48 protein-coding genes, 1 tRNA gene and 1 CRISPR repeat array (1 of these 50 running past the window's edge) are annotated in these 57,671 nt (G+C 45.5%); of the genes, 25 read left to right on the top strand and 24 right to left on the bottom strand.

Annotated features, from left to right (window positions below; genetic code table 11):
- The 7 genes from QUB35_RS11225 to QUB35_RS11195 form a co-directional block, all read right to left on the bottom strand.
- On the bottom strand, window positions 1-266 hold the 5' end (the start) of the coding sequence (locus QUB35_RS11225; protein WP_333141995.1) for an ABC transporter substrate-binding protein. It extends 976 nt beyond the left edge of the window; the window shows 266 of its 1,242 coding nt (coding positions 1-266); the start codon lies at window positions 264-266; its stop codon lies beyond the left edge, outside the window.
- Between the two features lie 135 nt (window positions 267-401).
- Complete coding sequence (locus tag QUB35_RS11220) at window positions 402-611, bottom strand: hypothetical protein (protein ID WP_333141994.1); 210 nt, start codon at window positions 609-611, stop codon at window positions 402-404.
- 118 nt (window positions 612-729) lie between these two features.
- Window positions 730-2,673, bottom strand: a complete 1,944-nt coding sequence (locus tag QUB35_RS11215) for an efflux RND transporter periplasmic adaptor subunit (RefSeq protein WP_333141993.1) — start codon at window positions 2,671-2,673, stop codon at window positions 730-732.
- Between the two features lie 202 nt (window positions 2,674-2,875).
- The gene (locus QUB35_RS11210; RefSeq protein ID WP_333141992.1) at window positions 2,876-3,073 is read right to left on the bottom strand and encodes a hypothetical protein; all 198 of its coding nucleotides are present in this window, start codon (window positions 3,071-3,073) and stop codon (window positions 2,876-2,878) included.
- 348 nt (window positions 3,074-3,421) lie between these two features.
- Window positions 3,422-4,144, bottom strand: a complete 723-nt coding sequence (locus tag QUB35_RS11205) for a DUF305 domain-containing protein (protein WP_333141991.1) — start codon at window positions 4,142-4,144, stop codon at window positions 3,422-3,424.
- 249 nt (window positions 4,145-4,393) lie between these two features.
- The gene (locus QUB35_RS11200) at window positions 4,394-4,942 is read right to left on the bottom strand and encodes an RNA-guided endonuclease TnpB family protein (protein WP_333142031.1); all 549 of its coding nucleotides are present in this window, start codon (window positions 4,940-4,942) and stop codon (window positions 4,394-4,396) included.
- Between the two features lie 43 nt (window positions 4,943-4,985).
- Entirely contained in the window at window positions 4,986-5,489 is a 504-nt protein-coding gene (locus tag QUB35_RS11195) for a helix-turn-helix domain-containing protein (RefSeq protein ID WP_333141990.1), read from the bottom strand.
- A gap of 247 nt (window positions 5,490-5,736) precedes the next feature.
- On the opposite strand from QUB35_RS11195, the gene QUB35_RS11190 reads away from it, so the two are divergent.
- From QUB35_RS11190 to gloA, 4 genes are all read left to right on the top strand, one after another.
- Window positions 5,737-5,937: a heavy-metal-associated domain-containing protein gene (locus QUB35_RS11190; RefSeq protein WP_333103811.1), complete on the top strand. Its 201-nt coding sequence runs from the start codon at window positions 5,737-5,739 to the stop codon at window positions 5,935-5,937.
- 292 nt (window positions 5,938-6,229) lie between these two features.
- Entirely contained in the window at window positions 6,230-8,485 is a 2,256-nt protein-coding gene (locus tag QUB35_RS11185; RefSeq protein WP_333141989.1) for a heavy metal translocating P-type ATPase, read from the top strand.
- A 184-nt stretch (window positions 8,486-8,669) separates the two neighbouring features.
- Window positions 8,670-8,906: a hypothetical protein gene (locus tag QUB35_RS11180; protein ID WP_333103809.1), complete on the top strand. Its 237-nt coding sequence runs from the start codon at window positions 8,670-8,672 to the stop codon at window positions 8,904-8,906.
- A 74-nt stretch (window positions 8,907-8,980) separates the two neighbouring features.
- Entirely contained in the window at window positions 8,981-9,376 is a 396-nt protein-coding gene (gloA, locus tag QUB35_RS11175; protein WP_333141988.1) for a lactoylglutathione lyase, read from the top strand.
- A gap of 96 nt (window positions 9,377-9,472) precedes the next feature.
- Here the strand turns inward: gloA and QUB35_RS11170 are convergent, their stop codons facing one another.
- Both QUB35_RS11170 and QUB35_RS11165 read right to left on the bottom strand, forming a co-directional pair.
- Window positions 9,473-10,483, bottom strand: a complete 1,011-nt coding sequence (locus QUB35_RS11170) for a DUF459 domain-containing protein (RefSeq protein WP_333141987.1) — start codon at window positions 10,481-10,483, stop codon at window positions 9,473-9,475.
- A 5-nt stretch (window positions 10,484-10,488) separates the two neighbouring features.
- The gene (locus QUB35_RS11165) at window positions 10,489-11,904 is read right to left on the bottom strand and encodes an MBOAT family O-acyltransferase (RefSeq protein ID WP_333141986.1); all 1,416 of its coding nucleotides are present in this window, start codon (window positions 11,902-11,904) and stop codon (window positions 10,489-10,491) included.
- A gap of 405 nt (window positions 11,905-12,309) precedes the next feature.
- Here QUB35_RS11165 and QUB35_RS11160 point away from each other — a divergent pair, with 405 nt between their 5' ends.
- Window positions 12,310-15,261, top strand: coding sequence for an AAA family ATPase (locus tag QUB35_RS11160; protein WP_333141985.1), 2,952 nt, complete (start codon window positions 12,310-12,312; stop codon window positions 15,259-15,261).
- 26 nt (window positions 15,262-15,287) lie between these two features.
- Window positions 15,288-15,428 (top strand): hypothetical protein, encoded by a 141-nt coding sequence (locus tag QUB35_RS11155; protein ID WP_333141984.1) that lies wholly within the window; start codon window positions 15,288-15,290, stop codon window positions 15,426-15,428.
- 126 nt (window positions 15,429-15,554) lie between these two features.
- Here QUB35_RS11155 and QUB35_RS11150 read toward each other — a convergent pair whose 3' ends face one another.
- A complete protein-coding gene (locus tag QUB35_RS11150; RefSeq protein ID WP_333103804.1) occupies window positions 15,555-15,785 on the bottom strand; it encodes a photosystem II protein, Psb35-related in 231 nt (76 codons plus the stop codon).
- Between the two features lie 731 nt (window positions 15,786-16,516).
- Between QUB35_RS11150 and treS the strand changes: the two genes are divergently transcribed.
- Window positions 16,517-19,900 (top strand): maltose alpha-D-glucosyltransferase, encoded by a 3,384-nt coding sequence (gene treS / locus QUB35_RS11145; protein ID WP_333141983.1) that lies wholly within the window; start codon window positions 16,517-16,519, stop codon window positions 19,898-19,900.
- Between the two features lie 200 nt (window positions 19,901-20,100).
- Here the strand turns inward: treS and QUB35_RS11140 are convergent, their stop codons facing one another.
- A complete protein-coding gene (locus QUB35_RS11140; RefSeq protein ID WP_333046751.1) occupies window positions 20,101-20,421 on the bottom strand; it encodes a 2Fe-2S iron-sulfur cluster-binding protein in 321 nt (106 codons plus the stop codon).
- A gap of 112 nt (window positions 20,422-20,533) precedes the next feature.
- Window positions 20,534-21,181 carry an RNA polymerase sigma factor gene (locus QUB35_RS11135; RefSeq protein WP_006634336.1) on the bottom strand — a complete coding sequence of 216 codons (648 nt, stop codon included), beginning with the start codon at window positions 21,179-21,181 and terminating at the stop codon, window positions 20,534-20,536.
- 344 nt (window positions 21,182-21,525) lie between these two features.
- Here QUB35_RS11135 and QUB35_RS11130 point away from each other — a divergent pair, with 344 nt between their 5' ends.
- Window positions 21,526-22,863, top strand: coding sequence for a hypothetical protein (locus tag QUB35_RS11130; RefSeq protein ID WP_333141982.1), 1,338 nt, complete (start codon window positions 21,526-21,528; stop codon window positions 22,861-22,863).
- A 9-nt stretch (window positions 22,864-22,872) separates the two neighbouring features.
- Window positions 22,873-23,814, top strand: a complete 942-nt coding sequence (locus QUB35_RS11125) for an XcyI family restriction endonuclease (RefSeq protein WP_333103799.1) — start codon at window positions 22,873-22,875, stop codon at window positions 23,812-23,814.
- 157 nt (window positions 23,815-23,971) lie between these two features.
- Here QUB35_RS11125 and QUB35_RS11120 read toward each other — a convergent pair whose 3' ends face one another.
- Entirely contained in the window at window positions 23,972-27,865 is a 3,894-nt protein-coding gene (locus tag QUB35_RS11120) for a hydantoinase B/oxoprolinase family protein (protein WP_333141981.1), read from the bottom strand.
- 186 nt (window positions 27,866-28,051) lie between these two features.
- Window positions 28,052-28,900 (bottom strand): M28 family peptidase, encoded by an 849-nt coding sequence (locus tag QUB35_RS11115; RefSeq protein ID WP_333141980.1) that lies wholly within the window; start codon window positions 28,898-28,900, stop codon window positions 28,052-28,054.
- A gap of 47 nt (window positions 28,901-28,947) precedes the next feature.
- On the opposite strand from QUB35_RS11115, the gene QUB35_RS11110 reads away from it, so the two are divergent.
- The 4 genes from QUB35_RS11110 (at window position 28,948) to QUB35_RS11095 (ending at window position 31,533) form a co-directional block, all read left to right on the top strand.
- Window positions 28,948-30,087, top strand: a complete 1,140-nt coding sequence (locus QUB35_RS11110; RefSeq protein ID WP_333141979.1) for an AAA family ATPase — start codon at window positions 28,948-28,950, stop codon at window positions 30,085-30,087.
- A gap of 1 nt (window position 30,088) precedes the next feature.
- A complete protein-coding gene (locus tag QUB35_RS11105) occupies window positions 30,089-30,766 on the top strand; it encodes a phage tail protein (RefSeq protein ID WP_333141978.1) in 678 nt (225 codons plus the stop codon).
- Between the two features lie 51 nt (window positions 30,767-30,817).
- On the top strand, window positions 30,818-31,117 hold the full coding sequence (locus QUB35_RS11100) for a hypothetical protein (protein ID WP_333141977.1): 300 nt from the start codon (window positions 30,818-30,820) through the stop codon (window positions 31,115-31,117).
- A 113-nt stretch (window positions 31,118-31,230) separates the two neighbouring features.
- Window positions 31,231-31,533, top strand: coding sequence for a PIN domain-containing protein (locus tag QUB35_RS11095; protein ID WP_333142030.1), 303 nt, complete (start codon window positions 31,231-31,233; stop codon window positions 31,531-31,533).
- Between the two features lie 13 nt (window positions 31,534-31,546).
- On the opposite strand, the gene QUB35_RS11090 is transcribed toward QUB35_RS11095, so the two are convergent.
- Window positions 31,547-32,620 (bottom strand): DMT family transporter, encoded by a 1,074-nt coding sequence (locus QUB35_RS11090; protein WP_333141976.1) that lies wholly within the window; start codon window positions 32,618-32,620, stop codon window positions 31,547-31,549.
- 134 nt (window positions 32,621-32,754) lie between these two features.
- Between QUB35_RS11090 and QUB35_RS11085 the strand changes: the two genes are divergently transcribed.
- The 5 genes from QUB35_RS11085 to QUB35_RS11065 all read left to right on the top strand — a co-directional run bounded on the left by QUB35_RS11085 (window position 32,755) and on the right by QUB35_RS11065 (window position 35,497).
- Window positions 32,755-32,985 (top strand): hypothetical protein, encoded by a 231-nt coding sequence (locus QUB35_RS11085; RefSeq protein ID WP_333141975.1) that lies wholly within the window; start codon window positions 32,755-32,757, stop codon window positions 32,983-32,985.
- Window positions 32,986-33,024: 39 nt separating this feature from the next.
- Complete coding sequence (gene sppA / locus QUB35_RS11080; protein WP_333141974.1) at window positions 33,025-33,843, top strand: signal peptide peptidase SppA; 819 nt, start codon at window positions 33,025-33,027, stop codon at window positions 33,841-33,843.
- A gap of 139 nt (window positions 33,844-33,982) precedes the next feature.
- Window positions 33,983-34,390, top strand: a complete 408-nt coding sequence (aroH, locus tag QUB35_RS11075; protein WP_333141973.1) for a chorismate mutase — start codon at window positions 33,983-33,985, stop codon at window positions 34,388-34,390.
- 383 nt (window positions 34,391-34,773) lie between these two features.
- Window positions 34,774-35,163, top strand: coding sequence for a DUF433 domain-containing protein (locus QUB35_RS11070; RefSeq protein WP_333141972.1), 390 nt, complete (start codon window positions 34,774-34,776; stop codon window positions 35,161-35,163).
- Window positions 35,150-35,497: a type II toxin-antitoxin system PemK/MazF family toxin gene (locus QUB35_RS11065; RefSeq protein WP_333141971.1), complete on the top strand. Its 348-nt coding sequence runs from the start codon at window positions 35,150-35,152 to the stop codon at window positions 35,495-35,497. Before QUB35_RS11070 ends, QUB35_RS11065 begins: the two co-directional genes overlap by 14 nt.
- Before the next feature lie 511 nt (window positions 35,498-36,008).
- Window positions 36,009-38,650: direct repeats of the CRISPR family, unit length 36 nt; unit sequence GTCTCCTTTACCACTTCCCCGCGAGGGGATTGAAAC.
- Window positions 38,651-39,381: 731 nt separating this feature from the next.
- On the opposite strand, the gene crtR is transcribed toward QUB35_RS11065, so the two are convergent.
- Window positions 39,382-40,272, bottom strand: coding sequence for a beta-carotene hydroxylase (gene crtR, locus QUB35_RS11060; RefSeq protein WP_333141970.1), 891 nt, complete (start codon window positions 40,270-40,272; stop codon window positions 39,382-39,384).
- A 432-nt stretch (window positions 40,273-40,704) separates the two neighbouring features.
- On the opposite strand from crtR, the gene pyk reads away from it, so the two are divergent.
- Both pyk and QUB35_RS11050 read left to right on the top strand, forming a co-directional pair.
- Window positions 40,705-42,492 carry a pyruvate kinase gene (pyk, locus tag QUB35_RS11055; RefSeq protein WP_333141969.1) on the top strand — a complete coding sequence of 596 codons (1,788 nt, stop codon included), beginning with the start codon at window positions 40,705-40,707 and terminating at the stop codon, window positions 42,490-42,492.
- Between the two features lie 94 nt (window positions 42,493-42,586).
- A tRNA-Thr gene (locus QUB35_RS11050) sits at window positions 42,587-42,658 on the top strand.
- 525 nt (window positions 42,659-43,183) lie between these two features.
- On the opposite strand, the gene QUB35_RS11045 is transcribed toward QUB35_RS11050, so the two are convergent.
- The 8 genes from QUB35_RS11045 to QUB35_RS11010 all read right to left on the bottom strand — a co-directional run bounded on the left by QUB35_RS11045 (window position 43,184) and on the right by QUB35_RS11010 (window position 51,449).
- Window positions 43,184-44,242 carry a potassium channel protein gene (locus tag QUB35_RS11045; protein ID WP_333141968.1) on the bottom strand — a complete coding sequence of 353 codons (1,059 nt, stop codon included), beginning with the start codon at window positions 44,240-44,242 and terminating at the stop codon, window positions 43,184-43,186.
- 125 nt (window positions 44,243-44,367) lie between these two features.
- Window positions 44,368-47,472 carry an AAA-like domain-containing protein gene (locus QUB35_RS11040; RefSeq protein WP_333141967.1) on the bottom strand — a complete coding sequence of 1,035 codons (3,105 nt, stop codon included), beginning with the start codon at window positions 47,470-47,472 and terminating at the stop codon, window positions 44,368-44,370.
- 19 nt (window positions 47,473-47,491) lie between these two features.
- Window positions 47,492-48,007 (bottom strand): type IV pilin-like G/H family protein, encoded by a 516-nt coding sequence (locus QUB35_RS11035; RefSeq protein WP_333141966.1) that lies wholly within the window; start codon window positions 48,005-48,007, stop codon window positions 47,492-47,494.
- Between the two features lie 106 nt (window positions 48,008-48,113).
- On the bottom strand, window positions 48,114-48,644 hold the full coding sequence (locus QUB35_RS11030; protein WP_333141965.1) for a type IV pilin-like G/H family protein: 531 nt from the start codon (window positions 48,642-48,644) through the stop codon (window positions 48,114-48,116).
- A gap of 307 nt (window positions 48,645-48,951) precedes the next feature.
- Window positions 48,952-49,467 (bottom strand): type IV pilin-like G/H family protein, encoded by a 516-nt coding sequence (locus QUB35_RS11025; RefSeq protein ID WP_333141964.1) that lies wholly within the window; start codon window positions 49,465-49,467, stop codon window positions 48,952-48,954.
- 107 nt (window positions 49,468-49,574) lie between these two features.
- A complete protein-coding gene (locus tag QUB35_RS11020; protein ID WP_333141963.1) occupies window positions 49,575-50,093 on the bottom strand; it encodes a type IV pilin-like G/H family protein in 519 nt (172 codons plus the stop codon).
- 116 nt (window positions 50,094-50,209) lie between these two features.
- Window positions 50,210-50,770, bottom strand: a complete 561-nt coding sequence (locus QUB35_RS11015) for an SPFH domain-containing protein (protein WP_333141962.1) — start codon at window positions 50,768-50,770, stop codon at window positions 50,210-50,212.
- 133 nt (window positions 50,771-50,903) lie between these two features.
- The gene (locus tag QUB35_RS11010; RefSeq protein ID WP_333141961.1) at window positions 50,904-51,449 is read right to left on the bottom strand and encodes an NfeD family protein; all 546 of its coding nucleotides are present in this window, start codon (window positions 51,447-51,449) and stop codon (window positions 50,904-50,906) included.
- Between the two features lie 175 nt (window positions 51,450-51,624).
- Here QUB35_RS11010 and QUB35_RS11005 point away from each other — a divergent pair, with 175 nt between their 5' ends.
- From QUB35_RS11005 to QUB35_RS10985, 5 genes are all read left to right on the top strand, one after another.
- On the top strand, window positions 51,625-53,397 hold the full coding sequence (locus QUB35_RS11005; RefSeq protein ID WP_333141960.1) for an AAA-like domain-containing protein: 1,773 nt from the start codon (window positions 51,625-51,627) through the stop codon (window positions 53,395-53,397).
- Window positions 53,398-54,022: 625 nt separating this feature from the next.
- Window positions 54,023-54,658, top strand: a complete 636-nt coding sequence (locus QUB35_RS11000; protein WP_333141959.1) for a type IV pilin-like G/H family protein — start codon at window positions 54,023-54,025, stop codon at window positions 54,656-54,658.
- A gap of 23 nt (window positions 54,659-54,681) precedes the next feature.
- Window positions 54,682-55,452 (top strand): sterol desaturase family protein, encoded by a 771-nt coding sequence (locus QUB35_RS10995; protein ID WP_333141958.1) that lies wholly within the window; start codon window positions 54,682-54,684, stop codon window positions 55,450-55,452.
- Window positions 55,442-56,056, top strand: coding sequence for a rhodanese-like domain-containing protein (locus QUB35_RS10990; RefSeq protein WP_333141957.1), 615 nt, complete (start codon window positions 55,442-55,444; stop codon window positions 56,054-56,056). Before QUB35_RS10995 ends, QUB35_RS10990 begins: the two co-directional genes overlap by 11 nt.
- Window positions 56,057-56,230: 174 nt before the next feature.
- On the top strand, window positions 56,231-57,331 hold the full coding sequence (locus QUB35_RS10985) for an iron-containing redox enzyme family protein (RefSeq protein WP_333141956.1): 1,101 nt from the start codon (window positions 56,231-56,233) through the stop codon (window positions 57,329-57,331).
- Window positions 57,332-57,671 lie beyond the last annotated feature (340 nt).

Raw genomic sequence — 57,671 nt, 5'->3', positions numbered from 1 at the left:
TTAACACCTCCCCTGTCGTTGAAATATTTCTCAGCAATTTTGACACCACCCACTGATTCCTGAGCTAAAAGAGCATAGTTGCTGGTTTGCGAGAATGCTGCTCCAATTGGAAGGGCAGTAGCTGAATTGGGTGTAGCTGCTGCTGGTGTATTGCTCGGAGTATTAGTGGTGGTGGTGGTAGGTTGATTGGTTTGACTACAAGCAACAACCAGTATAAAAGTGATGAACGAGGTGAGAATGTGAGTAAAGATACTTTTCTTAAACATCTTAGGACTTCCGCAGTGAGTATGTGCAACTACAATAGTCCTGAACATTTAGTTAGGTAATTGGTAATTGGTAATTCTATCTTACTCCGAACTTTCGCCAACTGGGATAAGGCGAAACTAGCCAGCGGCGGTTAATTACTCATCTAAGAATAGTGCTGAACATTTAATAATTTGGGAATTGGGAATTGGGCATTGGGCATTGGGAATTGGGAATTGGGCATTGGGCATTGGGCATTGGGCATTGGGCATTGGGCATTGATAAAAACAACTATCCGTGTATCCGTTACTTCCGTGTCGTGCTGTTACTTCAAACTCTTGACCGAAAGCATCCAGGATACCCGCCACGTGATTCATTCCTTCGCAGACTCAGGACCCAGAAATAACAAACCTGTATTCGATGAAACTTGCCGAACGTATTTATCCGTGGGGTCAATGCTTCAATCTAAAATCTAAAATCTAAAATCTAAAATCGATTGACTTCTGTCTCTGCATTTTTAACGTGATGGTTGTCATTGTGTAACAGCAGTTCATTGTCCAACGCCGATGTAGAGGCGGAAAAACCATTATTTGCAGCATTGTTTCCAGGAGCCGCTGCTATTGCTGGCAATTTGCGCCGATTTCCCCACAACACGCCGGCTGTGAAAGTCAGGGATGCGATCGCAACTCCTCCCCCTATTCCCGCCCACCATAAAGACACGGGTAAATTATTAAAATTAACCTCTGTTGCCTTGGGATTTGCGTCTTTCTTTTCCTCGTCTTTTGATGGCTTGCTGCCACCCCGCAAAGATTGTGCGTAAAGTTGAGGTGCTCGCTGCGTTACTATCAAATCTCCCTCGAATAAACCCCTCTTCACTTCAACTAAATCTCCGGCCGTTTGACCGAGTTCAATTTCAACAGCTTGATAAGCATTGCCATTTTGGACGTAAACGGTTTTTTTACCGCTAACATCCACTACCGCCGCACTGGGAATTGCTAAAATATTTGTTGCAGTTTTGTCGGTTAAAATCTCCAACTCCGCAAACAGTCCGGGCTTTAATTCACCGTTAATATTATCTAGTTCTGCTTTCACCGGCACCACCCGCGTTTCTCCTGACACGGATGACCCAATTAAGGCGATTTTTCCCTTGAAAGTGCGATCGGGTAAATTAGCGACTTTTACCCTCACTTCCTGACCCTGTTTTACTTTATTCAGGTCTTTTTCGTAAATATTGGCTGTGGCAAAAACGCGGCTGTCATTTAACAGACTCATCAACGGTTTTTCAGCGTTTACTGACTCTCCTGGGGTGATTTCGCGATCGGCTACCGTCCCGGAAATCGGAGCAACTACGGTAACGAGTCCTCGATCGTTGGCAACAGTTCCTAATTGTTGGAGTCGCGCTTGATAGGCTGCGTCAGCCAAGCGAATCCGCGACTGAGCGACTTCGACGGCAGTTTTGCCGCGTTTGAGTTGGTTCTCGGCTTCTAGGACTTCCCGGCGGCTCTGAGCTCTGGTAAGTTGAGCTTTTGCTTCCGCTACTCTGCCTTGAGATTCCCGCAATTCCCGCATTGGGAGGTCTACTTCGGCTTGTTTAATTTCGGTTTGGGCTTTGATAACTTCTGGACGGCTTTTTGCCTTAGCAACAGCGGCTTTTGCTTCGGCGAAGTGGGCTTGCGATTCCAGCATTGTGCGCCGCGCGATCGCCCCTGATGCCACTAATTCTTTGTCGCGATCGAACTGTTCTTTGGCAACAGTTAATTCTGTTTCTGCCCGTGCTATTTCGGCTTGCGCTATTTCAACTTGACGCTGATAGTTTTCTTTAGCGGCTTGTACAACTGAACGCTTGTTTACTAATTCTTGTTCTTGCTGGTACTGCTTAGTTACCGCTGCCAATTGGGTTTGGGCTTGGGCGATTTCTGCTGCGGATATTTGACTTTGGCGATCGTAATTTTCTCGTGCTAGTTTGAGATCGCCTTCCGCTTGCTGCAAATCTGCCTCAGCTTCGGCACGTTTCGAGAGAGATTCAACCCGCAACTGTCCTAATTCTGAACTCGATAAAACCGCCACCGGTTGACCTTTTGATACTTTGTCCCCAGGCTTAACCAGCAACTCTACTACTTTCCCAGCAACAGGAGCCGTAACTTCAACTTTTTCGTTGGGTAAAGTTTCAATTTGTCCTGTGGTTTTGATGCCGATATCTAGTCGCTGGCGGGAGGCAGGGGAGACTTTAATACCTAATCGTTTTGCTGTTTCGGCATCGACAGAAATAGCAGCAGGAGTTTCAGTTGTTTCGCCGCTTTGGTGAAATTCATCTCCGTGGCCAGCGTGGGCAAAAACAGCGGCAGGAGAACTTAGCAAAATTAGGCTGAACAAACTTCCCGAAAAGCTGCTAATAATTGCCGGATATTGAGCATATTTGTGGAATATCATCGTTGGCAATGTCCTTGAAATCAGGTTGAGTGCCACAGGTTTAGCAGTTGGTATTTTGCCAAGGTAAGTAAGTGATACCCATTAAGTAAAGTTACTTATTAGCATTTTCCAAGAAGCGACTGCTAAGCAATGACCAAGAGCTAGAAATGCTCTACTCAACCTAGTATTTCACGGTCAAATGAAATTAGGATGAAATTTCGCCTCAGCAGCCCAGATACCCACCGGCTGCTAAAATACCCATATAAGTTGCGCCTAGTGACAAGCGATTTGGCTGTAGATTTTTTGCCGGTTTTTTTATCTCTGCTGGCGCTGCAATTTCGTTGGTCAATGCGCTCACTAGCTCATCTACGGCTGCATTTGATTTATAAGTGGTGTTTAATTCCAAGCTATTCAATATCATAAACTACCCTCTCTATCTATCTAGCTTTTTGCTGACCTATCTACTACTTTAGAGGTATGGCTGAGCAATTGTCTACAGTATTCTTACGTAACTTTCTACTACTTTAGAGCTAGGGCGGCTCAATTATCTACAGTCTGTGTAGGTACTCTCAGGAAACTGAGGTGGAGTCAGACCAATGCTGACAGCCACAGTCAAGCTACATTACTTTGTCTACCAAGGTTGTCGCCACTTTTTCATTTGCTCAATTTCTTGCTTTTGTGAACCAAGTATTTTCTTAACTATCGAACTACTGTGATTAAGGTCACTTATTTTCATGATTTTGGTCACGTTTTGTTGAGGTGAGCTAAATTACTTTTTGTACCAAGCTTGCCGCCACTGTTTCATTTGCTCAATTTCTTGCTTTTGCGAAGTCAGAATTTCTTGAGACAATTTCTTCATTTCCGGGCGTTTTGACTTCTTCAAAGCATCTTGGGCCATCACTAAAGCTCCTTCGTGGTGAGGAATCATCGCATTGATAAATCGCAAGTCAAATTGGTCGTCAGCCGCCCCTAAATCCATGCTCATCATCATGTGGTGCATTTGTTCGGGAGTCATGGCCATCATGCGACCCATTGGAGCCTGATAAGCCATCGGGGTACTGCTGGCTTTGGGATACCAAGTTTTTCGCCACTCTTTCATTTGATTGATTTCGCGGTTTTGAGCAGCAATTATATCAGTGGCAAGTTTTTTCATTTCCGGGCGTTTAGATTGTTTAAGCACATCTTGAGCCATTTTTACAGCACCTTGATGGTGTACTGTCATGCCATCAATAAATCGCAAATCGTAGTCGGCATCAGCAGGGCCTAAATCCATTGACATATCGTGATTCATGCCATGATGCTCCATGCCACCCATGCCACCGCCTTGTGCCACGTTTTGCTTGTTGTTTGCTTCGGTTGCAGCCGTAACATTTGGGGCGGGAGTTTCACTGGAAGGGGCATTTGAACAAGCTGCAAGCACTCCGCTGGTTAAAGCGGCTGTGGCGGTCAACATCAGCGCTGCAAAGCCTGTTTTTAATGAAATTGGTTTCATAGAGCTTATATCCTTAAAACTGCCATTTATCTTCAGCTTTCCACATATAAATGAAATTAGGATGAAATTTTTGCTGCGAACTTGTAAAGAATTATTGCTCTGCCGTCGATCGCACTCAAAGTTAAGATTTACAGAACTGCTTTGTAAAACTTACCTAAACTTCTCTAAACTCATTTTTAGACACAGTTTGTGCTTACTTCCTACGCTGTTGGGTAGACGGCTAATCCCAAGATAAGTAGGCTATCCCCCTCAAGCCGAGGGTTCCCAATTTAAAATATTTAGACTTGCGTTCCAGTCCCGATCTAAAGATATGCCACAAGCAGGACAGTCAAAAGTCCGAATGCTTAGTGGCATATCTTTTTTGGTGCCACAATTGGAACAAGTCTTGGTACTAGGAAACCACTGGTCTACCAATACTAAATTAGCTCCATACATTTGACACTTGTAGTCAAGTTGACGTTTGAACTCGTAGAATCCAAGGTCAGATATTGCTCCAGCTAACTTGTGATTCGCCATCATTCCATGAACGTTTAAGTTCTCAATCTTAATTAACTTGAATGTTTTAGCTAAGTAAGTTGTCAACTTGTGAAGGAAATCTAAGCGAATGCGAGCTATCCGCGCATGGAGTCGGCTGATTTTACTGTAGGTTTTACGCTGGTTTTGAGAGCCTCGCACCTGCTTTGATGCTTTGCGCTGCAAAGTGGCAAGCTTGGTTTTCGCACTGGCTATCAACGGCTTTGGTGCATCAAAAGTTTGCTGGGTTGACAGCGTGGCAAAAGACTTAATACCGAGATCTATTCCTACAGAACTTTCAGACGGCTGAACAGGTAGGCGTTCTGCATCAACGCAAAAGGAGACTTTCCCAGCGATTTCCTTCTTTTGAAATCGTGAAAGTTTGAGAGAGGAAGCTACATTCTAGGGGTTCAAAAAGCCTAAAAGTTCCCAATGTAGGAATCTTAATCGTTCTGCCAGCAGTTAGCAAAACTTTGCCGTGAGACGAATCGACCGTAAAAGATTGACCGTCCCTGCGACTAGCGAATCTTGGATGACCTGCTTTCCCAGAACGGTAGCGACTAAACGCATCTTTGAGATCGATCAAAGCATTTTGGTAGACTCGGCTAGACAATTGGTTCATCCAAGCAAATTCAGGCTTTTTCTTGACATGGTTGGTGAGAACTTTCTTGACTTCGTTGATCACCTTCGAGTCGGTAAATTTTCCCTCGCCATACATTTGAGTCCGCAAGCTCAACCCAAAGTTAAAAACTACGCGCCGGAACCCTGCGTGTTTCGCCATCAAGGTCGCTTCCTTGTTATTTAATTTGAGCGCTCGTTTAATGGCAAACATAAAACTTCCTCAATGGCGATTAACTATGGACAAGTTTAGCAAACTATTTGACACTTAAGTCTTACTCACAACCTAATTATGTAGGGTGCACAGTGCGCGCCTTACCCCTATGGATAGCGTGTCAAACCAGTTTTTTCAGAATTCCTGATTTATTTTGCAATTCCCCTTGACTCTCCTGTGGACTGGAGACTTTACAATAAAGTTAATTCATTGATTGAGCAGAGTAGTTTCTGCTGAGGTTCAAATTATGACTTTACAGCTAAAAGTGCCTAAGATGGCTTGTTCTGCTTGTGCGACTACAATCACAAAAGCAGTCCAAGCCATTGACTCAGCCTCAACGGTTGAGGCGGATCTCAAGACAAAATTGGTCACGATTCAAACCGCTAAGTCGGAAAGTGAAGTTAGGAAAGCGATCGCATCGGCGGGCTATCCAACAAGTCAATTTTAGATTTTAGATTTTAGATTTTAGATTTACTTGCAGCTTTGAATCTGGGAGATTTAACAAGAGTCTAAAATTTTTGATTCTCCACGACAGGAGTACGTCGCACGTTATCCGTTTTTAGGCGAGGTCAATCGATTTTAGATTTTAGATTTTAGATTTTAGATTGAAGCATTGACCCTACGGATAAATTCGGGGGGCAATTTTCTCGGATACAGGTTTTTTATTTCTGGACGGATGAATCCGGGGGCTTTCGGTCCTTTGAAGACATAAGGTAACTTTATAATTTAGGAGGGCATCTATGGACAATCTCACACTTAAATTGCGGGGCATGAGTTGTGCTTCTTGTGCTTCCTCTATCGAACAAGCAATTCAATCTGTTCCCGGCGTAATTGAGTGTCATGTCAATTTTGGGATGGAACAAGCAACCATCCAATACGACTCCAAGCAAACCAACTTAGAAACAATTCAATCTGCTGTTGATGATGCGGGATACGAAGCTTTGCCGCTTCAAGAAATGGCTGCGCCAGAGGATGATTCCGAACAAGCCGATCGCAAATCTGAATCTCAAACCTTGCAGCGGAAACTCTGGACAGCAGGTATCATCAGCATCCTGCTAGTTGTGGGCGCTATTCCAGCGATGACCGGCTTGCACCTGCCATTTATTCCCGCGTGGCTGCACAATTATTGGCTGCAATTAGTGCTGACATCACCCGTACAATTTTGGTGCGGCAAATCGTTTTATGTGGGAGCTTGGAAATCCCTAAAACGGCGTGTAGCAACAATGGATACCCTGATTGCCTTGGGTACAAGTGCTGCTTACTTTTATTCTGTATTTGTGACATTTTTCCCAGGTTTATTCACAGCCAAAGGTTTAAATCATGGCGTTTACTACGAAGTTGCGGCCAGTGTTATCGCCTTAATTTTGTTGGGAAAAACCATAGAAAATCGGGCGAAGGGAGAGACTTCCGAAGCCATTCGCAAACTCATGGGTTTGCAAGCAAAAACTGCTCGGATAATTCGCAACGGGGAAGAGTTGGAAGTGCCGATCGCCCTAGTGGAAATTGGCGACATCGTGCAGGTGCGGCCGGGAGAGCAAATCCCCGTAGATGGAGATGTTATTGAAGGCTCTTCCACAGTAGACGAAGCAATGGTTACGGGAGAAAGTTTGCCTGTCAAAAAGCAGCTTGGCGACGAAGTTATCGGAGCCACAATTAACAAAACTGGCAGTTTCAAGTTTCGGGCGACAAGAGTTGGCAAAGATACATTTTTAGCTCAAATTGTCAAGATGGTGCAGGACGCACAGGGTTCAAAAGCACCGATCCAAAAGTTAGCAGACCAAGTGACGGGTTGGTTTGTTCCTGTAGTAATTGCCGTCGCTTTAGCTACTTTTATTATCTGGTTTAACGCGACTGGAAATATCACTTTAGCAACCGTAACAATGGTGGAGGTGCTGATTATTGCCTGTCCCTGTGCTTTGGGTTTGGCGACTCCGACTGCTGTGATGGTGGGAACGGGAAAAGGTGCAGAAAATGGGATTTTAATTAAAGGAGCCGAGAGTTTAGAATTGGCTCACCAAATCCAAATTATCGTGTTAGATAAAACGGGAACCCTCACAGAAGGCAAGCCGACTGTAACTGATTTTGTGACTGTTAGAGGAACGGCGAACAGCAATGAGTTAAACTTGCTGCAATTGGCTGCGTCTGTAGAGCGAAATTCGGAGCATCCTTTGGGGGAAGCTGTTGTTAGATACGCTCAATCTCAAGAGGTTAATTTGACGGATGTTAAGGATTTTGAGGCGATCGCGGGGAGTGGTGTTCGAGGGGTTGTAGCCGGAAAGTCGATCGCCCTGGGAACGCTGAGGTGGATGCAGGAACTCGGCGGCGATACTGAATATCTGGAACTGCGCGGGAGAGCTTTGGAAGCTGCGAGCAAAACGGTTGTTTGGATGGCTGTAGAAGGCAAAATAGAGGCAATTCTGGGCATTGCGGATGCCCTCAAACCCTCGTCAGCGCAGGCGGTGAAAGCGCTTCAAAAGCTCGGTTTGGAGGTGGCGATGCTGACTGGGGATAATCGCGCGACTGCGGAGTCGATCGCCCAATCCGTGGGCATTACTCGCGTTTTTGCCGAAGTTAGACCCGACCAAAAAGCAGCTCAAATTCAAGCCCTGCAAGGGGAAGGAAAAATTGTCGCGATGGTGGGAGACGGGATTAACGACGCACCGGCTTTGGCCGCTTCAGACGTGGGAATTGCGATCGGCACCGGCACAGATGTGGCGATCGCAGCCAGCGACATTACCTTAATTTCAGGAGATTTGCAAGGCATAGTTACAGCAATTAAACTTTCCCGCGCCACCATGCGGAACATCCGCGAAAATCTGTTTTTTGCGTTTATTTACAACATCGCTGGAATACCGATCGCGGCGGGCATTTTGTACCCAATTTTTGGCTGGCTGCTAAATCCAATTATCGCCGGTGCAGCAATGGCTTTCAGTTCAGTCTCTGTAGTTACTAATGCTTTGCGATTGCGAAATTTTCAAGCCAAATCTAGTGCATAAATTTAGTCATCAGTCATTAGTCATTAGTCATTAGTCATCAGTCATCAGTCATCAGTCAACAGTCAACAGTCAACAGTCAACAATGACGGACGGTGCAACCGGAATCGATATCAGGCGTGGAATACGCACCCTCCCCCGATTTATAAACGAAACTCTCTTGTATAAACTAGGAGAAATTTAAAAAATGTTGAACCAGCGCCAAATCTTAGGAAGCCTCGGAAGTTTAGGAATTATGCTCGGAATTGCATCGGGAGTTCGAGCAAATCAAATCTCAACTCATCCTGCAAAATCAACAGCTCAATTTCGGCATATCGAACAGCCGTTAAGTTTAAAAATAGGCGTAACAGCAGCCGGACTGACATTAATTGGTTTAGAATTATGGTGGTTTTTGTTCAGTAAAAAGCCAGCTAAAACCAAGTAAACTTTGCAAAGACGGTTTTTTCCAGCGAGATATCGCTAAAATTGAGGAAGCTTAAAAAATTTGGAGTGAGCTAAATGCAACTACTACACACGATGCTCCGAGTCGGCAACCTGGAAGAGTCCCTCAAATTTTACACTGAGGTTCTGGGCATGAAATTGCTGCGACAAAAGGACTATCCAGACGGTAAATTTACTCTGGCTTTTGTGGGCTACGGCGACGAATCCGACACTACAGTTTTGGAATTAACATACAACTGGGGCGTCACAGAGTACAATTTGGGGGATGCTTACGGTCATATTGCGATCGGCGTTGACGACATTTACGGTACTTGCGAAGAAATTAAAGCTCGCGGTGGTAAAGTTAGCCGGGAACCCGGCCCGATGAAGCACGGTTCAACAGTCATCGCTTTTGTGCAAGACCCAGATGGATATAAAGTTGAATTAATTCAACTGCAAAATCCACGCGACTAGAAAGAAACCGGGTTTCTGCGATAATTTTGGCATCCTCATCGAGACTTGGTGAAGAAACCCGGTTTCTGACTCCCAATGGGAACCAATTATTAAAGTTTAGGGTTTCTTTTTGGGAGATTGGGGAGGTTGGGGAGATTTTAAGATGTTGTCCTTCCCCATTTTATCAACGATTAAGTCGCTGATAATCTGAGCTCCGTGGGAGGTAAAGTGCAAGCCGTCATTATTTTTTACATAGCCTCGCTTACCCGATTTATTAGCAACTACTGGAACAAATTTTCCGGCTTGTGCAAAGGTCTCCCAAGTAGAAATAAATTCGATTTTGGATGAAGATTTGCTGGCAGTTTTATAAATATTGTTCATGATGGGAAAAGCTTTGAGATACGAAGATTTGTTAGGCATCGATTGACCGACCCAATACACTTTTCTCACGGATGACGAATCAAGTAAATTTGCATATCTTTCAACTCTTTCTTGATAAGCTTTTTGCCATTCTTTGGTCATAACAGCCCAGCCTTTTCCTTGAGAATCAATGATATTTTGACGGTCATTGGTTCCAAACATAACTATCACTACATCCGGCTGGTAATTCTTAATAATTTGGCGAGTTCTGGCATACCAATCATAATAATCTATCCGATTTAATCCGGTCGAGACCTTGTAGTCTATTTTCGTATCGGCGATATTGTATTTTGTCTTAAGAGTGTACTGGAGTTGAATTCCTAAGTCGAACATTACGGAATCTCCAATAAATAAAAATCTGCGATAAGGTCTGGTCAGTTTAGGTTTGGCTGGGGTTGGTTTTTTAGCTGGGGTTGGTTTTTTAGCATTAGCAGGCTTTGGGGGTTCAACGGCGGCTTTTGTTTCGGTTGTGACAGGAGGAATTTCTGATTCTTTGGGGAGGCTATCGAAGTTAATATCTTTAATTTTGCTCCAAAAAGCTTGTTCGGATTTTCGGAAACCGTCTATTTCGATCTGGCGCGCGGCTTGTTTAATTTCTGGACTGGCGAAAGGAGTTGAAGCAAAGCTTTTTAGAAATAATGATAAGTTTGAAAATATTAAAGTGAGAATTACAGAAGTAACAATCAGCAAAAATTCCCGGTCTTTCATATTTCTTAAAAATTAAAGTAAATAAAAGGCGGCATGGTACTCGGCCCCAACATCAAGATAGTATACACGAGCAGTGAAACTAAGACAACCCGAAAGAAAATGTTTTTTAATGACAATACGGTTTGCAATAGTTTCGCGATGTGATCGCCCCACAAGTTGATCGCGCCAATGACTGCAATTACTAAATACAATTGCCAAAAGTTAAATTGAAAAGTGGCGACTGCTGGATGGAAAATTCCTTCAAAAAAACTCATCGCAGTTTCCCAGTTGGGAGTGCCGAAAAATACCCAGCTACAAGTAACAAAAGTAAATGTTAGCAGCCAACTGCAAAATTTAGCAAATCTGGGAAAGGCATAGTCTAATTTAAAGTGGATAGCTTGGGGGATATCTTTACATAAATGGTTGACAATTAATCCTAAACCGTGAATTGCTCCCCAGAAAATAAAGTTTAAACCTGCGCCGTGCCACAATCCGCCGATCGCCATTGTCATCAGTAAATTTACGTACTTCCTCAACTTACCGTATTTGTTGCCGCCAAAGGGAAAGTAAACGTAATCCCTCAGCCACTCGGAAAGACTGATGTGCCACCTTTTCCAAAATTCTTGCAGGCTCAGCGATCGGTATGGCATATTAAAGTTGGCAATGGGTTTAAAACCCAGCAAACAGGAGATGCCGTTGGCTAAATCCGAGTAGCCGCTGAAATCTACGTAAATTAAACAGGAATAGGAAATTGCCGCGAGGATTAAATCGATGCTGCTGTACTGCTGGGGGACTTTGAATGGCAAGTCAGTGAAGTTAAACAAAAAGCTCGATAAAGTATATTTTTTGAAGAGTCCCGACAAAATCAAAACTATAACTTCTTCAATTTTATAGTCGTATTTTTCCGGTGAATTTAGCTGCCCGTAAAATTCGCGAGCTCGCGAGATTGGCCCGGAGGCAATTTGCGGAAAGTAGGTAATGTAGGCGGCATAGTCTACAAATTTCGGACAAGGGATTTTTTGCTGGTAGCAATCGATTAAATGAGAAATCATTCTAAAAGTGTAGAAAGACACGCCGACGGGGGCGATTATTTGCAAAACGGGAAAGTTGGCGGGAATTTGTAGCTGGTTCAGTACCTCAAATAAAGAAGTTACAAAGAAGTTGCAATATTTAAAGATGCCGAGATAGCCAATGTTGAAAACTAAGCCGGAGATGAAAGCAATTTTTTTATACTTACTGTTGCAGATCACCCGGAGAATGATATAATTGTATACGGTAGAGAAAATGAGGAGCAAGAGAAAGTCAAAGCTCCAAAACGAATAAAATAATAAACTCGAAGCTAACAAGACAATTTTATACAAATCGACTTGGGGTTTCACCGAGACGATCAGGCTAAAAATAATTAGGAAAAATACTAAAAATTGGTAAGTGGGAAATAGCATAAATCTCAGTCGCTAAAAAATCTTGTTTGTGGCAATATTTTTATAAGTACGGCCAGCGAACCTATCCCCAAGGGAATCGCCAGAGTCGGTCTGAACTCATATGTTGCACCATTGTCAGTTAGCCTTTTATGAACAGGCAAGATGCCTGTTCCACAAGAAAATTTATCTTTTGTGGAACGGGCATCTTGCCCGTTCTTGAGAATGGCGCAAGATGTGAGTCTCACCGCAGCAAATTTCGGGGTGGATTGCGGACTGTAAGCTTTTGCAATCTTGTCAATTAGGTCACAACTTGCGCCGTAGTTAACCGCACTCATAAATTCATAATCCTGTTTAAAGATTATGATGGTTGTGAGACGATGTATTAACGGATAACAACAGGAATCCCCTTGATTGCGAGGAACCAACGTGCAGCCAACAGACCCTAGCAAATTTACAGATCAAGCCTGGGAAGCCATTGTCAAATCCCAGGATGTAGCCCGCCGCTTTGCCAATCAGCAGCTAGAGGTTGAACATTTAGCCATCGCCCTTCTCGAACAGCAAGGCCAGGCCAACAGCATTCTCAGCAAAGCTGGAGTCGATGCCCCCCGCTTGGCCCAGCAGTTAGATGCTTTTGCCAAACGACAGCCCAGAGTTGCCAACGCTGACCAACTATACCTCGGTCGCGGCTTAGAAGTGATGTTAGATGTTGCCGAGGCCACCAGGGCGACTTGGCAAGATAATTTTATCGCCGTTGAACATTTATTAATTGGTTTAGTAGAAGACGAACGAGTCGGGCGCAGGTTGCTGACAAAAGGCGACGGCCCGCCAGGTCGCCCCGGTTACGATCGCAAACCCCCAGCCGGTACACTCGATCGACCAAAACTCGAAGAAGCCATCAAATCTTTCCGCGCCACTGCTAAAGCCCAAGAAAAAAATTCCGAAACGGGGAAAGGCAGCCGCAGCAGCGCTAAAGCCCAAGATCAAGATGGCGAAGCTAACTCCGACGCCCTCAGCAAGTACGGCCGCGATTTGACAGAAGCCGCCAAAGCCGGCAAACTCGACCCAGTAATCGGCCGCGACGAGGAAATCCGCCGCGTGGTACAAGTTCTTTCCCGCCGCCAAAAAAACAATCCGGTGTTAATTGGCGATCCCGGAGTCGGAAAAACTGCGATCGCCGAAGGTTTAGCCCAACGAATTGTCAACGGCGACGTACCCGAATCTTTGAAAAATCGCCAGCTATTTAGCCTCGACATGGGCAGTTTAATTGCTGGGGCAAAATTCCGGGGCGAATTTGAAGAACGATTGCGGTCTGTTCTGCGGGAAGTCATCGATTCCGACGGGCAAATTGTCCTATTTATTGACGAATTGCACACGGTTGTAGGCACTGGCGGCGGTGGCAGTTCCGGTTCGGGAATGGATGCGGGAAATTTGTTAAAACCCATGTTGGCCAGAGGCGAATTGCGCTGCATCGGCGCTACAACTCTCGACGAATTCCGCAAGAATATTGAAAAAGATCCTGCACTGGAACGCCGCTTTCAACAAGTATTTGTCGGCGAACCCAGCGTTGAAGATACTGTTTCCATTTTGCGCGGATTGAAAGACCGTTACGAACGCCACCACGGGGTAAAAATTACTGATTCGGCCCTGGTAGCTGCTGCAACTCTGTCTTTTCGCTATATTTCCGATCGCTTTTTGCCAGACAAGGCGATCGACCTTGTAGATGAAGCGGCCGCCCACTTGAAAATGGAGATTACCTCTAAACCTGTGGAATTGGAAGGCATTGACCGCCGGGTGATGCAGTTGGAAATGGAAAAATTGTCGATCGAAGGCGAAGGAAAAGGTGCTCTAGCCCCTGGGCTCGGCTTCCGCGTCGAACGCATCACCTCTGAGATTGACATTTTAAAAGTCAAGCAGGAAAAATTGTCCTCTCAGTGGTTGGGCGAAAAGCAGTTGTTGGATGCAATCAATAAATTGAAAGCAGAAGAAGACCAACTGCGAGTCCAAATCGAACAAGCAGAAAGGGCTTACGATTTGAATAAAGCCGCCCAGTTAAAGTACGGCAAGTTGGAAACTGCGGTGCGCGATCGCGAAGCCAAAGAAGCGGAACTTTTGAAACAGCAAGCTCAAGGTTCTTCCCTGCTGCGCGAAAAAGTTACTGAGGGCGATATTGCGGAAATTGTCGCTAAATGGACGGGCATTCCGGTTAACCGGTTGTTAGAGTCCGAACGCCAAAAATTGCTGCAATTGGAAAAACATTTGCACCAAAAAGTTATCGGTCAAGAGGAAGCTGTAACAGCCGTGGCGGCGGCAATTCGGCGCGCTAGGGCGGGTATGAAAGACCCCGGCAGACCGATCGGCTCTTTCTTGTTTATGGGCCCGACAGGCGTCGGAAAAACTGAGTTAGCGCGGGCGTTGGCGGAGTTTTTGTTTGACAGCGACGATGCGATCGTCCGCATCGATATGTCGGAATACATGGAGAAGCACAGCGTTTCTCGGTTGGTAGGAGCTCCTCCCGGATATGTCGGTTACGATGAAGGGGGACAACTTTCCGAAGCAGTGCGGAGACATCCTTATTCGGTAGTGCTGTTTGACGAAGTGGAAAAAGCGCACCCGGACGTATTTAACATTTTGCTGCAAGTGTTGGATGACGGCAGAATTACCGATTCTCAAGGTCGAGTGGTTGACTTTAGAAATACCGTAATTGTGATGACTAGCAATATCGGCAGCGATCACATTTTAGACGTGTTTACTAAGAAGGAAAAAACCGTCAAAAAACCTGCTAGCCGGAAGCAGGAAACGAAAGATTTGTCAAGTCAAAAGACAGATTATAAAGTGGCTGCAGACGGTACTGTTGAGGTGTCGGCCCAGCGAGTCGATGGTGATACTGTAACTAAGAGTGAAAACAAGACTGAGAACAAGAGTGAAAATGACAATTTATTGACTCAAGAACGGGAGACAGACCAAGAGTACGAACAGATGTTAAAACGGGTGATGGCAGCGCTGCGATCGCACTTCCGGCCCGAATTTCTCAATCGGGTGGACGAGATAATTTTGTTCCACACTTTGAGCAAGATCGAACTGCGGCAAATAGTCAGCATTCAAGTGAAGCGGATCGAGCGTTTGTTGGCAGAGCAAAAAATCACTTTGGAACTGTCCGATGCGGCGAAAAATCATATCACAGATGTTGGTTATGACCCGGTTTACGGCGCTCGTCCCTTGAAACGTGCCATCCAGCGGGAGCTAGAAAACCCGCTGGCTAACAAGATTCTGGAAAATGCGTTTGTGGAGGGTGATACAATTGCGATCGACTGTGAAAATAACTCTTTGCAATTTCGCAAAAAAGAGTCTCGCCCAGCGCTGACAGGTAACAGTTTGTAGTTGCCGAATAGTTGGGAACAGGCAAGATGCCTGTTCCACAAACCATCCATTTTCTTGTGGAACAGGCATCCTGCCTGTTATTGAAAATTAGGAACAGGCAAGATGCCTGTTCCACAAATAATAAGCCTTCTTGTGGAACAGGCATCCTGCCTGTTATTGAAAATTAGGAACAGGCAAGATGCCTGTTCCACAAACCATCAATTCTCTTGTGGAACAGGCATCTTGCCTGTTATTGAAAATTAGGAACAGGCAAGATGCCTGTTATTGAAAATGGTGAAACCTATTACTTGATATCAAGAATTAGACATGGTGCGGCTGCCATAGGCATCCATGCTGTAGGCGGGAACGCGAACGCGGTAATCAACTTCTGTTCCCGTCACTGATTTTGCCAGTTGTTCAAAAGACTCATCGTTCCAATTCCGCTCGTGGATAGGCTTTGACTGTTCGCCCAGGAAATATGCTTGAGTGCCAATTACTGAGGCTGCTACCCAACCGACGATTAAAAGAGCGATTACAATAGTCATTTTTACTTTTCCTTTAACTTTTGTTGCTTTATGTAAATAAATGTAACAAAAATTAGTAATAAACGTCAAGGTACTGTAATGTCGTGGCAACCGTCCGGCAGGTAGTAAATACCGCACCTAATCCTGAGTCTGTAGGGTGTGCTTAGTGTCAACAAGGGCTCGATCCCCCCTAGCTCCCCTTCATAAGAGCAGGGCGGTTTCATTCTCGGTAGGGGCAATCCCCCTGTGGTTGCCCCCATGTCCCAAACGCCTGTGAAATCGTCTGTGGGTGGGGGCGGGCACGGGGGCATCGCCCCTACAAAAGCCTGATTTTGGTGAGAATGAAACCGCCCCCCTTAATAAGAGGGGGGGACAAGAGTGTTCTCAAAGTCAACCCCTACTCCCCTTATCAAGGGGGATTTAGGGGGATCTAGACTGGGCTACCAGCGAGAGATACAGAGGGGTTTCAGGCTTAAGTTGACACGCCTTGGTAGGGTGGGCACCGCGCATCGGTAGCTAGCACAGTACCCGGATTGTGAACTGTATCCGAAATAGCAAAACAGATTGTTGAGAGTTTATAGTTAAGAAATTATAAGTTTTGCGTTAATAAATTACGATTAAAAGTCTGCCGCTGGCATGAGGAATAGCGGCCAAATTATGAGTTATGATTTATCAGTTTGGATTGGAACTAACAAATCCCAATTACCAAATTTTAAGTACAAATTACTAATTACCAATCATCGCTACAAATCATGCCAAACTCAATGTTAAATAACGACCCGTTGTGGTTCAAAGACGCGATTATTTACGAAGTACCAGTTCGCGCTTTTGCAGACAGCAATGCAGACGGGATCGGCGACTTTAGAGGACTGACAGAAAAACTGGATTACCTGCAAAACTTGGGAGTAACAGCAATTTGGGTACTGCCATTTTTTCCGTCGCCGCTCCGAGACGACGGCTACGATACATCTCACTATACTACCGTCAACCCGATTTACGGCACATTAGAGGACTTTAAAGACCTTTTAGAAGCAGCGCACCAGCGGGGAATTCGCGTCATTATTGAGTTAATTGTCAACCACACTTCCGACCAGCACGCTTGGTTTCAGCGAGCACGCCGCGCCCCAAAAGGCAGTAACGAAAGAGATTTTTATGTGTGGAGCGACACGCCGGAAAAATATCAAGATGCTCGGATTATTTTCCAAGATTTTGAAACATCTAATTGGGCTTGGGATGCGGTAGCAAAAGCTTATTACTGGCACCGTTTTTATTCCCACCAACCCGATTTGAATTACGACAATCCGGCCGTCCGCCAAGCCATCTTAGATGTGGTAGATTTCTGGTTGGCACTGGGAGTAGACGGACTGCGAATGGATGCGGTGCCTTACCTGTACGAGCGCGAAGGTACTAACTGCGAAAACCTGCCAGAAACTCACGTATTCCTGAAGCAATTGCGGAAGCACGTAGATGAGAATTTCCCGAACCGGATGCTGCTGGCTGAGGCGAATCAGTGGCCGGAGGATGCAGTTCAATATTACGCTGCCGGCGATGAATGTCACATGAACTTTCATTTTCCGCTGATGCCGCGTTTATTTATGGCTTTGTATATGGAAGATAGCTTCCCAATTAGCGATATTCTCCAGCAAACTCCGCAGATTCCCAATAACTGTCAGTGGGCATTGTTTTTGCGGAATCACGATGAATTGACGCTGGAAATGGTGAGTGATGAAGACCGAGATTATATGTATCGGGTTTACGCTCAAGACACTCAGGCTAGAATTAATTTGGGCATCCGCCGCCGCTTGGCTCCTTTGATGGGAAATAACCGCCGCCGCATCGAGTTGATGAATGCTTTGCTGCTGTCTCTTCCGGGTACGCCGGTGCTTTACTACGGCGATGAAATTGGCATGGGAGACAATATCTATTTGGGCGATCGCAACGGGGTGAGAACTCCGATGCAGTGGAGTGGCGATCGCAATGCCGGTTTTAGTCGTGCTAACCCGCAGCGGCTGTACGCACCGCCAATTGTTGACCCTGAATATCACTACGAATCTGTTAACGTGGACGCGCAGCGGGCGAATCCGAGTTCTCTTTGGTGGTGGATGAAACGCCTGATTGCAATTCGGCAGCGCTTCCAAGCATTCGGTCGGGGAACTTGCGAGTTTCTGTACCCGGAAAACCGCAAAGTTTTAGCTTTTGTACGCACTTATCAAGACGAACACATCCTCGTAGTGGCTAATTTGTCACGCTTCGTCCAGACGGCAGAATTAGACCTTGGGCCCTTTAAAGGTGCTGTTCCGGTGGAGATTTTCGGTCGCACTGAGTTTCCTGCCGTTGGGGAGCAGCCTTACTTTTTGAGCTTGAGCCCTCACACTTTTTACTGGTTTACTCTTACTGCTAAACACGAAGATTTTTCGTTGCACGGTCATCCTACAGACTTGCCGAGTTTGGCGGTGATAGGCAATTGGAAAACAGCTTTTGCTACAAGTCAGTTAAGCGATATGCTGCTTAATCTTTTGCCGGGATACCTGCGGCGCAATCGCTGGTTTAGCGGTACAGACAGGACAATTCAATCATTAGAAATAAGTGATGTTGTACCGGTTGAATGTAAAGATAGTGCGGGGGAGCAATCTCAAGTTTACATTCTGTTCTTGCAGTTGAATTATACTGAAGGTATGCCGGAAACTTACGTTTTGCCTTTAGGGTGGGAAGAGATTAAAGGCGATGTGGACGATCGGGCGATCGCGCGCCTGCAATTCCCAGAAACCAACAAGGAAGTCGGGGTACTATTTGATGCTGCTGGGGACAAAGGTTTTCTGAGCGCGCTGCTGGGGACGATCGCCAATTCTCGCAGTTACAGAGGTGTTGCAGGTCAACTGCTAGGAATTGCCGACAGTGCATTCAAATCAGAAGAAGAGTTAGCGCAGCTCGAACCTCACCTGTTCAAAAAAGAACAAAGCAATACATCCGCAGGTTACGGCGACCGCTTCGTCCTGAAAATATTGCGAAAAATCGAGGAAGGAATTAACCCCGAATTAGAAATCGGACGCTTTTTAACAGAGGGCAACTCGATCCAACACTACGCTCCAATTGCCGGAGCATTGGAATATCACACACCAGCAAAACAAGTCCTTACAGTCGGAATCCTACAAAAATTAATCCCCGACAGCGTAGATGCTTGGTCTTATACATTAGACACACTGCGCGACTATTTCGAGCAAGTAATGACAGTAGAAGCAAAGCATTCCGGCGAGAATTTATCTACTGCCCCCGAAAATTATTTGCCGAACGCTTTGACCGGACAAACCCAGCGGCAGCAAAACTCGCTAGTAGCCGATTTATCCCTAGAAATTCCGGCATTAGCTCGCGAACTCATCGGCTCTTACTTAGCATCAGCGGAACTTTTAGGTAAGCGGACAGCCGAACTTCACCTCGCTTTAGCTGCTGACACAGAAAATCCCGCTTTTGCCCCAGAAAGCTTCACCTCCTTTTACCAGCGTTCCATCTATCAATACATGAGAAATGTGGCCGGAAGAACTTTGCTGGATCTGAAAAAACGGATGTCCAAACTGCCGCCAGAAATACAAAAATCGGCGCAAAAGCTGCTCAACCGCGAAGATTTGCTCATGGAACGTTTCAAGTCTATTTTGAACTTGAGAATCACGGCCGATAGAATTCGCTGTCACGGGGACTTTCATTTCGGGCAAGTTCTTTATACAGGCAAAGACTTCGTAATTATTGATTTCGGAGGAGAACGCGATCGGCCCTTAAGCGAGCGGCGGATGAAGAGGTCGCCTCTGCGAGATGTTGCAGGAATGCTGCAATCTATAAGTTACGCTGTTACTTTGGCACTCCGCAATGAAGTAGAAAGTGGGATGATTCGCCCGGAAAATCTCCCGGAGATGCAGCAGTGGGCGAACGTTTGGCACCGCTGGGTCAGCCTCACTTTTGTTAAGAGCTATTTGGCAACAGCAGCCGATGCAGATTTCTTGCCCAAATCTATACCGGAACTACAAGTTTTGCTAGATGCTTACATTTTGGAAAAAGCGGTTGGCGAGCTAGCCTACGAACTTAATTACCGCTTGGATTGGGCGCACATTCCGCTTCAGCGGATTGTAGAATTGCTGAATTTATAAGGGCGGGTTTATCTATACTCGTTAGGGTGCGTGACTTTCTAGTTACTCAATTAACAGCGAGATGCTGGAGAGTCACGCACCTTACATGAACCAAATCTGCTTTGATAAACCTTTTATGGGGGAAGAGAATTCGCTCCTCTACAAACTTCCGTCCCTCTCTAAGAGACTAAAAAAAAAGATGGTTGAACACCGATTTCGTATTACTTAAAATAAAGAGCTGCTTGATACAAAACTTGTTCTTGATGGGTTAACAAAGTGCAGTCAGAAAGCGGGTAAGCCACACAAGTAACAGCGTAGCCAGCTTGCAATTCTGACGGCTTCAAAAACTTTTGTTCGCTTTGGTCAATTTCACCGCTCAGCAGTTTGACGACGCAAGCAGAACACTCTCCTTGCTTGCATCCATTCGGCAAGCGGATGCCGGCATCTTCTGCCATATCTAAGATATACTGGTCGTCTGGTACTGCGATCGTGCGATCAAGCGCGAGAGCCTCATTCACCAACCGAACTTGATAAACTGCCATTTTTTCCTTCTTCCTCGCAAAAGGGCGGGTTTACGATGCTGTTAGTCCTACCAAATATTTCGGGTAAAACCCGCCCCTACAACTAGAAAGGGCGGATTTATATCGTGTATATCTAGACAAGTGCTTCTTGATAATCGAGATTTTCATCTAGATAAATAGCCCGAATATCCTCCGGCAAGTTTGATTCTAAACTTTGATATCCTTTTTGCAGCAAAGCCTTTACCTGAGCCGGCGAAATAGCTTCGCCTTCTGCTTGCAAATAAGCTGCAATTCGAGTTTCGCTCCAGCGGAAAGTCTGAGCCATCAACACCACTAAACGCGGCAGCGGCGCTAACAATTCTAAGGCTTGTTTGACGTAACACCATAGGGGAGGCGGAGCCGATTGCAAAGAGTAGTGAATCGACTCAACAGGGGGCAATTCAGCTTGATTTATGCAGACTGCGGTGACATTAATCAGCCAGTTTTGGAGACTGAGATTCCCGCCATCAGACTCTTGGATTTCGCGGCGCAAATCGAGGCCTCGGAGTTCGTGATAGATGTGCAGCCAAGTGTGGGCAAACAGGTAATCGCCTTGTACGGGCGATCGCACGGAATGGCGAATCAGGGAGTGTACAATTTGAGCATAGCGGCAAAAAATTGCCGTGAAGAACCTACCTTGATCGGGATGGTTTTGAAACAGAGTCAATAATTCCTGATCACTGTGGTGAAACAGGGATTTGACCACAGGATGGTTGAGTTCTGAAAAATTAGGTGTTTGCACAATTGTTCTGGAAAGGTTTTGGGAATAAATGCTGGTGCAGCCCGATTCTACACGATTTGTCGCTCGATGTTCCAGAGTTGAGGGTGATTTTGTCGGGGCGATGTGCGATGGATCTCATTAGTTTTCACCTCTACAGGACTAACTCCGATGTCATCCAGGGCTAAGCGCGAAGGAGCTCCGAGATTCTTTGCGCTTAGCTTGTGAATGACAATTTACCGTTCGCAATGCGTAAGTCCTACTCTAGATGACCCAGTTGGGTGAATTTCTAAAAAGCTAGCGACTTCGCAGTAAACTTGACAGAAGACACAGCAAAGGCGAGGTCCGCCATCAGGAGACAAAACGCAGTGAAACAGTTAAGTTTATTCCCAGAAGCAGAGATCATGGCGAGTCCTGCGGAAACTGCCAATTGTGCTGAACGCGATCGCATCGAAGCAAAATTTGCGCCGTACATGAGTGAAGAACTGCGACTGGGACAACTCGTATCCTACGCAGGCAACAAAAGCTTGCCAGTTCTCCGCCTCTTCCGCTACAAAGAAGCATTTTCCTTTGCTTTAGTCAAGCAATTTATTCACCGTTTTGGATTAACAGAAAAGGATTATTTATTTGAGCCTTTCTGCGGCATGGGGACAACTTTATTTACAGCTATGCAGCACAATGTCCCCGCATTAGGAATAGATAGACTGCCAATAGCTACCTTTATTGCTGGGACGCTACCCCTTTTCTGTTCAGTAGAACCCCAAACTCTGCGAAAAACTTTTGCCGAACTCAAAGCTAAGGCAGACAAAGCAGAACCCGCTGAGGTGGCAATGGATGTCAAGATTATGCAAGTCGCTTTTCCAGAAGCAACGCTGCTCAAATTGCGCCAGTGGAAAAGCGCTATTGAAAGTTTATCTTCACCCTTGCGAGAAATTTTTCAACTGCTGTTTTTGGCTATTTTAGAGCCTTGCAGCTACACGGCAAAAGACGGTCAATTTTTACGCATGAAACAGGATAAGTTAATTCCAGATCCTGGGGAAATGCTGCAACAGAAAGTATATGAAGCTGAAGAAGATATTCTATCCTTAAGGTGTTTGTGGGGGCAAAAGAAATCCGCGCCACTTCCCGCAGTTCAGTTAGGTGATACTCGGAATTTGAGCAATGTGAATTTTGAGACACAACCCACAGCTTTGATTACATCTCCACCCTATCCTAACCGTTACGACTACACCCGCACCTATTCGCTGGAACTGTGCTTTAACTTTGTCAAGAACTTTGAGGAGTTAAAGGAGTTGAGGTTTGGGATTTTGCGATCGCACATCGAATCAAAAATTGATGCTTTTGACAAACCGCCAAATCCTGTAATCGCCGAAGTTGTAGACATACTCCGACAGCAAGGGAAAGCATTAAATAATCCCCGCATTCCTGATATGTTGACAGCCTATTTTGTGGATATGCAAAAAGCTATTTGCGAATGGGCCAAAATTCTAGCTCCCGGTGCAAAAGTAGCGGTAGTTGTGGATAACGTGCGTTTTGCCAGCGAGATAGTCCCAGTCGATTTAGTGCTTTCAGAAATGGCCCAAGAGCTGGGTTTTCGAGTAGAGCAAGTAATTGTTGCCCGCTACAAAGGTAACAGTTCCCAGCAGATGGGTAAATATGGTCGAATTCCTGTCCGCGAGAGCGTGCTCATTTGGCATAAAGAATAGGTGACTGTAATGGCATCATCGAATAGGCGCGAAGCTTGGTTGCTCGATCAGTTGTCCAAGAGTGAGTTTTTTCACCAAAAACTGCACGAATGGGGAATGTTGGAGACAGCCTCTCAAATTGAACAGGTAAAAGGGGAAACACTGCCGTGGGAATGCGATAATCTGGGCATTTCTCAAAAAGCTTGGAATAAGGTAATTCACCGCGGCATCAAGCCCGTGATTGTCTTTGCTCACCCCCAGGTTTTGATTAGTGTATCTTGTGCTGTAGGCTACTACAGAATGTTAGCAATGGTTTCCCAAAAATCAATGAAGCAAGTTGGACTGTCAAGCATTCGCTATGAGCAAGGCAAAGGTTTCCCTGATGAGTTGGTGGCTGGGAATATAGCTCAGCACTTAAATAAAATCATTAGCCATTTAGTTGAAACTGATGAACAGATAGACGCTCGCGAATTTGATTTATGGCGTGGAATGGCTGCTGGTTCGCAAGCTCAGGGTTCCTGGCAGAATGCGAAGGGGAGCAAAGTCGAAATTCTCATAAAAGCTATGGTGCAGTTGAGATTGCGTGAGGAAGACTGGATTTCTAATGAAACAGGTAACTCTGACGAAAAAGTTATGCAACTGAAAGATGGGCGGAGAATCGTATTTGCCAGCGAACCTGACATTGGAGTTTACAGAAATGAACAGATTCTAGTCGCAGTTGAAATTAAAGGAGGCATAGATACTGCTGGCGTTTTGGAGCGGTTTGGAGCAACGCTCAAAAGCTTGAGTCGAGCTAAAGAAGTTAATTCGGAATCAACAACGATTCTTATCTTACCGGGTGTTTCTGTTACTACACGAGCCATATCTGCTCTCAATGCGGCCCAGAATGTTGTCAATTATTGGTTCATTTTGGAAGAATTAGTAGAGCAAGATCGCAAAAAAGAAGAACTGTTCAGGTTACTCGGTTTGTGAAACCGTCCACTATGTTAGGACAGTCAATACGCTCTGGCAAGCTTTTGACTGTAAATTCGCATTGCCGAGTGGTTGTTAGGATGCGATCGCGCCCGGTATTACTGCTGTTGAATTGCCATGCAAAAATGTGCGATCGCATCAATAGTTTAGTTCTCAATTACTGTTTAAACAAAACGCCATATCCTCCGCCCCCAGGAGTCTCAATGACAAACACATCCCCCGACTGCATTTCCACAATCGCCGTACTCCCCAAATCCTCAACCTTTCCATCAACCATTTCGACATAATTCCGTCCAACTTTCCCCGCTTCACCCCCATTCAAACCGCAAGGAGAAATCACCCGTCGCCCCGATAAAATTCCCGCCGTCATCGCCTCCCGAAACCGCACTCGCCGCACAACTCCATTACCGCCACGATGAGATCCATTCCCCCCACTATTAGCCCGAATTGCAAAACTTTCTAACAACACCGGGAACCGCCATTCTAATACTTCTGGGTCAGTTAAACGCGAATTAGTCATGTGAGTTTGAACCGCATCCGTACCACCAAAACTTGCACCAGCGCCCGAACCGCCGCAAATAGTTTCATAATATTGATAGCGCTGATTTCCAAAGGTAAAATTATTCATAGTTCCCTGAGAAGCCGCCATCACTCCCAACGCACAATACAAAGCATCGGTAATATTCTGCGATGTTTCCACATTTCCGGCAACTACCGCCGCTGGATAGCGAGGATTCAGCATACAGCCTTCGGGATTGATGATTTCGAGAGGTTTCAAACAGCCCGCATTTAAAGGAATATCGTCATCTACTAATGTGCGGAAAACATACAAAACAGCGGCTTTGCACACCGCAGCGGGAGCATTAAAATTGTTGGATTGTTGAGCAGAAGTGCCCGTAAAATCTATTTTTGCACTGCGCGCAGATTTGTTAATTGTAATCGCTACCTTAATTTGTCCGCCACTATCCATCGCATAAGTAAACTCGCCATCTTGCAAAACATCAATTACCCTGCGTACCGACTCTTCCGCATTGTCTTGTACGAAGCCCATATAAGCTTGCACAGTCTCTAATCCATAATGCTCTACCATCTTGAGAAGTTCTTCTGCGCCGCGCTTGTTAGCAGCAATTTGTGCTTGCAAATCTGCTATATTTTGAGCGGAATTGCGAACAGGAAAATTACCCGCTGTCAGAAGTTCTAGTAATTGTTTTTCTCGAAAATTGCCGTCGCTTACTAACAGGAAATTGTCAAGCAATACACCTTCTTCAGTTACTGTTGTACTGTGAGGAGGCATGGAACCGGGAGTGATGCCGCCGATGTCGGCGTGGTGTCCCCGCGAGGCAACATAAAACAAAGGAAGGGAGGAATCATGAGCAAATACTGGAGTAATAACGGTGATATCTGGTAAATGCGTGCCGCCGTTGTAGGGATTGTTAGAAACATAAACATCGCCCGGTTGAATCGCATTGCCTTGTGCTAAAATTAAAGCTTCAACGCTTTCGCTCATCGAGCCTAGATGTACGGGAATGTGCGGCGCGTTGGCAACTAATTGCCCGTTTTTGTCGAAAATTGCACAGGAAAAGTCGAGACGTTCTTTGATGTTGACTGAGGAACTTGTGTTTTGCAATGTGACGCCCATTTGTTCGGCGATCGCCCGAAACAAATTATTAAAAATTTCCAGCAAAACCGGATCGGATTTAGCCGCAGATAAACGCGAATCAACGCGGATATTATCTGCGTCCATCTGCGTGCATCTGCGGTTCAAAATTAAATCATTATTTTCGGTGATTTCCCCTTCCCAGCCCGGTTCTATGATATTAGTTCCCGTTGCTTCAACAATCATCGCAGGGCCTTCTATGCAGTCGCCGGATCGCAAATCCTCTCTCTGATAAACAGGCGTTTCCCGCCACCCGCCAGCAACATACATTTGCACCGTTGAAATTGGTTGCACAGCCAAGATGCCTGTGCCACAAGAGGGGGAAATTGTGGATGCTTCCGGCACATCCATTGTCTGCAAAATTGGTGGCACAGGCAAGATGCCCGTGCCACAAGAGGGGGAAATTTGGGATGCTTCCGGCACATCCATTGTCTGCAAAATTGGTGGCACAGGCAAGATGCCCGTGCCACAAGAGGGGGAAATTGTGGATGCTTCCGGCACATCCATTTTTTCTACAACTTCCACCGAAACCGCTTCCACAATCAGCGGTTTTTCTGGCATAATAAAACTGTAACGCTGTCGGTGGGCTGCGTCAAATTCAGCCTGCATCGCATCAATATTGTCAGCAAAATTGACCGCCAAAACCGAGTCACTTCCCTGATATTTTAAGCGCAACTTGCTAACAACTAAAATCTCTGACTCATTCTCTGTGTTCTCTGCGCCTCTGCGGTTCAATTCCCTCTTTCCCTCAGCCTCCAATTCCGCTAAAATATAATGTAAATCAGGTAATAATTCTGCATTTAATTGTTGCTCGATCGCCCTTTCGCGAATAGCCCGCACATCAGCCAAACCCATACCGTAAGCCGACAACACACCCGCATAAGGGTGAATAAATACCCGTTTCATCCCCAAAGCATCGGCGATCGCACAAGCGTGTTGGCCGCCCGCACCGCCGAAACAGCACAATGTATACTCCGAAACATCGTAACCGCGCTGAAGCGAGATTTTTTTGACAGCATTGGCCATCTTTTCCACTGCGATCGCCAAAAAACCCTCCGCCACCTCTTCGGCCGTCCTCTCGCCCCCAATTTCTCCCGCTAATTGCCCAAATTTTTGCTTTACTACGTCAGGGGCGATCGGCAAATCTCCATTCAATCCAAATACTTTTGGGAAAAAATCCGGTTGAATTTTCCCCAACATCACATTGCAATCAGTCACCGTCAACGGGCCGCCTTTGCGATAGCAAGCAGGCCCAGGATTGGCCCCTGCAGACTCCGGCCCGACGCGGTAGCGAGCCCCGTCAAAAAAGACAATTGAACCGCCGCCGGCTGCTACAGTGTGAATTGCCATCACGGGCGATCGCAATCTCACCCCTGCAATTTCCGTCTCAAATTCGCGTTCGTATTCGCCGTTAAAATGGGCAACATCTGTCGAAGTTCCGCCCATATCAAAGGTAATAATTTTATCAAAACCTGCCTTTTTGCTAGTTTGAACAGCACCGACAATTCCCCCTGCTGGCCCGGATAAAATACTGTTTTTTCCTTGAAATTGTGCCGCGTCCACTAAGCCGCCATTCGATTGCATAAACATTAATTTGGGGGGCGGGCACGGGGAGGAGGATGAGGGCGGGCACGGGGAGGGCGGGCACGGGGAGGAAGAGGGCGGGCACGGGGGCACCGCCCCTACAGATAATTGACTGGTTACTTGTTCGACGTATCGACGTAAAATCGGAGATAAATAAGCATCGACAACCGCAGTATCTCCCCGCGAAACTAATTTCATCAGCGGGCTAACTTCGTGAGATACTGAAATTTGAGTAAAGCCAATTTCTCGGGCTATTTTAGCAACTTGTTTTTCGTGTTCCGAGTAGCGGTAGCCGTGCATGAATACGATCGCACAACTGCGAATTCCCTCATCGTATGCTTGCTGCAAAGACGCGATAAACTCGGGATTGACAGCAGTTAACTCCTCACCTTGAGCGCTGTAGCGTTCTGCAACTTCAATAACTCGATCGTACAGCATCTCGGGCAAAACAATGTGACGCGCGAAAATATTCGGGCGGTTTTGATAGCCAATTCTCAGCGCATCGCCGAAACCTTTAGTAATTAACAGAATTGTGCGATCGCCCTTTCGTTCCAGTAAAGCATTTGTCGCCACCGTCGTCCCCATTTTAATCGCTTCAATTTGTGCAGCGGGTATGGGGACATCTGCGGCAATTCCCAAAATGTCGCGAATTCCTTGCACTGCTGCGTCTGTGTAGCGTTCCGGGTTTTCCGACAGCAGCTTGTGAATAACTAACTTACCGTCGGGACTCTGGGCGACAATATCGGTAAAAGTGCCACCGCGATCGATCCAGAATTGCCAGCGAGTGCGATCGGAAAAATCAGCATTCATATCTTTTTCCTGAGTTTTGTTGTTTGACTGATTCCGAATTATTCAACAAAATTATCGGAAAGTCAATTCATAAATTTCATAAAATTCAGAACCTCAGACTCATAAAACTCATATCTGTTTCTCTCTCATCTTCTTTCTTATTCCTTCGCGCCCTTCGCGCCTTCGCGGTTCGTTAAAATAAAACTGCTATATATATCGAATAGCCTCAACCAATCCCTGACAAACACCAGCCAGAAAATCCAAATCCAAAGTCTCAATCCTATCGCTTTCTCGATGATAATGCGGATTTCGCATATTAGCAGTATCAGTCACCATAATAGCCGGATAACCATTATCCCAAAAAGGAACATGATCGCTGCGGCGAGTATCCGGCACAATTAAACCTCGATTCGGCACCGGCAGCCACTCGCAGGGCTGACCAGACTTGCGAATTTTCCCACTCAAATTAATCAAATCGGGAACCGTCCGCAAAGTGCCAATTAAAGCAATAAAATTGCCACTATTTGGATAAAAATATTTCAAGCCAGCCGGATAGCTTTGAGAATTAGGATTATGGTTGCAATAACCCACCATTTCCAAAGAAATCATTAACCGGATTGACTCTTGCTGTTGCTTGTATTTAGCTGCATGATGACTGCTTCCCAAATAACCGTATTCTTCCATATCAAAGGCGACTAATTGCACTGGATATTTGAGCGGCCCAGATGCGATATCCCTTGCGAGTTCCAGCAAAACAGCAACACCAGTAGCATTATCATCGGCCCCAGGCGATCCGGGTACAGTATCGTAATGAGCACCAATTACGATCGGCGGCAACCGCTTCTTACTCGCCTGATCGAAGGGGGGTAAATCCAAGATAAAATTGTGATGAATTCGGCCGCGCACGGAAAAATCGTCAATTTCTACAGTTCCCCACTGTGCCAACTGTTCGCGGATGTATTGCTGGGCATAAAAATGCCCTTCGGATGCGAGGTATGGGTTGCGATCGCGTACAATTTGAATCAGATGGCTGTGCAAGCGTTCTTTGAGATTCATGCGATCGGAGATACAATGAGTACACTAAGATTATATGGGATTGAATTATGATTGGAGAAGTCAGAATCGAAAATTATAAGTCCATTCAAAAGCTGAAGCTAGAATTAGGACGAGTCACCGTATTGATTGGTGAAAATGGCTGTGGCAAAAGCAATATCCTAGAGGCGATCGCCCTTGCTTCTGCTGCGGCAGATGATAAGCTGGATAACGAGTTTTTAGCTTCTCGGGGCATCAGAGTGACAGAACCTCAATTTATGCGATCGGCTTTTGAAAAGGAAAATTTAGATAAAGATATCAGCATTGAAATTAGAGGAAATAATGACACAATAAAAATAAGCTTTATTTTAAATAACGATAATACACCCTATGGTCGATGGAGAAATCATTTTTACTATGGGGTTTCAGAATACGAACGGAATTTAGAAAAAGCATATAGGCAGCTTCCTGCTTGGGAATATAATAGTTTTTTAGACAGCCGAAATGAACAATATCAATCTAGCCGCAAAACAAATATCAGAACACTTAAAATACAGCAATTTATCATTTACTCTCCTGAAAATATCGCCTTACGTACTTTTGAAAAAGAAGGGCAAATTCAACCATTAGGGATTAATGGAGAAGGCTTGTTTAAACTATTAAAAGTTTTGAATTCAGATAACCAGGAGCAGCTTAATGAAATCAATAAAAAACTGCAATTGATAGATTGGTTTCAAGATTTTGAAGCTCCTCCCAATTTATCAAGTATTCAAAACTCTCTCCAAATTAAAGATAGATACTTAGATCCAGGTTTAGCTTACTTCGATCAAAGAAGTTCTAATGAAGGCTTTTTATTCTTGCTTTTTTACTTCGCTTTATTTATTAGCGATATCACGCCTAAATTTTTTGCAATAGATAACATTGACGCTTCTCTCAACCCCAGATTATGCCGCCGATTAATCCAAGAATTAGTCGAATTAGCAAAAAAACACGACAAACAAGTAATTTTTACCACTCACAACCCGGCAGTTTTGGACGGTTTGGATTTAGATGATGACGAACAGCGACTGTTTGTGATTTCCCGCAACCAATTAGGTTACACTAAAGCTAGACGCATTCTCAAACCTAAACCTCTAGAGGGACAAGAACCTGTAAAATTATCCGAGGCGTTTTTGAGGGGCTATATCGGAGGGCTTCCTAAAAATTTTTAATATGATTAGTTTTGGATTAATTACTGAGGGATTGACTGACCAGATTGTGATTGAAAATATTTTAGCAGGATATTTCAAGAATCCCGATCTAGATATTAGACCGCTTCAACCAGAAAGAGATAAAGACAATGAGAATAAATCCACATACGGCGGCTGGACTCTAGTTTTTGATTATTGTAAGTCAAGAGATTTTCAAGAAGCATTGCAATTTATTGACTATATCATTATTCAGATAGATACGGATGTTTCAGAAGATTATGGTGTAGCAAAACAAGATGAAAACGGTGAATTTACTCCTCAGCAGTTCATTGAAAAAGTTATTGAAAAGTTTAGAGATGCGATCGGCGATGATTTTTACAGCAGATATCAACAACAAATTATATTTGCCATCTCCGTACATTCTATTGAGTGTTGGTTGCTGCCCCTGTATTATACAGACAAGAAGAAACAAGCTAAAGTTAAGAACTGCCTCGATACTTTTAATCAGGAACTTACGAAAAAACACAAGTTTACGATCGACGCTAATGCTAAAAATCCTGAATATTATCGAATAATTTCAAAACCATATCGCAAGCATAAAATTTTGATGAAGCATTACTCAGAAAATCCCAGTTTAAAAACTTTTATAGAAGAGATTCAAAGCAGAGACATTAAGATTGGTGGTGAAGAGGATTGGTAAGGAAGCAAGTTATTATGTCATATAATAGAAACATAGTTATCGGAGATTACCATGCAAGCATACAAACTTAGAGGTAAAATCGATGCAACTGGCAACTTGGTAGTTGTGGAACCTGTGAATATGCCGCCGGGAGATGTAGAAATCATCGTCTTGCAGCTACCTGATACGGTTAAACAAGCCAGCGCGTCAGAAAATGCGATCGCACCTGAAGAACCTCAAAAAAAGTTTAAAACTAACGTGAAGGCATTTCAAGGTTTATTCGATCGAGATGCTGTACCGGAACCGCTGGATTTTGACGATCCAGACAAACAAGCAAAATGGGAATATTTAAAGGAAAAACATAACTTGTGAAAATCCTGATAGACACCAATATAATAGTAGATGTTGCGATCGAACGAGAACCTTTCTTTGCTGAGAGCGATCGCATTTTAACTTTTGTGGAAGAAGCAAAAATTTAAGGCTATATTTCAGCCTCAACTTTTAGCGACCTTTACTATATTATCCGCAGAGACAGAGGCCGCGATTGGACGCTGGATTTTTTGCGGCAGTTAGCCACATTTTGTCAAGTAGCAACAGTAGATAACTCTGTTATTTCAATGGCATTAACTTGCAACTTCAAGGATTTTGAAGATGCGATTCAGTACAGCACTGCTGTCATCAATCTAATTGATGCCATTGTCACCCGCAACCCGCGAGATTTTCCGGTTACTACTCCTAGGATTGTAACTCCAAATCAGTTAATTCAAGAATTAACCAATTCTCCCTAAATTTCTTAAAGCGCTAAACTTCTGATTCCAATTCGCTAACCCGCAACTGCACGGGTAATTCTACAGAATTCAACTCTGACGACTCTAATAATCCTGTTGCTTCAACTTCTGCACTCGCTTCACCGTGCCGCATTTTCTTCAATTTATCACCCAAAGTATCCCGCTGATTAATCAAATAAATACTCACCAAAGTCAGCCCAACTCCCATCGATTGTAGCGGATTGAGCACTTCGCCCAAAAACAAATTGCCGAACAGCAAAGCAAATACAGGCGTAAGAAAGGTAAGAGAACTTAAACTTGTTAGACTGCCACTCGAAGCAAAATAAAAGAATAAACCGTAGGCGATCGCACTTCCGAACACAGTAGAATAAGCTAACGCCATCCAGCCGGAAAAATCGATATTCACAAACTGCTCAGACTCAGTGGCCGCCGAAATTGCCAACAGCGGCAAACCGCCCAAAATCATGTGCCAACCAGTCGCCACCACCGGGTCAACATAACGGCAAACCCAGCGCACCAAAACCGTACCCACAGCCATCGACAAAGCAGCCAACAGCATCAACCATTCTCCACCCTGAAACAACTGTTCGATACCCCCAGAAACCTGCCTGTTTTCAGGATGAAAAAGCCCCAAAATCCAGCCATCGGGCAACCCGATCAAACTGATGCCCGCAACGCCAATAACTAATCCCAACCAGCCCCAAAAACCTATTTTTTCTTGAAACAGCCACAAACACAAAATCGCCACAGCTAGCGGTTGAGAGTCAATCATCACCGAACCCAAACCCGCACCGGTTCTCGCCAAACCTTCGGCTAAAAAGCCTTGAAACAAAGTAGCGTCAACCAAAGCAAACAGCGAAATCCACAGCCAAGCTTTCCAACCCTGCGGCTGTGGCTTTCCCATGAATGCCGCCGCCAGCAGCACCAACACGCCCGCAGGTACTAAACGCACGAATGCCACAAACAGCGGCGTTGTGTGTGGCATCACCCCCTTCATCGCTACCATCGCGGTTCCCCACAGGAAAAACGGCGCAATTAGCAACAGCGGGGCAAAAGGCAGTTTTGAATCGGTAAGCTTTAGCTGCATGGCGGAGACTCCAGATAATTGATGAGATTGATTCTCGTGGGGATGATGTAGTTTTGTTAAGCAATTTTTACAATTATATATTGGTGTTGAGTTAAATGCGATCGCACAAATCTCGGCCATTAGGAACAGGCAAGATGCCTGTTCCACAAAATCAAGGTGGAACAGGCATCTTGCCTGTTGCCAACAATCTGGAACGGGCAAGATGCCCGTTGCACAAAATCAAGGTGGAACAGGCATCTTGCCTGTTGCCAACAATCTGGAACGGGCAAGATGCCCGTTCCACAATCAAGCAATTTCTTGTGGAACAGGCATCTTGCCTGTTGCTAAATGGCACAACATCTACCCCGATGAATAAGGCACACTAGAAGTTAGCTACAAAATTTCACCTTGCCTGTACACTGCCCATGATTTGGCCATTCAAGCCCCGCTACCGCAAACAAATCGCCCGTATCGAAATCACCGGAGCCATTGCCGGAGAAACCCGTAAACGAGTGCTAGAAGCTCTCAAAACCGTTGAAGAACGCAAATTTCCCGCCTTGCTGCTGCGGATAGACAGCCCCGGCGGCACTGTCGGCGATTCCCAGGAAATTTACAGCGCGCTCAAGCGTTTGCGCGAAAAAGTCAAAATTGTTGCCAGTTTTGGCAATATTTCAGCTTCTGGTGGAGTTTACATCGGCATGGGAGCCGAACATATCGTTGCTAATCCCGGTACAATTACCGGCAGCATTGGCGTGATTATCCGGGGTAACAATTTAGAACGGCTGTTAGAAAAAGTAGGCGTTTCTTTTCAGGTGATTAAATCGGGGCCGTATAAAGATATCTTGGCATTCGATCGCGAATTGACCGATCCTGAACAGCAAATTCTGCAAGATTTGATCGACACCAGCTACCAGCAATTCGTGGAAACCGTTGCGGAAGCCCGGAACTTGGCTGTTGAAAAAGTGAAAAGTTTTGCCGACGGTCGCGTTTTTACTGGTCAGCAAGCCTTAGAATTGGGTTTGGTCGATCGACTGGGAACAGAAGAGGACGCTCGCCGCCTTGCCGCCGAACTCGCAGGCCTCGACCCGGAAAAAACCGAGTCTTGCACGCTAGAAAAACAAAAACCTTTCCTAAATCGTGTCTTGGGGAGTAGTCTGGATATATCCGGGCTTTCAGCTTACAATAATTTGCTGGAATTCGAGCTTTCTACTAGCGGTTTGCCGCTGTGGATGTATCGCCCGTGATTAAATAGTCAGTTGGCAGTGGACAGTAGTCAGTTGGCAGTGGTAATTGGTAATTAGTAATTGGTAATTGCAACTAGCAACTGACAACTAGCAACTGACAACTAACAACTGACAACTGACTACTGAACAACTGACTAAAATGGAGGAATTTTGCGTGGATTGGCAAGTGCGGGGGATTCGTGGGGCAACTACTGCTAGCGAGAATTCGGTGGCAGCAATTCGAGAAGCGGTGAGAGAATTATTAGATGAATTAGAAGCAAAAAATGATATAAATCCAGATTTAATTATTAGTGCTACGTTTTCTGCTACTCGTGATTTAGATGCTGTGTTTCCGGCTGCGATCGCCCGCGAACGTCCTCACTGGTGTAATGTTCCTTTGTTGGACGTGCAGCAAATGCACGTAGAGGGTGCTTTGGAACGCTGCATTCGGTTTTTAATTCACGTTAACTGGCCCGCACATACTGAAATTTATCATCCTTATTTGCGGGGAGCTCAAAATTTGCGCCCGGATAGGAATTTAGCGGTGGCGGTGGCTGGGGAAAATTAGACTTGGCGATTGTGAATGTCGATCGCCCCGACAACTCAAAAAGTCAAACATTCCTATAGCCTTTCTCAGTCACATGAGGTGCTCTCGCGGGCATAGGGCATAGGGCATAGGGCATAGGGCATAGGGCATAGGGCATAGGGCATAGGGCATAGGGCATAGGGCATAGGACAAAGCCCCCATACCTCACAACGCTTGAGAACCGCTATAGACTCACGGGCTCCCAGAAACCGGGTTTTTTCTCGAATAGTTGGTTACAGCCGAGGAAAACGGCAAAAACCCGGTTTCTTTGATTTTGTCGATCGCCCCGACAACTCAAAAAAGGACTCTCGTCGGATTTGACTCTCATTCTTGTTGACAAATTGCAGGTTAAATGAGGATGTTTTATGAATAGAACAAACTTACTATCTCGAATCTCGATCGATCCCAATATCGGCTCTGGTAAACCCTGCATTCGGGGACATCAAATCTGGGTTTCTGTGATTCTAGATGGCCTCGCTAGTGGCTCGACTATTGAGGAAATAATTCAGCAGTATCCTAGTATAGGGCGAGAGGATATTCTTGCTTGTATTGCCTATGGTGCTGAAATAATTGAGCGAAATAGCGAACCTCACCAGTTAGTAAGTCTCAAGCCCGATCGAGTGATTTATGCCGAGTTTTCAGAAATGGCAAACGATCTAGAATATCAAGCAGAAGCTTTGGCAATTTGTCAAGATTTTGAGACAGCCGACTGGGAAGCATTGCTAATAGGTGAGTCTGAATATGAGACGCGGTGAAGTTTATGATGCTGATTTTGAACCTGTTCAAGGTTCAGAGCAAGGAGGGACTCGCCCAGCGATTATTGTTAGCAACGATGCGATAAATGCGTCGAGTCAAGTTGTGCTTGTGGTTCCTTGTACCACTTATCGCCCACCACGCCGCATTTATCGGAGTCAGGTACTGATAATTGCTCCTGATGGAGGATTCGATCGAGACTCAATAGCACTTGGAGAGCAAGTTCGCGCTTTGGCGAAAAGTCGCCTTTTACGTAAACGCGGGACACTTTCTGAGTCTACTGTGGTGCAATTGGATAGCGCTTTGTCGATCGCCTTGGATTTATCTAATCAATAGACTTGGCGCCTGTGAAAGTCGATCGCCCCGACAACTCAAAAAGTCAAACATTCCTAGACTCACGGACTCTGAGAAACCGGGTTTTTTCCTCAGAAGATGCCTTACAGCCGACGAAAACCGCAAAAACCCGGTTTCTGGGATTTTGTCGCCCCGACAATTCAAAAAAGGTTCTCGTCCGATTTTACTCTCAAGGGCTTGACAAGTTGCAGGTTAAGGTGTATGGTGATTTTGCGAGTTGCAAAGCTCGATCGCTCCAGAACGTTGAAAATTGCATAGTTTTATTTTGGATCTGCGGCTAGTTTCAGTGTCGCAGATCGGCAATCGACGCACCTCGGGCGATCGGCAAAACCCTGATTTTTTCGTTGGGGTGCGTCGATTACTCTGATACTAAGGGTTACGGCTTGCAAGCAATTGAGCTTATTGCAGGTTTTAGGGTCTTATTGACAGGTAAAATATGGTGCGTCGATTTGAGGCTTGAAACCCTTTCTGGGTAAGGCTCCCTGGCCGAAGAGTCTCCTTTACCACTTCCCCGCGAGGGGATTGAAACGTTGTACAGCTAGTCCACCCAAACTCAAAACCGTTTGTCTCCTTTACCACTTCCCCGCGAGGGGATTGAAACACTGTTATTACCCATTTACTCAAAGATTTTATTAGATTTGGTCTCCTTTACCACTTCCCCGCGAGGGGATTGAAACCCTCTGGAATATCCCTGTATTTGGTATATTCTAGTCTCCTTTACCACTTCCCCGCGAGGGGATTGAAACTTTTCATTCTTTTCCGATCTTCCTCACGTTGGTTGGTCTCCTTTACCACTTCCCCGCGAGGGGATTGAAACGGTCACAAACAGGGGCAAACTTCCGCCTATGGTAGAGTCTCCTTTACCACTTCCCCGCGAGGGGATTGAAACTTTTGGCTGCTGCACCAGAAGCTACGAGGGTTGGTCTCCTTTACCACTTCCCCGCGAGGGGATTGAAACTTCAATTCCACTTTCCATGGAAATGTACAGTTTGCCGTCTCCTTTACCACTTCCCCGCGAGGGGATTGAAACTTTTTCCTTCTTCTGTTAAAATTCTGTAGTTGTTTGTCTCCTTTACCACTTCCCCGCGAGGGGATTGAAACGTTGGTTATTCTAATGGGACAGCTTGCTATTTACTCAAGTCTCCTTTACCACTTCCCCGCGAGGGGATTGAAACGCTACGACTGTAAGCACAAGCTTACCTTCAACCACGGTCTCCTTTACCACTTCCCCGCGAGGGGATTGAAACTTTGTTGCTGGGGTTTCTCCATACCCTCGCTTGCTAATGTCTCCTTTACCACTTCCCCGCGAGGGGATTGAAACTCTCCGTTATTTACGGCTCCCTTGATGCGTAGAGTCTCCTTTACCACTTCCCCGCGAGGGGATTGAAACAAACGAGTAGCTCCAAGAAGCTCACTTAGCCACATATGTCTCCTTTACCACTTCCCCGCGAGGGGATTGAAACATTTCGTGATAAGCCTCAGTTTTGATACACTCCAAAGGTCTCCTTTACCACTTCCCCGCGAGGGGATTGAAACTTTCTGTAGCATTTGCAAGATACGAGAGAGCTCTTTTTGTCTCCTTTACCACTTCCCCGCGAGGGGATTGAAACGTTTTTCTAAAAAGCCTTTGCCATCGTAATCAATTGTCTCCTTTACCACTTCCCCGCGAGGGGATTGAAACTTTCTGTCCAAACTATAGGAAAATATTCGTTTTGAGTCTCCTTTACCACTTCCCCGCGAGGGGATTGAAACATTCACAATATGAGTTATCTGAATACCGGTTAATTGGGTCTCCTTTACCACTTCCCCGCGAGGGGATTGAAACTTCTTTGCTTTAGGTTTAGTAGGTTTCACAGGGCGGGCAATTGTCTCCTTTACCACTTCCCCGCGAGGGGATTGAAACGTTGGGGTCGAGATACAACAAACTTACACCAGTGGTCTCCTTTACCACTTCCCCGCGAGGGGATTGAAACTTGAGCTGTGCAGTAGTTGGAACTACTTTTCGCTGAGGTCTCCTTTACCACTTCCCCGCGAGGGGATTGAAACTTCTTCAGCACTCACCAAATTTTCAGGGGTCTCCTTTACCACTTCCCCGCGAGGGGATTGAAACTTTATGGGTATCACTTCATCTACCCTGCCGAAACGACCAGTCTCCTTTACCACTTCCCCGCGAGGGGATTGAAACCACCCGCAACGATCGCAGGTAGGTTGTGCTATGCCATAGGATGTCTCCTTTACCACTTCCCCGCGAGGGGATTGAAACTTTTTGTCTGGAGAGTTGAAAGCTTCCACAAGTGTGTCTCCTTTACCACTTCCCCGCGAGGGGATTGAAACCTAGAGCTATCTCGGCAAACTCTAGATTATAAAACTGTCTCCTTTACCACTTCCCCGCGAGGGGATTGAAACTTTCTGATAATGTTGGGTGTTGAGCTACTACAACATTTTGTCTCCTTTACCACTTCCCCGCGAGGGGATTGAAACTTTCGTTTCCGCTGTTTCCATTGCTGCATTCTTAACCTTGGTCTCCTTTACCACTTCCCCGCGAGGGGATTGAAACTTTTGTAGTCCGAGCCTGTAGCCCAATATTTTTGTCTCCTTTACCACTTCCCCGCGAGGGGATTGAAACGTTTTTGCCCCAAAGAGGTAGTGGTCCAGTATTTTGTGGTCTCCTTTACCACTTCCCCGCGAGGGGATTGAAACTGTAGCACCCTCTAGTTTCAACCGTTTCTTTTTCTCTTGCTGGTCTCCTTTACCACTTCCCCGCGAGGGGATTGAAACTTCTTTCATGCTTTCCATTTATTTCGTGTTTTTGGAGAAGTCTCCTTTACCACTTCCCCGCGAGGGGATTGAAACAGTAGAAGAAATCGGCTCTCCTTTTAGAGGGTCAATGTCTCCTTTACCACTTCCCCGCGAGGGGATTGAAACTCCTGGGGTCTCCCCAAGGAGTAGCTTGGGGGTCTCCTTTACCACTTCCCCGCGAGGGGATTGAAACCCTTATAAACCAAATCTTGACCTTTAAATAACTCAGTCTCCTTTACCACTTCCCCGCGAGGGGATTGAAACAAAAATGAAAACGTCGTTGCCTAAACCTCCGTTGAGGTCTCCTTTACCACTTCCCCGCGAGGGGATTGAAACTACATCTGCTGGAAATTTTTCCATTTCTTTGCAACGCCAGAATTTATGCACTCCGACGAAAGAAACCGGGTTTTTTACGGAATCTGTGGACTACAACCACATATTTTCGTAAAAAAACCCGGTTTCACCGGCCCCTACTTAGCTTCTTTACCACTTCCCCAAGAGGGGATTGATATCAAATCCCGTGGCAGGGGAATTAATCTTACCCACAGTCAGGAGACGCCAGTACCTTTCGTCGTGTCAACTTAAGGTAAAGCCCATAGTCCGTCAGGGGTTTCAACAAGAGCCTCAAAGTGAAAGTCCTCGCTTCAGAGGACTAATGAGTTCTTCAGTCCTCTTTGAGAGGACTTTAGCTATGAGACAGGGAATTCATTCCCTGGCGGAGTGCCGGGTGGGAGGAGTGGCGGCAGCGCCTTTGGTGGTGTCAACTTAAGGTAAAACCGATAGTCCGTCAGGGGTTGAAACCCCTGCCTCAAAGTGAAAGTCCTCGCTTCAGAGGACTAATGAGTTCTTCAGTCCTCTTCGAGAGGACTTTAGCTATGAGACAGGGAATTCATTCCCTGGCGGACTGGCGGAGTGTCGGGTGGGAGGACTCGCGGACTAAAAGCTGAAGTTGACACCACCAAAGGCAGTGCCGTTTCCCTACTCAAACCATTACCCCCAATTGCATTTGCCTTCTTCCTTCTGCCATACAAAAAAAACCCGGCCTCTCAAAGAAACCGGGTTTTTTGTCAATCAGACGCTTTCTTGTGATGCAGCCTAATCCCTAAAAAGATGTCATATATAAAACTCCAAAAGTCCTTTTTCCCTTCCAATATTCCCAAACTTTGAGGGGAACCTTTCTCATCCAACAGCGGCTTCACAGCTTCATAAGCAGGCTTGTAATTGTACCAAGGAATAGAAGGCCACAAGTGATGGATCAGATGATAATTCTGCCCCAAAATCAAGATATTTAGAATAGGACTAGGATATACTCTGGCATTTTTCCAACGATCGCGATCGTGAAACGGACGGTGCGGCAAATAATCAAAAAATAACCCCAACGCCAACCCCACCACCAAAGCCGGAGAAAACCAAAAATTCAGGACGTAATCTAAATGGCCGTATTGAATCGAGATATACACGATCGCAATCACAAACAAACGGCTGAGAAACCATTCCAATAATTCGTATTTCCGCCACAGTTTGCGCTTAAAAAAGAAAATCTCGTGGTAAAAAAACCTCGCAGCAATCAACCACAAAGGCCCGCCGGTCGAAACATAATGGTCTGGATCGTTATCTGGGTCATTAACGTGGGCGTGATGCTGCATATGTACCCGCGTAAACACCGGGAAAGCAAAACCCAACATCAGCGCGCTACCGTGTCCCAAAATAGCATTGATCGTGCGATCGCGATGGGCTGCATTATGAGACGCATCGTGAATCACAGTTCCGGCCATGTGCAACGCCAGCACGTTCAGTGAAAAACAGCACCACTGCGGCCACCCCCAACACCAGAAACCCAAGTTAGAAATCACGATAATCGCTACTGCACTCAAAAACAGCAGCAGTGTCGGATTGAAGTCACCGGGAGGACTCAGAAACTCTTTCGGCACTGTCAGCGGCCGTCCTGCCTCCGACATCTTTGTTAGCACTCCATAATATTTCACACTTGCGTAGTATAAGATACAAGCCTCTAAATAGTAAACTTTTGTGAAATAACTGTATCTAATCTCGATCGCCCGTCGTCTGCATATAAATCAGAGTTTGTTGCTTGGCAAGCTTACCGATGTTACATTCGCACAACGCTCTTGGGAAACCAACAAAAATGAATGGGTATATCTGTATATTTGTCAAGGCCTAAATCTAAAGTTATTTTGAAGAAAAGCCGATCGAACAGAAAAGATTACCGATCGGTAAAAAGTCAGATATTCTATATATTGTTCAATACCTGCTTTTTTGACGACTATCAAAATTTTTAAGACTTGAGACTAGCGTCATTGCTTGTAGTGCAAAGATGAAACGTTAGCCGAAATTTAAACAAGAAATCCACCTGCCTCCCCAGAACACCGCTGATGCAATTGCCAAAAGCCCTACGCCGGACTAAAATCGTCGCCACCATTGGCCCAGCAACTTCGGACCCACAAGTGCTGCGCCAGCTTATAGAAGCCGGTGCCACAACTTTGCGACTCAACTTTTCCCACGGAACAGAAGAAGACCACCAGCGCAGCATTCGCTTAATCCGGCAAACATCCTTTGAACTCAACCAGCCGGTAGCCATCCTCCAAGACCTCCAAGGCCCGAAAATTCGTTTAGGGCGCTTTGAGACAGGCTCTATAGTTGTCAAAAACGGCGATCCTTTCATTCTCACCAGCCGCCAAGTTCCCGGCACAGAGCTCATTTCTTCCGTCACCTACGACCCCCTAGCAGACGAAGTTCCAGAGGGCTCAGTGATTCTGCTTGACGACGGGAAAGTGGAAATGCTGGTGGAAAAAGTAGACCGCGCGGCGCGGGAATTGTACTGTCGCGTCGTAGTCGGCGGGCCGCTTTCCAACAACAAAGGCGTGAATTTTCCGGGAGTTTACCTGTCAATTAAAGCGCTGACTGATAAAGACCGCAAAGATTTAATGTTCGGCCTCGACCAAGGTGTCGATTGGGTGGCCCTGAGCTTTGTGCGGAATCCCCAAGATGTGCTCGAAATTAAAGAGCTCATTGCCAGTGCGGGCAAGCAAGTACCGGTGATTGCTAAGATCGAAAAGCACGAGGCGATCGAACAAATGGAGGAAATTCTCACCCTTTGCAACGGCGTGATGGTCGCCCGTGGCGATTTGGGAGTGGAACTACCCGCCGAAGACGTGCCGATTTTGCAAAAGCGCCTGATTGCTACCTCCAACCGCCTGGGTATTCCGGTAATTACCGCTACCCAGATGCTCGACAGCATGGTCAACAATCCCCGTCCCACCCGCGCCGAGATTTCCGACGTGGCCAACGCGATTCTCGATGGAACTGATGCAGTCATGCTCTCGAATGAAACTGCTGTCGGCAAGTTCCCCGTCGAAGCGGTGGCGACGATGGCGAGAATTGCGGTGCGGATGGAGAGGGAAGGAATAAAGCGGAATATTAGGAATGTAGAAGATATTGGTCGATCGATCCCCAACGGTATCAGCCAAGCAGTCAGCCAAATCTCCGAACAGTTGAACGCCGCGGCCATCATGACGCTGACCAAAACCGGCGCCACAGCCCGCAATGTCTCGAAGTTCCGACCGAAAACTCCGATTTTGGCAGTTACTCCTCACGTAGACGTAGCCCGACAACTGCAATTAGTATGGGGAGTAAAACCCTTGCTGGTGCTGGATTTACCCTCGACAGGCCAGACATTTCACTCTGCCATGACAGTCGCCCAGGAAAAAGAGTTAGTGTCCGACGGAGATTTAGTGGTGATGACCGCCGGTACTCTGCAAGGAGTTGCCGGATCGACGGATTTGATCAAAGTTGAAGTAGTGACAGCAGTTTTAGGCAAAGGCACCGGTGTCGGTTTGGGATCGGTGAGTGGCCTAGCCAGGGTTGCTCGCACTGCTGCGGATGTAGGCAATTTCCACCCTGGAGAAATTTTGGTAGTGGAACACACAAGCGTCGCTTTTGTGGAGATGATTCGGAAAGCCGCAGGTGTGGTGACGGAGGAGGACAGTTTGACTTCTCACGCCGCGATTATCGGTTTGCGCTTGGGCGTGCCGGTGATGGTGGGCGTAAAGAATGCCACGCGCGTAATTCGGGACGGAACTATGCTGACGCTGGATATGCAGCGGGGTTTAGTTTATTCCGGGGCCAGAGGCGGCTCAACTGACACGGAAGTGACCGTTTAACTGTTGGTGAGCTAGGAGTTGTGGAATTTTGAATTAAATTCTACAACTCCTTGCTTTTATCGCTATAGTTGTGCTATAATTCAAAATTGTCTGTGCCGATGTAGCTCAGGGGTAGAGTATTCGATTCGTAATCGAACGGTCGTGGGTTCAAATCCCACCATCGGCTTTGGGTTTCAGCGATTTTTGTCTATGACATGTCTATGATTGTGGCAAATCTGTAGCAAAACGCAGTTTAACTGCTCAAAAATGCTCTGGGCAAAGTAGCCGAGAGCATTTTTATTTGCCCTAAATCCTTGTGTGGTGGAGATTTTGAATTTTTTTAATCATATCGTTTCCGGTTGCATCGGTATTGTTCAAATGTCCAAACAGTCAGTTGTCATATCAATTCCGGTTGTATCGGAATGGTGAAACCGCTCTTGACACAGAGGATACAGAGAAAGGGAAGAGAGAGATGAATACAGGACGATGCCAACGGATTTGATATCCTATCGTTTCCGGTTGCATTGGAATAATAAAATCGAGCCAACATTTAACACTCAACAATTCAGTTTTTCGACCCCTCCTTCTACAGTCAACAGTCAACAGTCAACAGTCAACAGTCAACAGTCAACAGTCAACAGTTAACAGTCAACAGTTAACAGTTAACTGTCAACAGAGGACTTGCATTCCTGACTAGAAACCTGACATCGTATTAGTTCGGGGGCCGGGGGAGGCGAAAACTCAGGGGACTGAGGATTTGATTGAGAGTTCGCAGTTGTTCCGCAGTACCCAAACAAATCAGCGTATCTCCTCCTTCGATCGCAGTTTCTCCAGTAGGCCCGACAATCAAAGTCCCGCCAGCGCGCCGCACCGCTAAAACCAAGGCCCCCGATTGCGATCGCAACTTGGCATTTCTCAAAGTTTGCCCTACGTAGACACAACTATTGGGATCGACCAGAAATTCTTCCATGTAAAAAGAACTGTCGGTGCCCGTCAAAACACCGTCTAAAAAATCCATAACTTGAGGTCGCAAAGCCGCCGCAGCCATGCGTTTTCCCCCGGTAATGTAGGGGGATACTACGGCATCGGCGCCGCCCCGCTGCAACTTCTTTACCGCTTCTTCTGTGGTGGCGCGGGCGATCGCCCGTACCTTCGGATTCAGAGTTTTCGCTGACAGGACAGTGTATAAATTCTCGGCATCTGAAGGCAAAGCTGCTACTATGCAAATTGCGCGATCGATCCCCACACTCAGCAAAATTTCGTCCAAAGTCGCGTCTCCTTGGACAGCCGTGTACCCCAGTGCCAAAGCTGCCTCAACCGACTGCACCGCCGAATCTATCACCACAAAAGAGATATATTCGGCCTGAAATTCCAAGGCAATTTGGCGGCCAGTGCGCCCAAAACCGCAGAGAATGTAATGCCCGATCAAAGAATCTACCAATCGTCGCTGCTGCCTAATTCTTGCTCCTTCTTGAAAATATCCTTCAATCAGCGCTTCTGTAAAGCGGTTGACGATGAAACCAATCACAATCACGCCCATCAAAATCAGCCATATGGTAAACATTCGCCCGCGTTGACCGAGGGGCTGAAGTTCACCGTAGCCGACAGTTGCTAAGGTAATTACTGTCATGTAAGCGGCATCTAGCAAAGACCATCTTTCCACTTGCCAATACCAGAGAGTACCCGTGCAAAAAATGCCGCCAAGGGCGAGGACTCCGTTTCTTAAGTCTTTTTGCAGGCGCTGGTACTTTTGTTCTAAAGTTGAATACACCGATCGGGCTGACCTATTACCTATTAGCTGCTACCAATTTTAACGATATCAGCCCTAGACGCAGAGGATCTCAAAAAGCCTGTTTTTGCCTAGATACTTTGCTGCAAAACTTAAGATTTTGAATTTTAACCAGGTTTTTTTTGCGTGAGTCCCAACTCAGTTCCAATCCCGTCGCAGAGGTGGCGATTGTTTGGATTGGCGATCGGATTTGTCTGAAAATAATTGCGGGCTCCATCGCAACCCTGCATCAACAAATCGTCTAGATTAAAATTCCACAGCATCACCGTACCGTCAGCACTAGCACTAGCGATCGCCTTGCCGTCTGGACTAAAACTCGCACTCCAAACAGCATCCTTATTACCTTTTAAAGTTTTGAGCAATGTACCGTCAATGTTCCACAGCCTCACCATTTTGTCTGTGCTTGCAGATAGCAACATTTGACTGTCGGGACTAAAGCTGATATTTGTCACTCCACTTGTATGCTTGAAAATACTTAGCGGTGTGCCGTCTTTGCTCCAAATTCTCGCAGTTCCCCCAGCACTTGCAGTCGCCAGCATTGCTCCGTCTGGACTGAAAGCTACACTCATTATTTTATCACTTTCAATCTGTAAAGTTCTGAGCAATTTGATATCGGTGCTTGCTTCAATTGACTGCTGTTTTTGCAACTTTTCCACAATCTTTCTCAAACTCCAAAGTTTAACAGTGCCATCAGTAGCAGCCGCAGCAATTATCTGGCCGTCTGGGCTAAAACTCGTGCTGGTTATCCAACCTCGCTCCACTTTTAAACTTAACAATTTTTCACCGTTTATTTTCCAGAGTTTAACTGTTCCATCGGCACTTGCTGAAGCAATGATTTTACCATCTGGACTAAAAGAAACGCTTGTTATTTGACTGCGGTGTCCTTTTAAATCATGAATCAATTTGCCATCTCTTTGCCAAATTTTGAGAGTTTGGTCGTCGCTTGCAGAGACAATTATCTGACCGCTAGGACTGAAAATTGCCCTGATAATTTTATCAGTATGCCCGGTCAATGTTGCTTGCAAAGTTCCATTATTTTGCCAAAGTTTGATATAATTATCATCGGTAGCAGTCACAATTGTTTGACTGTCGGGACTGAAACTCGCGAAAGCAAGGGTACTGGCTTGAGTCTGCAAGCGGCGGCGTTCCCGAAAGTTGTAAACTGCCTGTTCGAGGGCGATCGCCACTCGCATCTGAATATCTGAACTCACTCCGAGCGATCGTTTCATTTCTGTAACAGCTCTGATGCTTTCTAGCAGAGCTTCGTCTTTTTTATCCGCAGCAAATAGCGTTTCTGATAGCAAACTGAGAGTGAGAATTTTGTGGTTTCTTTCTTCGATGGACGGTTTTACCCAAAAATTTACTATCAGGATTGATATTAATATGACTGCGGCTCCTGTAACTGTTTGCACTCTCAGTTGTTGCTCGCGCCAAAGTTTAGCTGCAATCACTTTTTTCTGCTTTTGTGCCTCGCTTAGTTCCTCTAGTAACTTTTTTTCGCGGCGCAGTTGTTCAATTTCAGCTTGAGTTTGTTTTTCGCGATCGCGCAATTTGGCAAATTCCGCTTCTTGACTTGCACCTAAAAATTGATAATCTTGGGTGTTCAAGCTTTTATTTGCCGCCCACTGTCGGGCATCTTCCAGTGCTTGACCGCGCAACAAGCGAGATTCGTCTTGACAATTTGTAGCTATCCATGCTGTTAGGGATTCAGCATAGGGGCGCAAGTCGCCAAGTGCTTTTTCTACCCAGTTATGGCTGAATATAGCTGCGTAAATGCGGTTGGATACGGTTAATTTCCCCGCTCGTTTTACTACTAATCCGCTCAGCCGCAATTCTGTTTGTTCGGGAGTATCATCCGCCCAGATTCCCTCTACCAGGGCGGGCACGGGGGCACCGCCCCTACAATCGGGGGGTTCTGAAGGTTGCTGATTTCCACTCAGTTGCTGTTCGGTTTGTTCGGGAGTATCATCGGCGCAGATCCCCCCTGCCCCCCTTAACAAGGGTAATTCTGGCATTTTCTCCCCCCTTATTAAGGGCAGAGCTGTTTCATTCTCAGAAAAACCAGGGTTTTGTAGGGGCGGTGCCCCCGTGCCCGCCCAGCCCATAGACGAGCGGGTCGGGGTTTCAGATATCGGGGCAACCACGGGGGGATTGCCCCTACAAGAGAATGAAACAGCCCCCCTTATTAAGGGGGGTTGGGGGGGATCGCAGGGTGGCAATATTTTTTGATATAGTCCTAATAACCTACTGGCGCGGTGCGGACTTCTGAGAAGGCGATCGCGAATTGTTTTGATGTGTACCGGTTCATCGGATGATTCCCAATTATCAATAATATGAGATTGCACTATCTCGCTAATTAATAATTGATTTGGAGTAAAATTTTCAGTTTTGCTTTCATCCGTTGAATCTGATATAATAGAAGCGGACGCTAAGCTTTTTACATGGTGCAAAATCAGCTTGCAAAGCTTTTGAGTCAAAAATGGCTGCCCTCCCGTCCAGTCCAAAATCTCTTTTAAAACTTCTTGAGGATTCTCTACTTTTCCCTCAAATCCCTTTGCTAAAGGCAGAGCTTCCTGTAAGTTAAAACCGTGCAATTCAATAGGTAAGCCGATATTAAAGGGGGTGCGAGTTGCATCGCTAATTAAATCCGATGGCGTAGCTACTCCCAGCAAAGCAAATGTAATGCGCTGGTATTCTGAATTGTGAGCGCGTTTATTGTAGCAACATCTAATTAATGCAAAAAAATCGTCTAGCGGTTCTTGGAAACTCAGGACGCTATCAATTTCATCAATAAAAATGACCAGGTTTTGAGAAATTTTGACCAGCAGCAATTCTTCAATTAACTCTCCTAAGCGCTGCACCGGCGACATCAACTCTCTCTCCCGCCACCAAGCCATAAACTCGACGGGGTTAAACAGGTTGAAGCTGCACAAGAGTTTGTAAGCGACGCCGCCGTACCACTTATCTAGAGAGACTTGCTGGTTTCCAATGTCCGAAAGGTCGATCGTAGCACAGGCAATGCCATCAGCCGAGAGCTTTTGTACAGTTCGCACCAGCAAACTGGATTTGCCCATTTGTCGGGAATTGAGCACGTAACAAAACTCTCCAGCTTTGAGGGCTTGATAAAGTTCTGAGTCAGCTTGTCGCACTACATAAGTAGGTGCATTTTGCGGGAGACTGCCGCCGATTTGATATTGGTAATCGACTGTCATGATCTAGCCTATAATTAAATTATTTTGTCACTTCTGTTGTGCCTTGACCGCAAATAAGCTTGCCATTTTGATAAGTTGGTTCCGCTGGTTCAATTGTACCGGGAGAATCTGATTGGCACAATATGGATATTGTTATTATTTCATCTTTAACAACATTTGGAAGAACTTCTTTCTCATGAACTACAAAGACACCGCCGACACAGCTTTTCAAGTCTTTTTTCTTGGATAACCCATAATTAAATGCTGTTTTTTTAGTAGCGATCACTGAATATTTGCAGTTGGCGGTTTCTGTTTTGATGCCCATTTCTAAAGCATTAACAGAAGTGGCAAAAGCACCTTTTTCGGCAAAGTGAGCGTGCTGAACTCTGTTCATTGACCTTACATACTGTTTTGGTTCCACTTGCTTTGCCTTCCCAGCCTGACGCAGAAATGATGGCCGCTCGATCGCAACAATTATTCCAAATAACATCAAAAGCAATAAGCATCCGTAACCTTTATATGCAATACTATTTGACTTATAATATTGTTGACTCATGGTATTGTATCCTCTCTGTTTGTAGTAAGGACTTTAGTCCTTAAAAAGTGAATTAAAGGGCGATTTTAACTCGTAATCGGCTGTGATTATCCGCCCTAGAGTTAGATTATTTGGTCACTTCTGTTGTGCCTTTACCGCAAATCAGCTTGCCATTTTGATAAGTTGGTTCTGCTGGTTTAATTGTACCGGGAGAATCAGCTCCGCACAATATGGATATTGTGTTTGTTTTATTTTTACCAAGAACTACAAAGACACCGCCAACATAATTTTTAAGAGATTTATCCTTACATAATGCATAATTAAACACTGCTTTTTTAGTCGTGTGGGCTGAATATTTAAAGTGGGATGTCTCGGTCTCGGCTTTTAAACCAATTTCTAAAGCATCAAGAGAAGTGGTAAAAGTGCTTTTTTTGGCAAAATAGGCTTGCTGACCTTTGTTAATTGAGCCAATATACGCTTTAGCTTCAGAATTCTTTGCCTGGTGAGCCTTCCGACTGAACTCGCCATACTTCATATCCATAAAATTAGAAATCCAGATTAAAGACATCGAAATAGTCGGTGCAATCAACATGAAAACTAGAAGGTTTTTACAACCACTTAATCCGGGCTTCTTTGATTTATAATTTTGTGTTTTCATGGTATTATCTCCTGAGTATTTGTAGTAATAATTTGAGTTCTAGACATCTCAATTGAATGCAGGGCTGTTTCATTCTCAGAAAAACCAGGGTTTTGTAGGGGCGGTGCCCCCGTGCCCGCCCAGCCCATAGACGAGGGCGATTCCCTACGGGATAGCTTCGCCGCGCGTGGGGGCATTGCCCCTACAGGGGTTTCAGATATCGGGGCAACCACGGGGGGATTGCCCCTACAAGAGAATGAAACAGCCCTGCAATTGAATGTCGATTTGATATTGGTAATCGACTGTCATTATCTTCCTTCTAGTTAGATTATCTGGTCACTTGTGTTGTGTCTTTACCGCAAGCAATTTTACCATTTTGATAAATTGGTTCTGCTGGTTTAATTGTACCGGAAAAATCAGCTTGGCACAATATGGATGTTGTGGTTATTTCCTCTTGAGCAGCATTTGGCTCAACTTCTTTAGCAGGAATTACAAAGACACCACCGACATAGCTTTTAAGGTCTTTTTGCTTTGAAGATCCATAATTAAATGTTGCTTTTTTTGTGGTCACAAGGGAATATTTGTAATTTTCTGTCTCGGTTTTAATGCCAATTCCTAAAGCCTTAACAGAAGTGCTAAAAACACTTTTTTCTGCCAAATAGGCTTGCTGACCTTTGTTGATTGATCTAACATAGTCTCTGGCTTCCGCTTGCTTTATGTTCCTAACCTTCTTCAGAAATGATGGTCTAACCAGCAAAACAAATACTCCAATCATGATTAAAAGCACTAAGCATCCACCAACATTCGATGCAAGGCTAGCTGATTTAGAATGTTGTTGACTCATAGTTTTGTATCCTCCCTGTTTGTAGTAAAGACTTTAGTCCGGTAAATCTCAACTGAAAGCCGATTTGATATTAGTAATCGACTGTCATTATATTGCGTAGAGTTAGATTATTTAGTCACTTGTCTTGTGCCTTGACCACAATCAATTTTACCCTTTTCATAGGTGGGTTCCGCTGGTTTAATTGTACCGGGAGAATCAGCTTGGCAGAATATGGATATTGTTGTTATTCCATCTTTAGCAGCATTGGGTTCAACTTTTTTAACAGGAACTCGAAAGACACCGCCGACATAACTCTTAAGTTGTAGTTGCTTGGAGACTCCATAATTAAAAGCAGTTTGCTTTGTGGCGCGAAGTGAATACTTGTAATTTGTTGTCTCCGTTTTTATCCCAAGTTCCAAAGCATTAACAGAAGTAGAAAAAACACTTTTTTCGGCAAAATATGCTTGCTGAGCTTTGTTCATTGAGCTAACATACTGTTTTGCTTCTGACTGCTTGCTTCTATTGGTATTATTTAGATAAAATGGCAGAGCTATCCCATTCAATACTCCAATACCGGCTATAAGTAATAAGCATCCACAACCGCGACAAGCTGCATTGCGAACTATTGATTCTTGATTGTTAGTCATGGTGTTGTCTCCTTAAATGGTATATACAATGCGAATTAAAGTCGGCGAGGCAGAGCCTCTGGAACTGCGTTACCAGGAAGAGCCTGGTAACGAGGAAAACGAGGAAATACTAATCTCTAAGCTCGCAGCTTTTGTACTTCTTTCCGGTCAATGGATGTGGGCTGAACGACTTTACTGCCGATCGCAAAATCGCGCAATTCCACCCTCGTAAACTTCACACCCCAAGGATCTGTCGTTGTATCCAACTCTTCCACTAAAGCATTATTAATCTCATGTCGAGCCGTGTAGAGTTCCTCGACAGATAATTTAGCAAGGTGAGTCCGAATTGAAAGAATCAGCATATTTAACATCGCTTCCTTGAGATTCTGCACCTTGTAGGACGCTTTTTCTAAGTCAATGATTCGCCAGTACACAATAAAATCAACGGTGACGGCAACCCGATCGCGCGTTGTGCATTCTTGCGGTGACAGCCTTAAAATTTGCTCGCGCAGAGTTTGTTTATAGGCGACTTGCTCGACAAAGGGAATCAAAAAGGTTATACCCGGTTCGAGTTTTTTTCGATCGTACTTTCCGAAAATTTCCACTAACGCCTCATCTCCTTGACGGACAATTTTTACGCTGCTGGCTAAGGATACTCCGGTGATGGCAAGCAATACCGTCAAAAAATAGTGATACATAGTGAATCTCCTGGTAAATAGTTGACAGTTGATAGTTGACAGTTGACAGTTGATGGTGATTTCTTAGTCCGCGAAGGCGGACTTTGTTTGTGTAGAAGCGATTTCAATCGCCGAGTCATAAAAGAGCTGAGATTTAGCTGTTGATGTGAATTAATCTGTCAGGTACAACAATCAGCGTGTTTCCTTCGCGGCGCAAAACATAAACTTTTTGTCTGGGTGCGATCGCCCCTTGGGAATCTTCATTGCGGGCTTTCCACGAAGCCCCTTCATAAATCACCATTCCGGTTTCTCCGGGGAAAATTTCGGAGATTGTTGTCGCTTCCGTTGCTTCGGGAATGACAAACTTTTTGCGAACAATAAAAATTGGTCTAATCCAGATGCTCAGCGCGAGAGCTATCCCCATCCAGTAGAAGATTTGCCAGTCAAAATCTTCATACATTATGTTCGCCCAACTAAATTGAAATGCTACCGAACCTCTCCACAAAATAAATGATTCAATTACAGCCGAAGCTCCCATCATTAGCAGGTAAAATCTGTATTTTTGGGGCTGAGTTTTGATGATTAATAGCTCCATCGCACTAAGCACAACTCCGAGCAGCAACCAGAATAGGGGCGGGGTGAAGGCGAAACCTGGTTGATTAGTGGCTGAGGCCAGCGACCAAATTAGGATAGAATACACAATGCTTTTACCTCGTTTTGATGGGATTCAACCTTGTTATTTCTAATCTAATCAGGTGGCTATTTGAGTTGGCGACTGAGTTATTTGAAAATTCATCGACTTTTCATCGACTTTTCATCGACTTTAGGGGCGGTTGGCATTTATGATGGTTTCAGTGTTTTGATTGTGATAAGCAATGCCACGATCGCTAAGGGTGCGCGAAGAGTGCATTCGCGCAGTTAAATCCTGTCTCCTGAGAAATGGCTTCCCCAGTCAGAAAATCCTGGCTGAGGATTTAGGGATGGCCCAATCTACTGTCAGCCATTTTCTGAATGGCAAACCTGTGGATTATGCCAATTTCATCGAAATTTGTCGCGGATTGGGGCAGGAATGGCGCGATATAGCCGATTTTGAGGCGAATTCAGAGCCAGAGGAGGTAGTGCTGGTGAGGGCAAAAGTGGCGATCCTCTTCGAGGGCTTAGCCAACGTCCGATCGACCTCACACAAAACCCTTGCTCAGCAGTTACACCAAGCTTTGAGTGCGGGAGGCCACGAGGTCTTTTTTATTAACAACAGCAGCGACTCAGGCTCATATTTAAAGCGTTGCGATTATTTGCTGTTGCTGATTTCCGAAGAATCGGCCGCGAGCGAAATGATATTGGAACAAGTGCAGCTAGCCAAGGAATTGCACAATCTAACTGCTCATAAACCCGCAATTTTACCGATTTTAGTTGAATTAAATACACCGCTTTCTTTTGATTTACTGAGCTATTTAGCAGGAATTCAGCCCTGGCTGTGGCGCGGTGTTGGCGACTCATTTAAGTTAATATCACAAATTTTAACCATTATCAAAGAAGGTCGCACATCGTTAACTGCCGATCATGAATTGGCTGTAGAATGGCAAGTAATTACTAGCACCAAACAGTCAATAAGTCAACCCCTGCCAGCCGCGCCGCCAGAATTGCCGGGAGGACAAGTTGAACTCACTTCTTGTTTTTATATCGATCGCCCTCCGATCGAATCCCGCTGTTACGAGACGATCGCCCAACCGGGAGCCCTGATCCGCATAAAAGCACCCAGACAAATGGGCAAAACTTCCTTGATGGCGAGGATTTTGCATCACGCAGAAGCGCAAGGTTCTCGCACGGTAGCGCTCAGTTTTCAGCTAGCAAATCGGAAAATATTCGCTAATTCAGATACATTTTTGCAGTGGTTTTGTGCTAGCATCGGTCAAGAGTTAGGAATGCTGGAGCAGTTGCCCAAGTGTTGGGAATTAGCCGATTTGATTGGCAGCAATCAGTGCTGCAAGGCTTATTTTGAACAGTATTTGCTGTCTGAATCCTCAAAACCTCTGACGTTAGGCTTGGATGAGAGCGATCGCCTGTTTGAATCACCGGAAATTGCTGATGATTTTTTTGGCTTATTGCGAGCTTTGCACGAAGAAGCAAAACGGCGAGATATTTGGAAAAAGTTTCGTTTGATTGTGGTGCATTCCACAGAAGTTTATATCCCGCTGGATGTGAATAAATCTCCTTTTAATGTGGGTTTACCGATTGAATTACCTGAGTTTAATTCGCAGCAAGTGCAAGATTTGGCTAAACGGCACGGCTTGAATTGGAGTGGGAATGAAGTTGCAGAATTGATGGGGTTAGTGGGCGGAAATCCTTATTTAGTGCGGCTAGGAATGTATCATATTTCGCGTCAAGATGTGACTTTAGATCGGTTAGTGAAAGAATCTGCAACTGAAGCGGGAATTTACAGCGATCATTTGCGGCGCCATTTATGGAATTTAGAGAAATATTCGGAATTAATGGAGGCGATGAGAGAAATTGTTAGTGTTTCCCAGCCAGTTAGATTGAGGTCAGAATTGGGGTTTAAGTTAAATAGTATGGGGTTGGTGAAATTGGATGGAAATCATTGCATTCCGAGATGTCGGTTGTATCAGGAGTATTTTGGCGATCGGCTATAAGCCCAGAGAAACCGGGTTTCTGAGGAAAAATCTCAGGTTGATTGCCAAGTCTTGGCCAGAAACCCGGTTTCTAACCCTGGGATAACTCCAGAGAAACCGGGTTTCTGAGGAAAAATCTCAGGTTGATTGCCAAGTCTTGGCCAGAAACCCGGTTTCTGTCACAGGTGTGTGTTGCGTAAGTCCCAGAAAAGTCGATGAGAAGTCGATGAGAACTCACTCAACTTCTCAAATAGGCACGTGATTTAATAAAAATAGAGTAGAAGCAAGGCGCAGTAGGTGAGGTTTGCAAGCCCCACCGCACTCAATGGACTGGATGAAAACGACGCTAAAAATAACTTGCTTGTTTTTCTTGGCATCGACTGTTCGATTAGGCGATATTAGACAAGCTACGCCTGCACTCGCTGTTTGACTCTATAGCAATCCTAAATGATTCAGATAAATTTGTAGGGGTAGTGCTACCCCTACTCCCCGTGCCTACCCCCTATCTATAGGGCAACCACGGGGGGATTGCCCCTACAATAATTATGAGAATGATTTAGGATTGCTATAGAATCCCCATGTGTTTACGCTGGGGAGTATGTCAATCACTTGAAAACTACTCTGCTAACACATTTTGACAACTACCATGCAGCTTAAAAAAAATCCTCAACTCGATGCACTCAACAAACAAGCAGTATCGAGAACAACCATGCAGCTTAAGACAAACCCTCAACTCGATGCACTCGATAAAAAAGCGGAATATTCAGAAAAAAATATTCTCCCTGACAAAAAACGTAAATCATGGGTAGGAATCTTACTGAGGATCACTTTTATTTACTTTCCTCTGGGCAGCATAATAGTTGGTGCGATCGCCCTCCCTTCTTTTGTCGGTTGTGGTGGCAAGGCGAAGCAATCAGAAGGTAAACAATATGTTAGCTCAATGAACAAAGGTCAACAAGCAATATACGTCGAGGATGGCGCATTTTCCAATTCCGTTAATGCCCTAGGCCTCGGCATTAAAACTCAGACAACAAACTATAACTATTCAACCATATCTACCAAAAATGCTGCGTTTAGTTATGGTGTAGCCCGCAGCAATAATCTTCGTAGCTATGTCGGGGCTGTCTTTTTAGTACCTGTTTCCCAAGCAGCTAACAAAGGGAAGACTACTGTCTCCATTCTGTGTGGAGCAAATTCTCCTGGAAATACCCAACCGTCTGCTCCTATCCTTCAGAATGGTAATCCTGTCTGCGCTGCTGGTAGTAGCGACGTGCTTAAGTAAATATCGACATTAATGATAATCTCATGTTACCTGAAATTGTCAAAGGCTTCATCATCTTAGCTTGCATCTTCATTCCCCTCGAAAGAATCTTTTCCTTGCACAAGCAAAAGATATTTCGTTTCGGATGGGAAACCGATGCCACATATTTTTTTACAGGTCACTTTATTGGTAGATTAGGCGCTATTGTTGTGACTGTAATTTTGTCGCTGATGACTAATTTACTCAACCCGGAATTGCAAAGCAAAGTAGCCTCTCAACCTGTATGGTTGCAGTTGGCAGAAGCAGTTATCGTTTCCGATATGGCATATTATATCGCTCATAGACTACTGCATGAAGTACCCTGGCTTTGGCAATTCCATGCAGTCCATCACAGCATTGAACATATGGATTGGTTAGCAGCAGTGCGGGTGCATCCCTGCGAGCAACTCTTTACTCAGATTTGCAAAATTATGCCTCTTTACTGGTTGGGATTTACCAAGGAGAGTTTGGTGGTTTATGCTCTTTATTCGGCGGCGATCGCTTTCTTAATTCATTCTAATATTAAATTAAAATTTGGCATCCTAAAATGGTTCGTAGCCACCCCACAATTTCATCACTGGCATCACAGTAAAATTCCCGGAATAAACAACAAAAACTTTGCTGTTCAGTTGCCACTGTTAGATTTGCTATTTGGCACTATCTATATGCCAGCCAAAAAAATGCCTCATCAATATGGAATCTGTGATTCTATACCTGCTGGATATGTCGGACAAATGTTCTATCCATTTTCAAGGATGATTAAAAATGCTAGATAAAAATGCAAAACCAGGTATTAATCGCTATTCTCGCTTTTTGCTGGCAATTATGGGTTTGGGCTTGACGAGTGTTGCTTCTGTGGGTGCAGTTGCCCTATTTCATCACATGGATATCCTAACTTTTATCGCCAGTTTAAATACGAAACAAGTAACTGTTGCCCAATTGCAGCAGAATAAGTTAAAACCAGTGATTTTGATCGATGTGCGATCGCCCGAAGAATACGCGGAAGATCGCATCGGTGAAAGTCCCCTTGTTCCCATAATTGATATTGAGATGGGGTTCGGTGTCAAGCAGATTCAATCCATTGTCAAAGCTAGGGTTAAATCCGATCGACCTCAGCCGATAATTGTACTTTATTGTGCCAGAGGAGGGCGATCGGTTAAAGCATACAAACAGTTGGAAAAACTCGCTCGGTATTCCCAAGAAGCTGCGGGAAATGAGACTAATAAGATTAAGGATATTAGCCTGAATGTTGTTGTCCTTTCAGGAGGTATCAAAGCGTGGCGGCAAGCAGTGCCGGCTCCAAAAGATGCCCAGATATTAGCTCCAATTACTTTGGGGAGTTTGATAAAGTCTCCGTCAGTCACCCTGCTTTCGGAATGAATCGGGGCAGTTGTGACCAAATTGATTTCTATAAAATCTCTATCAATGGAAGGGTGTATGCGGCTGACAGATTCGCTATCTTGAAAGTAATTAGCCAGAATCCTCAGCAATCTGCAACGGTTGGCTGTTTGGGCAGGCAGCACAATAATCAAAGTCATAACATAAGTTGATTCCATGCAAAACACGGCAGATTTACTCCCCAAAATAGACTCGCCGAGTCTTCCCAAAAAGCAACCGGCACCCCCAAATTACGAAGCAGCCGATCGCCAATTTGTCAATTTGCTAGAAGTCGAGGATTTAGACAAGACGGTGGCGACAAAACCGTTACTTGTCAGCGATTTTGAAAGCGCGATCGCCTTTGCAATTCAAGCAGCTTACCAACAGGAACCGGGCGATGAGGCCGCTCACCGCTTCTTGCAGCGCATACTTTACCGTATCAACCGCCTCAACTTGTTTTGGTACGACGATTTGCGCCGCTACAATAACGAACGATCGCACTATTTGCGTTCCGTGCGCGATCGCATTGAGGAACCTTGGCAGCAGTGGGAAATCGCGCAAATCGACGTTGCAGCGCTGCAAAAATTGCCGGATGTCAAGCAAGCCCTGCGCGATCGCGCGGCCGCCGATGTCGATCCTCCTTTGAACGAGAGCGATCGCTATTTGCGGGAACAGATGACTGAAGAGGGATACAAACACCTACTGGCGATCGCCTCCTTCGACGGTTTAGTGGAAGCCAGCCGTGTTTCTCGCATCATCGGCGGTGCCGGCAACGAAATTCAGTGTACCCTTACGCGAGTGCTGATCGAAGAATACGGTGGCGGTCGCCTCCCCCGCAAGCATTCGACCTTTTTTGCTCAAATGCTGGCTGAATTCGATATGAGTACGGAACCGGAAGCGTACTTCGATTTAGTGCCTTGGGAAGTGCTCGCAAGCATTAATCACAACTTTCTGCTGACGGAACGCAAGCGCCATTTTCTGCGCTACAACGGCGGACTAACTTATTTTGAGGTGGCGGGGCCTGTCGCTTACCGCAATTATCTAGCCGCCGCCCAGCGTCTGGGCCTCTCGCAGGCTGCGATGGGTTATTGGGAACTGCACATCAAAGAAGATGAGCGTCACGGCCGCTGGATGTTGGATGAAGTGGCGATCCCGCTGGTTGACAGATACCCGCAGGAGGCGTGGGAGCTGGTGTTGGGGTACGATCAGGAGAAGTCGATCGGCGATCGGGCTGGGGCTGCTGTAGTGCGATCGATCCAAGCTGCAGAACGGAATTAACAGCTATATCCTAGGGTGGGTCAGAGACTGATGCACCCTATATCTTGCACCGTTCTCAATAAGCCTTTTAGGAACAGGCTTTTCGGCCTGTTCCACAAGAAATACACTCTTTGTGGAACAGGCATCTTGCCTGTTGCTGACCATAGTGGAACAGGCCGAAAAGCCTGTTGCTGACAATGGTAGAACAGGCATCTTGCCTGTTGCTGACAATGGTAGAACAGGCATCTTGCCTGTTGCTGACGTTCTCAATAAGCCTTTTAGGAACAGGCTTTTCGGCCTGTTCCACAAGAAATACACTCTTTGTGGAACAGGCCGAAAAGCCTGTTGCTGACAATGGTAG

The sequence above is a fragment of the Microcoleus sp. B13-B6 genome (assembly GCF_036705405.1).
Lineage (GTDB): Bacteria > Cyanobacteriota > Cyanobacteriia > Cyanobacteriales > Microcoleaceae > Microcoleus.
The sequence above is the reverse complement of the archived record's forward strand: the minus strand, read 5'-3'. Positions and strand labels throughout refer to the sequence as shown.

Coding starts and splice junctions, on each gene's coding strand:
- QUB35_RS11215 (WP_333141993.1), bottom strand. CDS start 2,673: ATGATATTCCACAAATATGCTCAATATCCGGCAATTATTAGCAGCTTT.
- QUB35_RS11210 (WP_333141992.1), bottom strand. CDS start 3,073: ATGATATTGAATAGCTTGGAATTAAACACCACTTATAAATCAAATGCA.
- QUB35_RS11205 (WP_333141991.1), bottom strand. CDS start 4,144: ATGAAACCAATTTCATTAAAAACAGGCTTTGCAGCGCTGATGTTGACC.
- QUB35_RS11195 (WP_333141990.1), bottom strand. CDS start 5,489: ATGTTTGCCATTAAACGAGCGCTCAAATTAAATAACAAGGAAGCGACC.
- QUB35_RS11190 (WP_333103811.1), top strand. CDS start 5,737: ATGACTTTACAGCTAAAAGTGCCTAAGATGGCTTGTTCTGCTTGTGCG.
- QUB35_RS11185 (WP_333141989.1), top strand. CDS start 6,230: ATGGACAATCTCACACTTAAATTGCGGGGCATGAGTTGTGCTTCTTGT.
- QUB35_RS11180 (WP_333103809.1), top strand. CDS start 8,670: ATGTTGAACCAGCGCCAAATCTTAGGAAGCCTCGGAAGTTTAGGAATT.
- gloA (WP_333141988.1), top strand. CDS start 8,981: ATGCAACTACTACACACGATGCTCCGAGTCGGCAACCTGGAAGAGTCC.
- QUB35_RS11170 (WP_333141987.1), bottom strand. CDS start 10,483: ATGAAAGACCGGGAATTTTTGCTGATTGTTACTTCTGTAATTCTCACT.
- QUB35_RS11165 (WP_333141986.1), bottom strand. CDS start 11,904: ATGCTATTTCCCACTTACCAATTTTTAGTATTTTTCCTAATTATTTTT.
- QUB35_RS11155 (WP_333141984.1), top strand. CDS start 15,288: ATGCCTGTTCCACAAACCATCCATTTTCTTGTGGAACAGGCATCCTGC.
- QUB35_RS11150 (WP_333103804.1), bottom strand. CDS start 15,785: ATGACTATTGTAATCGCTCTTTTAATCGTCGGTTGGGTAGCAGCCTCA.
- treS (WP_333141983.1), top strand. CDS start 16,517: ATGCCAAACTCAATGTTAAATAACGACCCGTTGTGGTTCAAAGACGCG.
- QUB35_RS11140 (WP_333046751.1), bottom strand. CDS start 20,421: ATGGCAGTTTATCAAGTTCGGTTGGTGAATGAGGCTCTCGCGCTTGAT.
- QUB35_RS11125 (WP_333103799.1), top strand. CDS start 22,873: ATGGCATCATCGAATAGGCGCGAAGCTTGGTTGCTCGATCAGTTGTCC.
- QUB35_RS11120 (WP_333141981.1), bottom strand. CDS start 27,865: ATGAATGCTGATTTTTCCGATCGCACTCGCTGGCAATTCTGGATCGAT.
- QUB35_RS11115 (WP_333141980.1), bottom strand. CDS start 28,900: ATGAATCTCAAAGAACGCTTGCACAGCCATCTGATTCAAATTGTACGC.
- QUB35_RS11110 (WP_333141979.1), top strand. CDS start 28,948: ATGATTGGAGAAGTCAGAATCGAAAATTATAAGTCCATTCAAAAGCTG.
- QUB35_RS11105 (WP_333141978.1), top strand. CDS start 30,089: ATGATTAGTTTTGGATTAATTACTGAGGGATTGACTGACCAGATTGTG.
- QUB35_RS11100 (WP_333141977.1), top strand. CDS start 30,818: ATGCAAGCATACAAACTTAGAGGTAAAATCGATGCAACTGGCAACTTG.
- QUB35_RS11090 (WP_333141976.1), bottom strand. CDS start 32,620: ATGCAGCTAAAGCTTACCGATTCAAAACTGCCTTTTGCCCCGCTGTTG.
- QUB35_RS11085 (WP_333141975.1), top strand. CDS start 32,755: ATGCCTGTTCCACAAAATCAAGGTGGAACAGGCATCTTGCCTGTTGCC.
- sppA (WP_333141974.1), top strand. CDS start 33,025: ATGATTTGGCCATTCAAGCCCCGCTACCGCAAACAAATCGCCCGTATC.
- aroH (WP_333141973.1), top strand. CDS start 33,983: ATGGAGGAATTTTGCGTGGATTGGCAAGTGCGGGGGATTCGTGGGGCA.
- QUB35_RS11070 (WP_333141972.1), top strand. CDS start 34,774: ATGAATAGAACAAACTTACTATCTCGAATCTCGATCGATCCCAATATC.
- QUB35_RS11065 (WP_333141971.1), top strand. CDS start 35,150: ATGAGACGCGGTGAAGTTTATGATGCTGATTTTGAACCTGTTCAAGGT.
- crtR (WP_333141970.1), bottom strand. CDS start 40,272: ATGTCGGAGGCAGGACGGCCGCTGACAGTGCCGAAAGAGTTTCTGAGT.
- pyk (WP_333141969.1), top strand. CDS start 40,705: ATGCAATTGCCAAAAGCCCTACGCCGGACTAAAATCGTCGCCACCATT.
- QUB35_RS11040 (WP_333141967.1), bottom strand. CDS start 47,472: ATGACAGTCGATTACCAATATCAAATCGGCGGCAGTCTCCCGCAAAAT.
- QUB35_RS11035 (WP_333141966.1), bottom strand. CDS start 48,007: ATGAGTCAACAATATTATAAGTCAAATAGTATTGCATATAAAGGTTAC.
- QUB35_RS11030 (WP_333141965.1), bottom strand. CDS start 48,644: ATGAAAACACAAAATTATAAATCAAAGAAGCCCGGATTAAGTGGTTGT.
- QUB35_RS11025 (WP_333141964.1), bottom strand. CDS start 49,467: ATGAGTCAACAACATTCTAAATCAGCTAGCCTTGCATCGAATGTTGGT.
- QUB35_RS11020 (WP_333141963.1), bottom strand. CDS start 50,093: ATGACTAACAATCAAGAATCAATAGTTCGCAATGCAGCTTGTCGCGGT.
- QUB35_RS11015 (WP_333141962.1), bottom strand. CDS start 50,770: ATGTATCACTATTTTTTGACGGTATTGCTTGCCATCACCGGAGTATCC.
- QUB35_RS11005 (WP_333141960.1), top strand. CDS start 51,625: ATGCCACGATCGCTAAGGGTGCGCGAAGAGTGCATTCGCGCAGTTAAA.
- QUB35_RS11000 (WP_333141959.1), top strand. CDS start 54,023: ATGCAGCTTAAAAAAAATCCTCAACTCGATGCACTCAACAAACAAGCA.
- QUB35_RS10995 (WP_333141958.1), top strand. CDS start 54,682: ATGTTACCTGAAATTGTCAAAGGCTTCATCATCTTAGCTTGCATCTTC.
- QUB35_RS10990 (WP_333141957.1), top strand. CDS start 55,442: ATGCTAGATAAAAATGCAAAACCAGGTATTAATCGCTATTCTCGCTTT.
- QUB35_RS10985 (WP_333141956.1), top strand. CDS start 56,231: ATGCAAAACACGGCAGATTTACTCCCCAAAATAGACTCGCCGAGTCTT.